57 protein-coding genes (1 of these 57 running past the window's edge) are annotated in these 55,979 nt (G+C 64.9%); 39 read left to right on the plus strand and 18 right to left on the minus strand.

From position 1 onward, the window contains the following. The 3 genes from GRX03_RS11385 to GRX03_RS11395 all read right to left on the minus strand — a co-directional run. Nucleotides 1-672: the 5' portion of an ABC transporter permease gene (locus GRX03_RS11385; protein ID WP_159764331.1), read on the minus strand. It extends 279 nt beyond the left edge of the window; the window shows 672 of its 951 coding nt (coding positions 1-672); the start codon lies at nt 670-672; its stop codon lies off the left edge, out of view. A gap of 27 nt (nt 673-699) precedes the next feature. Then, a complete protein-coding gene (locus GRX03_RS11390; protein WP_159764332.1) occupies nt 700-2,373 on the minus strand; it encodes an ABC transporter substrate-binding protein in 1,674 nt (557 codons plus the stop codon). A 199-nt stretch (nt 2,374-2,572) separates the two neighbouring features. After that, a complete protein-coding gene (locus GRX03_RS11395; protein WP_159764333.1) occupies nt 2,573-2,803 on the minus strand; it encodes an Lrp/AsnC ligand binding domain-containing protein in 231 nt (76 codons plus the stop codon). Between the two features lie 95 nt (nt 2,804-2,898). On the opposite strand from GRX03_RS11395, the gene GRX03_RS11400 reads away from it, so the two are divergent. Next, nucleotides 2,899-3,582 (plus strand): potassium channel family protein, encoded by a 684-nt coding sequence (locus GRX03_RS11400; protein ID WP_159764334.1) that lies wholly within the window; start codon nt 2,899-2,901, stop codon nt 3,580-3,582. A gap of 2 nt (nt 3,583-3,584) precedes the next feature. Next, nucleotides 3,585-3,815: an Lrp/AsnC family transcriptional regulator gene (locus GRX03_RS11405; protein ID WP_159764335.1), complete on the plus strand. Its 231-nt coding sequence runs from the start codon at nt 3,585-3,587 to the stop codon at nt 3,813-3,815. On the opposite strand, the gene GRX03_RS11410 is transcribed toward GRX03_RS11405, so the two are convergent. Continuing rightward, the gene (locus tag GRX03_RS11410; RefSeq protein WP_159764336.1) at nt 3,812-4,330 is read right to left on the minus strand and encodes a DUF5813 family protein; all 519 of its coding nucleotides are present in this window, start codon (nt 4,328-4,330) and stop codon (nt 3,812-3,814) included. The genes GRX03_RS11405 and GRX03_RS11410 overlap by 4 nt on opposite strands. Before the next feature lie 86 nt (nt 4,331-4,416). On the opposite strand from GRX03_RS11410, the gene GRX03_RS11415 reads away from it, so the two are divergent. The 8 genes from GRX03_RS11415 (at nt 4,417) to GRX03_RS11450 (ending at nt 9,832) form a co-directional block, all read left to right on the plus strand. Continuing rightward, nucleotides 4,417-4,587 carry a hypothetical protein gene (locus GRX03_RS11415; protein ID WP_159764337.1) on the plus strand — a complete coding sequence of 57 codons (171 nt, stop codon included), beginning with the start codon at nt 4,417-4,419 and terminating at the stop codon, nt 4,585-4,587. 50 nt (nt 4,588-4,637) lie between these two features. Beyond that, a complete protein-coding gene (glmU, locus tag GRX03_RS11420; protein ID WP_159764338.1) occupies nt 4,638-5,816 on the plus strand; it encodes a bifunctional sugar-1-phosphate nucleotidylyltransferase/acetyltransferase in 1,179 nt (392 codons plus the stop codon). A gap of 1 nt (nt 5,817) precedes the next feature. Further along, complete coding sequence (locus GRX03_RS11425) at nt 5,818-6,351, plus strand: GNAT family N-acetyltransferase (protein WP_159764339.1); 534 nt, start codon at nt 5,818-5,820, stop codon at nt 6,349-6,351. Nucleotides 6,352-6,561: 210 nt separating this feature from the next. Beyond that, the gene (locus GRX03_RS11430) at nt 6,562-7,107 is read left to right on the plus strand and encodes a DUF7287 family protein (RefSeq protein ID WP_159764340.1); all 546 of its coding nucleotides are present in this window, start codon (nt 6,562-6,564) and stop codon (nt 7,105-7,107) included. Further along, entirely contained in the window at nt 7,104-7,691 is a 588-nt protein-coding gene (locus GRX03_RS11435; protein WP_368278356.1) for a DUF7288 family protein, read from the plus strand. The genes GRX03_RS11430 and GRX03_RS11435 overlap by 4 nt, the downstream gene beginning before the upstream one ends. Continuing rightward, complete coding sequence (locus tag GRX03_RS11440; protein ID WP_159764341.1) at nt 7,679-8,620, plus strand: DUF7261 family protein; 942 nt, start codon at nt 7,679-7,681, stop codon at nt 8,618-8,620. Before GRX03_RS11435 ends, GRX03_RS11440 begins: the two co-directional genes overlap by 13 nt. Beyond that, complete coding sequence (locus tag GRX03_RS11445; RefSeq protein ID WP_159764342.1) at nt 8,617-9,105, plus strand: DUF7266 family protein; 489 nt, start codon at nt 8,617-8,619, stop codon at nt 9,103-9,105. The genes GRX03_RS11440 and GRX03_RS11445 overlap by 4 nt, the downstream gene beginning before the upstream one ends. Then, a complete protein-coding gene (locus tag GRX03_RS11450; protein WP_159764343.1) occupies nt 9,098-9,832 on the plus strand; it encodes a DUF7289 family protein in 735 nt (244 codons plus the stop codon). Before GRX03_RS11445 ends, GRX03_RS11450 begins: the two co-directional genes overlap by 8 nt. A 17-nt stretch (nt 9,833-9,849) precedes the next feature. Here the strand turns inward: GRX03_RS11450 and GRX03_RS11455 are convergent, their stop codons facing one another. Further along, on the minus strand, nt 9,850-11,700 hold the full coding sequence (locus GRX03_RS11455) for a DUF7289 family protein (RefSeq protein ID WP_159764344.1): 1,851 nt from the start codon (nt 11,698-11,700) through the stop codon (nt 9,850-9,852). A gap of 123 nt (nt 11,701-11,823) precedes the next feature. On the opposite strand from GRX03_RS11455, the gene GRX03_RS11460 reads away from it, so the two are divergent. From GRX03_RS11460 to GRX03_RS11490, 7 genes are all read left to right on the plus strand, one after another. Continuing rightward, on the plus strand, nt 11,824-14,133 hold the full coding sequence (locus GRX03_RS11460; protein ID WP_159764345.1) for a type IV pilin: 2,310 nt from the start codon (nt 11,824-11,826) through the stop codon (nt 14,131-14,133). A gap of 179 nt (nt 14,134-14,312) precedes the next feature. Beyond that, nucleotides 14,313-14,774 carry a 30S ribosomal protein S15 gene (locus GRX03_RS11465; protein WP_159764346.1) on the plus strand — a complete coding sequence of 154 codons (462 nt, stop codon included), beginning with the start codon at nt 14,313-14,315 and terminating at the stop codon, nt 14,772-14,774. A 1-nt stretch (nt 14,775) separates the two neighbouring features. Continuing rightward, nucleotides 14,776-15,894: a hypothetical protein gene (locus GRX03_RS11470; protein ID WP_159764347.1), complete on the plus strand. Its 1,119-nt coding sequence runs from the start codon at nt 14,776-14,778 to the stop codon at nt 15,892-15,894. After that, nucleotides 15,891-16,148, plus strand: a complete 258-nt coding sequence (locus GRX03_RS11475) for a KEOPS complex subunit Pcc1 (protein WP_159764348.1) — start codon at nt 15,891-15,893, stop codon at nt 16,146-16,148. The genes GRX03_RS11470 and GRX03_RS11475 overlap by 4 nt, the downstream gene beginning before the upstream one ends. Further along, on the plus strand, nt 16,145-16,765 hold the full coding sequence (locus tag GRX03_RS11480) for a 30S ribosomal protein S3ae (RefSeq protein WP_159764349.1): 621 nt from the start codon (nt 16,145-16,147) through the stop codon (nt 16,763-16,765). Before GRX03_RS11475 ends, GRX03_RS11480 begins: the two co-directional genes overlap by 4 nt. A gap of 150 nt (nt 16,766-16,915) precedes the next feature. After that, nucleotides 16,916-17,305, plus strand: coding sequence for a cupin domain-containing protein (locus tag GRX03_RS11485; protein WP_159764350.1), 390 nt, complete (start codon nt 16,916-16,918; stop codon nt 17,303-17,305). Nucleotides 17,306-17,486: 181 nt separating this feature from the next. Continuing rightward, the gene (locus GRX03_RS11490; protein WP_159764351.1) at nt 17,487-20,453 is read left to right on the plus strand and encodes a DUF4350 domain-containing protein; all 2,967 of its coding nucleotides are present in this window, start codon (nt 17,487-17,489) and stop codon (nt 20,451-20,453) included. A gap of 75 nt (nt 20,454-20,528) precedes the next feature. Here GRX03_RS11490 and GRX03_RS11495 read toward each other — a convergent pair whose 3' ends face one another. After that, on the minus strand, nt 20,529-20,987 hold the full coding sequence (locus tag GRX03_RS11495; protein WP_159764352.1) for a cupredoxin domain-containing protein: 459 nt from the start codon (nt 20,985-20,987) through the stop codon (nt 20,529-20,531). Between the two features lie 91 nt (nt 20,988-21,078). Here GRX03_RS11495 and GRX03_RS11500 point away from each other — a divergent pair, with 91 nt between their 5' ends. From GRX03_RS11500 to GRX03_RS11515, 4 genes are all read left to right on the plus strand, one after another. Continuing rightward, entirely contained in the window at nt 21,079-21,672 is a 594-nt protein-coding gene (locus GRX03_RS11500) for a DUF7310 family coiled-coil domain-containing protein (RefSeq protein WP_159764353.1), read from the plus strand. Between the two features lie 5 nt (nt 21,673-21,677). Then, nucleotides 21,678-23,585 (plus strand): type II/IV secretion system ATPase subunit, encoded by a 1,908-nt coding sequence (locus tag GRX03_RS11505; protein WP_159764354.1) that lies wholly within the window; start codon nt 21,678-21,680, stop codon nt 23,583-23,585. Then, nucleotides 23,582-25,294, plus strand: coding sequence for a type II secretion system F family protein (locus tag GRX03_RS11510; protein ID WP_201289227.1), 1,713 nt, complete (start codon nt 23,582-23,584; stop codon nt 25,292-25,294). The genes GRX03_RS11505 and GRX03_RS11510 overlap by 4 nt, the downstream gene beginning before the upstream one ends. Before the next feature lie 68 nt (nt 25,295-25,362). Continuing rightward, on the plus strand, nt 25,363-26,505 hold the full coding sequence (locus GRX03_RS11515) for a CBS domain-containing protein (protein ID WP_159764355.1): 1,143 nt from the start codon (nt 25,363-25,365) through the stop codon (nt 26,503-26,505). Nucleotides 26,506-26,512: 7 nt separating this feature from the next. Here the strand turns inward: GRX03_RS11515 and GRX03_RS11520 are convergent, their stop codons facing one another. After that, nucleotides 26,513-27,235, minus strand: a complete 723-nt coding sequence (locus GRX03_RS11520) for a fumarylacetoacetate hydrolase family protein (RefSeq protein WP_159764356.1) — start codon at nt 27,233-27,235, stop codon at nt 26,513-26,515. 271 nt (nt 27,236-27,506) lie between these two features. On the opposite strand from GRX03_RS11520, the gene GRX03_RS11525 reads away from it, so the two are divergent. Then, nucleotides 27,507-28,832 (plus strand): ATP-binding protein, encoded by a 1,326-nt coding sequence (locus GRX03_RS11525; protein ID WP_159764357.1) that lies wholly within the window; start codon nt 27,507-27,509, stop codon nt 28,830-28,832. Between the two features lie 71 nt (nt 28,833-28,903). Beyond that, a complete protein-coding gene (locus tag GRX03_RS11530) occupies nt 28,904-29,785 on the plus strand; it encodes an MBL fold metallo-hydrolase (RefSeq protein ID WP_159764358.1) in 882 nt (293 codons plus the stop codon). Here GRX03_RS11530 and GRX03_RS11535 read toward each other — a convergent pair. The 5 genes from GRX03_RS11535 to GRX03_RS11555 all read right to left on the minus strand — a co-directional run bounded on the left by GRX03_RS11535 (nt 29,780) and on the right by GRX03_RS11555 (nt 34,762). Then, nucleotides 29,780-31,531 (minus strand): ATP-binding protein, encoded by a 1,752-nt coding sequence (locus tag GRX03_RS11535; protein WP_159764359.1) that lies wholly within the window; start codon nt 31,529-31,531, stop codon nt 29,780-29,782. The genes GRX03_RS11530 and GRX03_RS11535 overlap by 6 nt on opposite strands. A gap of 93 nt (nt 31,532-31,624) precedes the next feature. Then, nucleotides 31,625-32,068 carry a TIGR00725 family protein gene (locus GRX03_RS11540; protein ID WP_159764360.1) on the minus strand — a complete coding sequence of 148 codons (444 nt, stop codon included), beginning with the start codon at nt 32,066-32,068 and terminating at the stop codon, nt 31,625-31,627. Nucleotides 32,069-32,127: 59 nt separating this feature from the next. Then, on the minus strand, nt 32,128-32,916 hold the full coding sequence (locus GRX03_RS11545; RefSeq protein WP_159764361.1) for a mechanosensitive ion channel domain-containing protein: 789 nt from the start codon (nt 32,914-32,916) through the stop codon (nt 32,128-32,130). A gap of 1 nt (nt 32,917) precedes the next feature. Continuing rightward, nucleotides 32,918-33,727, minus strand: a complete 810-nt coding sequence (dacZ, locus tag GRX03_RS11550; protein ID WP_159764362.1) for a diadenylate cyclase DacZ — start codon at nt 33,725-33,727, stop codon at nt 32,918-32,920. A gap of 63 nt (nt 33,728-33,790) precedes the next feature. Further along, nucleotides 33,791-34,762, minus strand: coding sequence for a methyltransferase domain-containing protein (locus GRX03_RS11555; RefSeq protein ID WP_368278360.1), 972 nt, complete (start codon nt 34,760-34,762; stop codon nt 33,791-33,793). Between the two features lie 169 nt (nt 34,763-34,931). On the opposite strand from GRX03_RS11555, the gene GRX03_RS11560 reads away from it, so the two are divergent. Both GRX03_RS11560 and GRX03_RS11565 read left to right on the plus strand, forming a co-directional pair. Beyond that, entirely contained in the window at nt 34,932-35,492 is a 561-nt protein-coding gene (locus GRX03_RS11560) for a TATA-box-binding protein (protein ID WP_159764363.1), read from the plus strand. A gap of 113 nt (nt 35,493-35,605) precedes the next feature. Continuing rightward, complete coding sequence (locus tag GRX03_RS11565; RefSeq protein ID WP_159764364.1) at nt 35,606-35,941, plus strand: hypothetical protein; 336 nt, start codon at nt 35,606-35,608, stop codon at nt 35,939-35,941. A gap of 7 nt (nt 35,942-35,948) precedes the next feature. Here the strand turns inward: GRX03_RS11565 and GRX03_RS11570 are convergent, their stop codons facing one another. Together GRX03_RS11570 and hisG are read right to left on the minus strand one after the other, a co-directional pair. Beyond that, a complete protein-coding gene (locus tag GRX03_RS11570; protein ID WP_159764365.1) occupies nt 35,949-37,076 on the minus strand; it encodes a DNA-methyltransferase in 1,128 nt (375 codons plus the stop codon). A 1-nt stretch (nt 37,077) separates the two neighbouring features. Next, the gene (gene hisG / locus GRX03_RS11575) at nt 37,078-37,923 is read right to left on the minus strand and encodes an ATP phosphoribosyltransferase (protein ID WP_159764366.1); all 846 of its coding nucleotides are present in this window, start codon (nt 37,921-37,923) and stop codon (nt 37,078-37,080) included. 87 nt (nt 37,924-38,010) lie between these two features. Here hisG and GRX03_RS11580 point away from each other — a divergent pair, with 87 nt between their 5' ends. The 7 genes from GRX03_RS11580 to GRX03_RS11610 all read left to right on the plus strand — a co-directional run bounded on the left by GRX03_RS11580 (nt 38,011) and on the right by GRX03_RS11610 (nt 44,614). Next, on the plus strand, nt 38,011-39,039 hold the full coding sequence (locus GRX03_RS11580; protein WP_159764367.1) for a type II CAAX endopeptidase family protein: 1,029 nt from the start codon (nt 38,011-38,013) through the stop codon (nt 39,037-39,039). Between the two features lie 49 nt (nt 39,040-39,088). Further along, nucleotides 39,089-39,430 carry a 2Fe-2S iron-sulfur cluster-binding protein gene (locus tag GRX03_RS11585; RefSeq protein WP_368278363.1) on the plus strand — a complete coding sequence of 114 codons (342 nt, stop codon included), beginning with the start codon at nt 39,089-39,091 and terminating at the stop codon, nt 39,428-39,430. Between the two features lie 35 nt (nt 39,431-39,465). Continuing rightward, on the plus strand, nt 39,466-40,764 hold the full coding sequence (locus GRX03_RS11590; protein ID WP_159764368.1) for an amidohydrolase: 1,299 nt from the start codon (nt 39,466-39,468) through the stop codon (nt 40,762-40,764). 154 nt (nt 40,765-40,918) lie between these two features. Next, complete coding sequence (locus GRX03_RS11595; protein ID WP_159764369.1) at nt 40,919-41,971, plus strand: hypothetical protein; 1,053 nt, start codon at nt 40,919-40,921, stop codon at nt 41,969-41,971. A gap of 109 nt (nt 41,972-42,080) precedes the next feature. Beyond that, nucleotides 42,081-43,208 (plus strand): dihydropteroate synthase, encoded by a 1,128-nt coding sequence (gene folP, locus GRX03_RS11600; RefSeq protein ID WP_159764370.1) that lies wholly within the window; start codon nt 42,081-42,083, stop codon nt 43,206-43,208. 142 nt (nt 43,209-43,350) lie between these two features. Further along, entirely contained in the window at nt 43,351-44,052 is a 702-nt protein-coding gene (locus GRX03_RS11605; RefSeq protein ID WP_368278367.1) for a 6-hydroxymethylpterin diphosphokinase MptE-like protein, read from the plus strand. A 55-nt stretch (nt 44,053-44,107) separates the two neighbouring features. Then, nucleotides 44,108-44,614, plus strand: a complete 507-nt coding sequence (locus GRX03_RS11610) for a copper resistance protein CopD (RefSeq protein WP_159764372.1) — start codon at nt 44,108-44,110, stop codon at nt 44,612-44,614. Between the two features lie 40 nt (nt 44,615-44,654). Here GRX03_RS11610 and GRX03_RS11615 read toward each other — a convergent pair whose 3' ends face one another. Beyond that, complete coding sequence (locus GRX03_RS11615; protein WP_159764373.1) at nt 44,655-45,545, minus strand: coiled-coil protein; 891 nt, start codon at nt 45,543-45,545, stop codon at nt 44,655-44,657. 197 nt (nt 45,546-45,742) lie between these two features. Beyond that, nucleotides 45,743-47,605, minus strand: coding sequence for a hydrolase (locus GRX03_RS11620; RefSeq protein ID WP_159764374.1), 1,863 nt, complete (start codon nt 47,603-47,605; stop codon nt 45,743-45,745). A 98-nt stretch (nt 47,606-47,703) separates the two neighbouring features. On the opposite strand from GRX03_RS11620, the gene GRX03_RS11625 reads away from it, so the two are divergent. From GRX03_RS11625 to GRX03_RS11650, 6 genes are all read left to right on the plus strand, one after another. Next, entirely contained in the window at nt 47,704-48,456 is a 753-nt protein-coding gene (locus GRX03_RS11625; protein ID WP_159764375.1) for a prephenate dehydrogenase/arogenate dehydrogenase family protein, read from the plus strand. Beyond that, complete coding sequence (locus tag GRX03_RS11630) at nt 48,456-49,895, plus strand: small ribosomal subunit Rsm22 family protein (protein ID WP_159764376.1); 1,440 nt, start codon at nt 48,456-48,458, stop codon at nt 49,893-49,895. Before GRX03_RS11625 ends, GRX03_RS11630 begins: the two co-directional genes overlap by 1 nt. Nucleotides 49,896-49,934: 39 nt before the next feature. Beyond that, nucleotides 49,935-50,717, plus strand: a complete 783-nt coding sequence (surE, locus tag GRX03_RS11635; RefSeq protein ID WP_159764377.1) for a 5'/3'-nucleotidase SurE — start codon at nt 49,935-49,937, stop codon at nt 50,715-50,717. A gap of 62 nt (nt 50,718-50,779) precedes the next feature. Beyond that, complete coding sequence (locus tag GRX03_RS11640; protein WP_159764378.1) at nt 50,780-51,250, plus strand: peroxiredoxin family protein; 471 nt, start codon at nt 50,780-50,782, stop codon at nt 51,248-51,250. 49 nt (nt 51,251-51,299) lie between these two features. Next, a complete protein-coding gene (gene asd, locus GRX03_RS11645) occupies nt 51,300-52,337 on the plus strand; it encodes an aspartate-semialdehyde dehydrogenase (protein ID WP_159764379.1) in 1,038 nt (345 codons plus the stop codon). A gap of 45 nt (nt 52,338-52,382) precedes the next feature. Further along, nucleotides 52,383-52,904, plus strand: coding sequence for a phosphopantetheine adenylyltransferase (locus GRX03_RS11650; RefSeq protein WP_368278369.1), 522 nt, complete (start codon nt 52,383-52,385; stop codon nt 52,902-52,904). Nucleotides 52,905-52,922: 18 nt separating this feature from the next. Here GRX03_RS11650 and GRX03_RS11655 read toward each other — a convergent pair whose 3' ends face one another. After that, on the minus strand, nt 52,923-54,278 hold the full coding sequence (locus tag GRX03_RS11655) for an NAD(P)/FAD-dependent oxidoreductase (RefSeq protein ID WP_159764380.1): 1,356 nt from the start codon (nt 54,276-54,278) through the stop codon (nt 52,923-52,925). 143 nt (nt 54,279-54,421) lie between these two features. On the opposite strand from GRX03_RS11655, the gene GRX03_RS11660 reads away from it, so the two are divergent. Then, the gene (locus tag GRX03_RS11660) at nt 54,422-54,994 is read left to right on the plus strand and encodes a hypothetical protein (protein WP_159764381.1); all 573 of its coding nucleotides are present in this window, start codon (nt 54,422-54,424) and stop codon (nt 54,992-54,994) included. Nucleotides 54,995-55,003: 9 nt separating this feature from the next. Here the strand turns inward: GRX03_RS11660 and GRX03_RS11665 are convergent, their stop codons facing one another. Then, nucleotides 55,004-55,396: a response regulator transcription factor gene (locus GRX03_RS11665; protein ID WP_159764382.1), complete on the minus strand. Its 393-nt coding sequence runs from the start codon at nt 55,394-55,396 to the stop codon at nt 55,004-55,006. Between the last annotated feature and the right edge of the window lie 583 nt (nt 55,397-55,979).

The raw sequence follows: 55,979 nt of genomic DNA on the forward strand, positions 1-55,979 counted from the left end.
GAGCCCCTTGGCTCTGGCCATCGTGACGTAATCTTTGTCCAGTTCCTCGATCATGGACGAACGCATCAGGCGCATCAGCAACGCTGTCGCTCCGGTCCCGATCGTGATCGCGGGCAACAGCGTATATACCGCCATCTCCGGCGTGAGGGCACCCCCGGACGACGGCGCGAGGAACGGGAAGATATTCAGTTGGCTCGCGAAGATCAGGAGGAGCAAGATTCCGAGGAAGAAGTTTGGAATCGCGATCCCCACGACCGAGAACACCCGGCTCGCTTGGTCGATGACCGAGCCGCGGTAGTACGCGGCGATGATCCCCGTCGGAATCGCCGTGATCAGCGTGACCATAAACGCCATCGACCCCATCAGCAGCGTGTACGGAAGCCGTTCCATGATCAGTTCCGTCACTGGCCGCTGATTCGAGATCGAATCGCCGAAGTCGAACTGCACGACACCGGCCAGCCAGTCCAGATACTGCATGAACAACGGCTTGTCGAGGCCGTACTGCTCGCGCAACTGTTGCTCGACCTCTGGGCTCACGTCCTGGAACGCGATGATGTAATCCACCGGATCACCCGGCGTCAGCGCGACCAGGCCGAACGTGAGCATCGTCGCACCAATGAGTATCGGTATCGTTACGAGCACCCGTTTGAGAACGTAACGCTGGAGGCTCATCCGTTGGGTTTAGTGCTTGTTATACCGTTATTCGGGGGGCTCCACTACTTTGCCGACGTTCGGACGGTAGATCGACCAGTACCGGAAACTCGCGTTCGGATACGGCTGCCAGTCGTCGGGGTTGGCGAACGAGTCCGGCTGGATGACCTGAATTGCGTCGCCCGTCCACATGAACGCCTCGGGGACCTCGTTAGCCAAAACAGTTTCGAGTTCTCGGTAGATCTGGATCCGTTCTTCGGTCTCTGTCGCCTGCTTGCCCTCGGTGATCAGCCGGTCGACTTCCTCGTTCTCGTAGAGGTTCCAGTTGAACCCGGCCGGGACGTGCTGGTCCGAGGCGAGCAGCTGTTCGACGTGGCCGTTGGGGTCCGAGCCGCCAGTCCACCCGATACCGACGATGTCGGTACTCTCTGCGGCCTCACCCTGGACCAGGAACGGGACGAGCTGATCGAACGCCTGCACCTCGAGTTCGGCGTTGAACAGCTCCGTCTCGTCGAAGGTCTGCTGGATGACCTCCATCCACCGTTCTCGGGTCGTGTTCACGTTGGTGATGAACGACAGATCGAACGGCGGCTCGATGCCCTCCTCGTTGAACGCCTCCTCGATCAGCGAGAGCGCTTCCTCGCGGTTCTCGCCGACGTAGTTGTCGAGCAGTTCCTGGTTGCGCTCCTCGTCGAAGTACGTTCCCAGTCCGGGACTGATCGGGCCGCCGAGCGGCGTTGCGAAGTCGCTGAACACCGCTTGGATGACGTCGCTCCGCGGGATGAGCTTGGTCATGCCGCGGCGGAGTTTGGGGTTGTTGTACGGCGACTGGTTGACGGGGTAGGAGACGAAGTCGAAGCCGACGGCGTCCCCGATCTTCGGCTCGGGATCGATGCTGTCCCACTGTCCGAGGTTGAACGGCGCGGGGTTGTCGATCATGTCGAGTTCGCCGTTCTGCATCGCCTCCTCCTGGGAGGACTGTTCGGGGATGATACGGAACGTAACCCGCTCCCACGGCGGAGTGCTCGGGTAGTCGTCGCCGTCGTACCAGTAGTCGTCGAACGGGACGATTTCCAGGCGGTCCTCGGACTGGAAGGCGTCGAGCTCGAACGGCCCGGTCCCGAGTGACTGATCTTGGAAGGAAAAACTGTCCTCGCTCGGAGTCGTGCTGAGTCCGTCGACCGAACTGGGCAGAATCGGGACCCCGCCGAAGTTCGTCAGGAACAGCCCCTCTCCGCGGGGGTTCGTCAGATTGACTCGGATCTGGTAGTCGCCGAGTATCTCGACGTTGTCGACGTTGTCGACTGCCGCGGTGTTCACCGTTCCCCGGATTCGCTCGACGGAGAACCGGACGTCTTCGGCCGTCATCTCGTCGCCGTTGTGGAACTGGACCCCCTCTCGAAGTTGCATCTCGAAGGTCGTGTCGTCGACCTGCGTCCAGGACGTTGCGAGCGACGGCTGCCACTCTGTCAGGCTGAAGTTGTTGTCGACGAGATACTCGTAACAGAAGGCCCCAACTGTCGACGCCGAAGTCGCATCGGCGATGATCGTCGGGTCGAACGTCGATATATTCGCCCCGGCGGAGACGGTCAGCTCTGACGGGCTACTCTCGCTGTCAAAGATGCCACAGCCGGCGAGTCCTACTGAGACGCCGCCGCCCATGGCCGCGAGTACCTTCCTGCGGGTGCTCTCTACGTGTGATTGGTCACCATCGGATGACATACTTCTCTGTTTTTCACAGGGTGCGTATATATTTATCGCCGTCTGATCCCCTTATTTAGTAACTATTTTGATGTCTGTGGCCGCATTATTATACATCTGAATAATTGTAATAATTCGGTCCCGATGATCATTAGCTCTGAGTTTCACGTCCGGTGAGCCCCGGGTACACCGACCCCGTGAGCGGGGGGATAGCAGACAGTCACTCCAGGCAGATGTACGTCCGCGTGTCGACGACACCGTCGAGGCTCGTCAGATCGGTCGCGACGGCGTGGATCACCTCGTAGACCTCCTCTCCCCGCACCTCCGCGATCACGTCGTACTGGCCGGCGATGACGTGGGATTCGAGTACTGCCTCCATCCCGACCACCTGCTCGCGGACCGCCGCGGACTCCCCGGCGGCCGTCTTGATCATGATGAATGCCTGGACCATTGGTATGTGGTATGATATGGCATGCAAAAAGTGTTCCCCTCGTGGTAGCTCTGGACCGGGTTAGCTTTATCCTCCTCCTTGTTGTACGGTAGCACATGCGATTCATAATCCTGGGCGCAGGCCGGGTTGGGTTGCGGACTGCGCGGGCGATCCGCGGTTCCGCCCACGAGGTTGTCGTCGTCGACCCCGACGAGGAGGCCGTCGAGCGAGCGCGGTCGGAGGGGTTTTCGGTGATTCAGGGTGACGCCGCCAGCGAGGACGTTCTGCTGGAAGCGGGCGTGGCGGAGGCCGACGCCGTCGGCGCCCTGACCGGCGACCTCAACGCGAACTACGCCGCCTGTGCGATTGCTAACCAGTACGGCTGTCGGACGGTGATGCGAATCGACGAGGACTACCGCGAGGATATCTACCGGCGCTACGTCGAGGAGGTCGATCAGATCGTCTACCCCGAACGGCTCGGCGCGATCCTGGCGAAAAACGCGCTGACCGGCGGCAATATCCGGGCGATCGCGGATATCGAACAGTCGCTCCAGATCGTCGAGTTCACGATCACGAGCGACTCCCCGATGGAGGATTACACGCTGAGCGAACTCGAACTCCCGGGCACGGCGCGGCTGATCGCCTACGGATCGAAGGGCAACCCACTCAGGCTTCCCACGCCGGACGACGCCCTCGAAAACGGTGATCGGGTCGTCGTCCTCGGCGACGTGGAGACCCTCGACGAGATTCGACAACTGATCGTCGGCGACGGCGCACAGGCGCAACCGGGTGGTGTCTAACTATGGTACGAGCATACGTCATGATCAAAGCGAACACGAGCGAGGCGGACCGACTCAAGGATGCAATCACGGCAATCGAGGGGGTCGAACGGACTCATATCGTCGCCGGGGACGTCGACCTCATCGCCGTCGTCGCGGTCGATTCCCCCGCCGACGTGAAGGACATCGCCGCGACGGAGATCCAGTCGATCGACGGCGTCAGTAGCACACAGACCTATATCGCGATGGACTAAAGCGGCGTGCCGCCGCGTCTCGCGCTGCTGTCGTCGGCCTGGCTCGCTTCCGAGAGCAGATCCGCCACGGGTGGCTCGTACTCGTAGCCGGGAACGATACCTTCGACGTAGGTCCCCTCGACGTACTCGACGAAGGTCTTCGCAATCTCGGCGGCGCGGTCGGCGTTGCCGAACTCGAAGGTGAAGGTGATCTGGAGTTCGTCGTCGATCTCCTCGACGCTCAGGTCGTGCAGGTCGACGGCCGCCCGGGTCGACTGCGGGGCGTCCCCTAACCGCCGTTCGAGGGTGTCCCGCCACCCGTCCTCGACGGCCGGGCCGACGGCCTCCGCCGCCGCCGCGGACAGCGTCGGAACGAACACTGTCACCGTGTAGGTGTTCTTCCAGTCGGGGCCGTCACTGGCCCGGACGTAACCGTCGAACACAGTCGTGTCGACAGCGTACCCTTCCTCGGTCGCCGTGATCTTCTCGTGTGCCTCGAACGCCTCGCGGGCCGAGTCCGGAATCTCCTCTGTCATGGGGGCGGATAGGCGGCGGATCAGCAAAAATCCGGCGTGTCCGGCCGACCACCGAGAGTTATATCCCATCGAGTCCAACTGACAACATGGCGCGACAAACGACGGTCTGTGACCGCTGTGGTTACCGCGTTCGCTGGGATCCCGAAACCAGAGAAGGACCGCGCGAGTTCTTCGAGGACGGCGACTGTCCGAGTTGCGGCAAATCCTTCGAGGACCGTGCCCCGGTGTCGGCCCGACGTGGCTCGAAGCGGCGCTGAACCGCGTCGGTGACGATACCCATTTTAGTCCCGGCCGAGACGATACGCCCATGCAAGCAGTACTGCTGGCCGCGGGACAGGGAACCCGGATGCGCCCGCTGACTGACGCGCTCCCGAAACCGATGGTGCCGGTCGCCGACCGACCGCTCGTGGCACACGCCGCCGACGCCGCCGTCGACGCCGGCGTCTCGGAGTTGATCGTCGTCGTCGGCTACGAACGCGACGCGATCACGTCGTATTTCGGTGAGTCGTATCGTGGCGTTCCGGTGACGTTCGTCACCCAGTCCGAACAGCGCGGCACCGCCGACGCGGTCCGCGCGGCCGCTCCCGAACTCGACGGCGAGTTCGTCGTACTCAACGGTGACAACCTCTACGACGAGGGAATCGAAGGGCTGTTCGGCGACGGGCCGGCCATCGCCGCTATCGAAGTCGAGGATCCGACCAGTTACGGTGTGCTGTCCACCGCGGGCGAGACTGTCACCGACATCGTCGAGAAACCGGCCGATCCCCCCTCGAAACTGGCAAACGCCGGCGCGTATCAGTTCCCCGCCGCCGCCATCGAGTATCTGGACGTGCCGAAATCCGAACGCGGGGAGTACGAACTGACCGACGTTCTCGCCCGCGTGATCGACGAGTTCGACGTTCGCGCCGTCGAACTCGACCGCTGGCTGGATGTCGGCCGCCCGTGGGAGTTGCTCGAAGCCAACGAGTGGCGACTCGGTGAACTCGACCGCCGGATCGACGGCTCCGTCGCGGACTCTGCGACGATTCGCGGTCCCGTCGTGGTCGAGGAAGGCGCGACGGTCGAACCGGGCACGGTCGTCGAAGGCCCGGCGCTGATCCGCTCGGGCGCGACTGTCGGTCCGAACGCCTACGTTCGCGGGAGAACGTTGCTCGCGGAGAACACGAAGGTCGGCCAGTCCGTCGAGATCAAAAACAGCGTCATCATGGCCGACAGCAGCGTCCCACATCTCTCCTACGTCGGTGACAGCGTCCTCGGCCGAGACGTGAACTTCGGGGCCGGCACGAACGTCGCCAACCTGCGCCACGACGATGCCGACGTGCGGGTAACGGTCAAGGGCGACCGCGTCTCCACGGGCCGCCGGAAGTTCGGCGTCGTCGCCGGCGACCGCGTCAAGACGGGGATCAACACGAGTCTCAACCCCGGGGTCGTCCTCTCGACGGGAGCGCGCACGAAGCCCGGCGAATCGGTCTTCGAGGACCGGTAGCATGGCCGACGGGATTCAGTTTCGACGGTACGACCCCCGGGACAGCGAGGCCGTGTTACGGCTCCACGCGTGGGCGATGCGCGAGGCCGGAACGGATCCGACCGACGTTCCCGGGACCGAAGACCTCGAAACGATCGAGTCGTCGTACATCGAGAGCGGCGGGGAGTTTCTGGTCGGTATCTCGGAGTCCGCCGACAGCGAGGTTCCCCGGACCTTCGACGGCGCCGTCGTGGCGATGGGCGGGTTTCTCCCGAACGAACAGGGCCACGACGACGAGCGGACCGTCCCCGGGAGCGTCGAACTCCACCGGATGCGCGTCGCCCCGCCCAGTCAGGGACAGGGGTACGGTCGAGCGCTCCTCGCGGAACTCGAACGCCGCGTCGACACCGACAGCTACGACCGCCTGCTGGCGACGACGGCGAGACGCCAGCAGCGCGCCGTCGATCTGTACTCGACGGCGGGCTACCGCGAAGTCGACCGCTCGGTGATGGGCGAGTACGAACTGGTTCACTTCGAGAAATCGCTGGAAGGATAACCCCGACAGAACGCAGCGAGAGGGGATCTACGGCCCGAACACCACTCTCCCGTTTCCGGGTCAGTTGGCCATAACCGATATACGATGTGAGTGATTTGGTTGTAGCGAGTACGACTGGGGCGTCTCTCCGAGGAGACGCAACTCGCACTGGGACCGGGGACGAACCGTGATACATCAGCACTTCACCGACACACGCCGGGGACTCGTCAGATGAGGGCTCACAGAGGTCAGACATCTATCGATTTCGCTATCGGGATGGCTGTCTTTCTGGGAGTCGTGCTGTTCGTCTTCACGTTCGTCCCGGGTATTCTCTCGCCGTTCGACCTCAGCGGCGAGGAGGAACCGGCGGTCTCGAACCAGATTGCCGACTCGCTCACGCAGGATCTGCTCGGATCGCCCAGCCAGCCCCACGTCCTCGACACCTACTGTACGGTCTCGTTTTTCGAGGGGGATGCGAGCGCGACGAGTGAGTGTCGATACAACAGCACAGATCCCGCCGAGCAGTTCGATCTCACCGACACGCAGGACGTTCGGATCGTCGTGAGCAAATCCTTCGACGAGGACGGCCGCACGTCGATGTGCTGGACGCCGGAGGACGAGGGCGGCCCGGACCTGTACAGCGGCGACTGCGCGGCGAGCGATATCGAACTGGCGACGGGCAGCGATCCACCGGGTAACGGCACGTCCACGGTGACCGCCCGCCGGGTTGTCTCGCTGCACGGCCAGTCGGTCACGATGGAGGTGCTCGTCTGGTGAGCCCGAGCACCGGCGACGAGCGGGCGCAGGCGATGACGCTCGAAGCCGTCACGTCGGCGCTGCTGTTGCTCGTCGCGGTCGGCTTTGCGCTCCAGATGACGGCAGTGACGCCGCTGTCGGCGAGTACGTCGAGCCAGCACCTCGAAAACCAGCTCCAGAAGAGCAGCGAGGGCGTCCTGGCGAGCACCGCCGAGAACGGCTCGCTGCAGGCGGCGGTGCTGGCGTGGAACGAGAGCGAACAGCGGTTCGTCGGCGCGGACCCGGTCGGCTACTACCGCGGAACCCCGCCGGACAACGCCTTCGGCGACGCACTCAGACGCGCGTACACTGATCGAAACGTGGCGTACAACGTCGTCTTGCACTTCCACACTCCCGAGGGAGGGCTCGACAGCCAGGTGCTGATCGACCAGGGGGACCCGAGCGACCACGCCGTCAGCGCGTCGTGGACGGTGCCGCTCCGGGACTCCGATACGCTGGCTGACGGGACGCCGCTCTCCGCGGCGGAGTTTTACGCCTCCGATATCGACGACGACGGCCCGATGTACAACATGGTCCGCGTGGAGGTGGTCGCGTGGCGGATCTGATCCCGGGCGAGGACGGACGCCGCGGACAGATCGTCCTCCTCTCGGCGTTCATCCTCGCGGTCGCGTTCGTCGCGCTCGCCCTGGTCGTCAACTCGGCAATCTTCACCGAGAACCTGGCGACCCGCGACGACGTGCCCGGGTCGCAGGACGCCCTGGAGTATCGGTACGAGGTGACCCGGACCGTCGGGGCCGCCGTTGCCGGAATCAACGACGACCCCGACAGGTCCCCGTCAGAGATCACCGCGGCCGTCCGAGAGATCAACCGCCGCTCCGGAACCGACCAGTCCGTTCTCGGCCAGAGCGTCGTCATCGAGTACGAGAGCCACGACCTCGGAACCAGACTCGCCCAGGACAGCGCCGGCCAGTTCACCGACGCCAACGGCGATACAGACTGGACGCTGGCCGGGACCGTCCACGCCAGAAACGTCGTCTTCAACGTCACGAGCCAGTCTGCGCTTCGAAGCTCGAACCCCTTCACCTTCGTCGCCGGCGACGGCAGCGACGAGTGGCGGATGAACATCTCGGAAGACGGCGGTAACGTGACCGTCGAGGTCGAGACCCCCGCGGGCGAACGCGAGTCCTGTACCCGTGACCTCCCGGAGCAGTTCACGGTCGACGTGACGGCCGGGACAATCGACGGCGAGCCGTGTTACGCCCTGATCCAGCAGACGAGCGGCGAGCGGATGCACTTCGCGACTGGACTCGGCGACGCCTACGACATCGAGATCAGAAACGGCGACGCAATCGAAGGGACATACTCGATGATCGTCAACAGCACGAGCGTCTCCGGAGGCCAGTACGACAGCTACCCCGACGATCCGTACACGGCGGAGGCAATCTACAGCGTCCGCGTCAACTACGAGTTTTTCACCTCGCAGGTCGGCTACCAGACGGAGATCGTCGTCGCCCCCGGGGAGGTGCCGCCATGACGGGACGACTCGGTGCCGACGGTCCGATCCGACGCTCCCGGGGCGTTTCGATCACGCTGAACTACGTCCTCGTACTCGGTATCTCGTCGGTTCTGGTCACCGGACTCATCGTCGCCGGCGGAACCTTTGTCGAGGACCAGCGCGACGACGTCGCGGAAGGGGAGGCGAACGTCATCGGCACGCACATCGCCGGCAACATCGAACAGGTCGACCGCTACGTCGAGGCCGGGAACGGGACCGAGACAGCGTACGTCAACCAGACCTTCCAGCCGGACGTGAGCGGCGCGCCGTATCGAGTGACGCTCGTCGAACCGGACGCGAGCACGGAACTGGCGCGGCTCCGAATCGACGTACAGGGGTCCAGCGCCAGCGTCGAGATCAACGTCTCCGTCCGGACTCCGGTCATCGAGTCACAGGCCGACGGCGGGGCTATCGCCGTGATCTACGACGACGACGAGGGGGGGATTCGAATCACCAATGCCTAGGGAACGAGCAGTCAGCGAGATCATCGGTTACGTCGTCGTCTTCTCGCTCGTGTTGCTGTCGATATCTGTGGTCAGTTTCACCGGTCTCGGCATCCTCGAAGAGTCCCGGGACAACGAACAGGCCGCAAACGCCGAGCGAGCGTTCGACGTGGTCGCGGACAACATGGCATCGGTCTACGAACAGAACAGTCCGAGTCGAGCAACCGAGATCGATCTCGGCGAATCCGAACTGTTCTACGCCGATCCGATCCGGATTCGAGTCACAGTCGATGACGGCGTCGTCCCGCGCACGCACGAGTACACGGCCCGCCCGGTCGAACTCCAGATCTCTGACCAGACCAGCCTCGTCTACGAAGGCGGGGCGGTCTTCCGTCAGCAGGCCAACGGCGGACTCATGATCCGGGATCCCCCGTTCTTACTCAGCGAACAGCGAGTCCACTTCCCGATTATTCACACCGTCTCGGATGGCTCGGAATCCTCGAGCGGTACGACGGTCCTCCTCCGAGGGAAATCGACCCGGAGGGAGGTCCTCGCCGACACCCAGCGGGAGTACGAGGAGGTGACAATCGAGATCACCTCACCCCGCTACGAGATCTGGGAGCGGTACTTCGTCGAGGAGCGCGGTCTCGACTGTACTACGGCGGACCAGACGGTCTCCTGTACAATCGACGATCCGGAGACGGTGTTCGTCACCCACCAGCGAATCGAACTCTCGATCATCCGGTGAACGGTCGCGAGTCCAGCTTACCCGCTTTTGACCGTAATTTCGTTGACAGTGACGTGGAGGAAGGTCACCGTCACCGCGCCGGCGTCGGGTTCGATCACCTGCTCGTTTCTGAGCGCTTCGTCGTAGTGGATGCTTCCGGCGTTGAGAGTCGTCGTCCCTGTCAGCATCCCGCCGAAGACCTCTGCCCCGTCGATGTTGACGGAACTGTCGCTCGTCTCACTCGGCGGCGCGTAGATCACACCGACGAACTTCGCGAGAGTTCCGATGCCTCCACTGTTACCGATGGTGGCCTTGAAGTCCTCCTTTCCGTACATGCGGAACTTTCGCGCGTCAGTTCCTGTCTCGTTGATTTCGGAGCTATCCTTCAGTGCAAAATGATACGTCCCGTCAGGAACATTTCCGCCGACGAATACGCGGACCCGTCCGTCGCCGGTGACGTGTATCGTCGAGTCATCTTCTACGATTACATTCTCTTCTACGGCAATGTCGATTCTACCGTCTGACGTGTCGAGTGTCAGGTTATCTCCATTGTCGACCGTCAACGACGAATCGAAGTAGTAGTCGCCGGACTGCAGTGTCTGGTCTGTTCCGGGATCGACCTCGTCGGCATCTTCTTCGATTGCTTCGATCTGGCTCTCGACGTAGAAACCGATCGGTGCGGCCGAGCGCACGCCGTCTATCTGGGTCGCTTCCCAATCTCGGCTGGGGATGCTCGCGATGGCATCCTCACAGTCGATACAGTCGTCGGTGTACTCGATATTTCCGTACACTGTCGGTTGTCCTCCCCCCTTGCCGCCGCCACAGTTGATCTCGTCGCCGTCCGTACTTCCTTTCGTCGTCACGGTCCCGCCGGAGATGATGTTCCCGCAGATGTCCGCCCCACCGGTCCCCTGTGAGATATCGACATCGCCGCCGTAGATGATGTCGCCGTCGATTCCCGGTTCGTTGTTCGAGAGATAATCGCAGTAATCCTCGCCGTCAGCCAGTTCGGTCGAGTCGTAACTGTCCGTATAGAAGTCACTGGACGAAGAGCCACCGCACCGCGACCCTGCTCGTCCTGCGAGTGTGAAGTCACCGGCTGCAGCCAGACTCGCCGTCGCGGATGTCACCTCTGTCTCTTCGATTGGGGTGACCAACACGAGCGTCGCCTCCTGGTTGCTGTGGTTGTACTTGACTTCCCCGTCGGTCCGTTCCTCGAAGTACTGTCCCCACCCCTGGTAGAACTCGCTTTTGACCGTCACGCGGACGAGGTGGTTGTTGAGGGGGTTCTGTTCGTCCTCGTCGACCGTCCCGATGACCGGAAAGGTTCGGTTGACGCCGGTTTTCGTCACGACCACGTTCGAGCCGAGCGATCCGCTTCCCCTGACGGAGATGGTTGGCAGCGTCAGCGTTCCGTTCCGGAAGTGAAACTCCGGCGGTGACACCATCGCACCGCCGGCGTCGTTCGCACGCCAGACGCCGCCGCCCTGATACGCCGCCCGCGAATTTCCGTGTCTGTAGACGACCGATCCGAGCGTCTGGTTCATCACGGTGTATCTGGAACTGGCGGCGGTCTGATTCTCGACGGTCACCTTCAGCCAGCCGGTGTTCTCCTCGACCGAGAACTGTTCGCCCGCCCCCGTCGGGAACGAAATCCGCTGTGAATCCGACTCGCCGAGGGCGACCAGGCCCGCCTTCGAGGCGAACTGCGTCAGCGACTGCTCCGCGCGGTCGTCCGACAGCGACTGTTCGGTGTCGTCCAGCGCGACTGAACCGAGACCGACGACCAGGAGTGCACCGACAATCAAAATCGAAAACAGGATGATAAATCCGAGCGTCTCGCTCTGGCCGCGAGACCGCGCTCGCCCGTCGCGCGTCGAGGGTGTCATTCGTTCGTCGTACGACACAGGACCTGATAAATCAATTGGCTCTCCCAACGGAACTCCCTTGCCCGGAGCACTTATTCGACTGGACCTGTTTGGTTCCGGTAGCATCGGCTCCTGCTATCAAAAATGAGATTTAAGGCGCGCCAACAGGGTGGGAACACGCGGCGGGAGCGGCCGCTGGAGACACAGCGCGCGGTGAGTCCAGTTATCGGGGCCGTCTTGATGATCGCGATCACGGTCTCGCTGGCAGTCGTCGTCGCGCCGCTCGTCTTTGCGACTGCCGGGGAAGAACCGAACAGTACGCCGACAGTTGGACTCGCCTTCCACTACGAGGAAGTGGACCACCAGAGGGAGGATAGCTTCGGGGTCACGCCCGCGGACAGCGGGACAGAAGCGGCCGGGCTGTTGACGATTGCCGTCGACAGTGGGGAGGGGATTCCGGCGTCGGAACTCGAAATCGACGCGGCGGTAAGCGGCGGAGAGTTGACCAGCAGCGACCAGTACAGCGCTGACGACGAACTCGAGTCGGGCGAGTCGATCAGGCTCTGGGTCGAACGCGGCGAGACAGTCCGCGTGATCTGGCGCAGTGGAGAGGACAGCGCGGTGCTCGACTCGTTCACGATTCGCCCGGGAGAAGAGCCGTTACCGCCGGGAGTGCCACAGCCAGAGAACGGCTGTGGATATATCGAGGATCAACTCGCGTCCGGTTCGGACGTAACCGTCCAGAATACGGTGGTCCGATGTGATCTAACCGAGGAAAACGTCGGGCTGATCGAAGATCTGACAATCGATGACGGTGCCGTCCTGGGGGAAATCGATGTCAACGGAACGGTTTCGATGACCGACGGCGAGACGTACCTCGGTGACGTTGTGGCCGGTGACGCACTCCAGATGGACTCCGGATCGGAGATCAACGGTGACGCCACCGCGGGCGGCGATATCACTATCCAGGGTGGATCGACAATCGACGGCACAGCTACCGGCGGTGAAAACAGTAGTCTGAGCGTGACGGACTCGACGATCCAACAGGGCGCAACCACTGGCGAGGATATCTCACTCAGCGACGCCGTCATCGGTGGCGCCGTCGAGACCAGTGACGGCTCTGTCACTCTGGGCACTGGCTCGGCTATCGGCGGCAGTCTCACGGCGGAGAACGCGAGCAACGTCGACGTAGATAGCGGTTCGACCGTGAGCGGAACCGTAACGACCGGAGACGGAACCGATATCGACCTCGACAGCACCTCGGAGGTCGGTGGCGACATCGTCGCTGACGACAGCAGTGATGTACAGGTTCTCGGCGGCTCCCAAGTCGGGGGCGATATCACAGTCGACACGCAGGGTTCTGCCTCCGTGACTGGCGGGACGGTCGATGGGTCGATAACGACCGGGGACAACAGCGATGTCTCGGTGACCTCGATTTCCTACGTGGGAGGAACAATCGACTCAGGGGGGGATGTCACCACGACAGATAGCACCATCGGCGTGGATGTCTTCCTCGAAGGTAGTTTCTCGTGCACGAACACGACAATCGGCGGCGAAAACTGTACCGTATACAAACAGCCCGAACACCACGTCTCCATCGACAATACCAACTCTGCGATCACCGACGGCGAGACACTCCACGTCAACGTCAGTGTTACCAACGAACGGTTCGAGGGAACCGAAGATATCAACCTCTCCGTCGGCGGCGCCTTGAGGGACAGCCAGTCGCTCCACCTCAACAAAGACGAGACGAAACAGATCACGCTCAGTTGGACATCCGCATCGACCGGTGAGTACGACGCGACTGTCCGAACCGAGAGCGGGTTCGAGGATTCGACGCCGGTGTCGGTCACCGACGGCAGCGGTCCGTTCTTCGACGTGACCGTCGACTCCTACGACGACGAGGTGTTCGAGAACCAGACTGTCGATGTCGCGGCCACGATAGAAAACGTCGGGGACACTGCCGACACACAGGACATCGAACTGTACGATTACAACGGCAATCTGGTCGACAGCTACAGCGACAACAACGGCGACAACAATCTGTCTCTCTCGTCGGGGGCCAACGAGTCTGTCAGCCTCTCCTGGAACACGACCGGGACCGTCCCCGACACCGGCGACATATCCATCCAGAGTGACAACGGGACTGTTCTCAAAGAAGTGACTGTCCTCGAAGCGACCTACGAGATCAACGACGTGACGCTCGGGTCGAGCGGCGGTGATCTCGTAGTCGACATCGAGGCGAACTCGAACGATCCCGATGCAGAGATGCGAATCCGTGTGAACCGCTCGAAGAACAACAACGACGACGACAATCTCGCGACCAGAACTGGACTTACCGTCGAGAACACGGCCGAGACGTTCGACGTGAACCTCAACAAGGTCGACTACGTGACCGTCGAAATTGTCGACGGCGAGGGGAACGTGCGTGCCGGAACGACAGTCGAGTACTGAGTCCAGAAAGCAATAGTTAAACGGTCGGCTCCACTTCCCACGGACGGGAACGCACGACCGCAAATCTGACTCGCCATCCGCTTGGATGGCTCGGGATTGTGGGAGTGTCGGCCGGTATCGGCCACAGCGTCCAGACGGACGCCTCGCTTACAGCGGTTCGTGCAGTTCCAAAGATACACATGGCACGAATGCACTCACGCCGCCGTGGCTCGTCCGGATCGGACAAGCCGGCGGCAGACGACCCACCGGAGTGGAGCGACGTCGAGCCCGAAGCGATCGAAGACCGCGTCGTGGAGTTGGCCGAGGAAGGCCACAGCCCCAGCGAAATCGGGCTGAAACTGCGCGACGAGGGCGTTCAGGGGACACCCGTCCCCGACGTGAAGTTGGCGACGGGCAAGAAAGTGACCGAGATCCTCGAAGAGAACGACGCAGACCCGGAGATTCCCGAGGATCTCCGGAACCTGATGGCCAAGGCGGTTCGCCTGCGCGATCACGTCCAGGAGAACCCCACCGACCATCAGAACAAGCGCGCGCTGCAGAATACCGAGTCGAAGATCCGTCGTCTCATCGACTACTACCGGGGCGACGAACTCGACGAGGAGTTCAGTTACAGCGTCGACGAAGCCCGAGACCTGATCTGAGATGTCCGCCGCCGGTCACCCAGCCGAGACGACACCGAGCGATCTTCGGGCCGCAGTCGAGGAGGCGGAGTTTGTCCGTCTCGTCGCGGCGACCGACGCGGACAGCGTCGCCGCCGCTGGGCTGTTGGCCGACGCGCTCGACCACCGGCAGATCCCCTACCAGATGTCGGTCACGCCGCTGGAGCAGCCAGCACAGCGCTCGACCGACACGGATCTGCTCGTCGCCGTCGGACGCCCGGTGACCGGCGGGGATCTCACGATCGGACTCGACGACGCGGCCACTCGAACCGCCCACACCGTCGCTCGCGAACTCGGCGCCGGCGACCTGCCCCTGGCACTGGCCGGGGCGGTCGCCGCCGAGGGGCACCCGGGCGACGAACTCGCCACGGTTGCCCGCCAGCGCGGCATCGAGCGCCGGCCCGGGGTCGCGGTGCCGACCGCTGATCCCGCGGACGGGCTCGCACACTCGACGCTCGTCCACGCCCCGTTTTCGGGCCGTGACGACATCGGGGCAGAACTCGGCGTCGAGATTCCGCCCGAACCGACCGAGGAAGACCGCCGACGGCTGGCCTCCGCGGTCGCGCTGTCGGTCGCCGGCGATCCGGCAGGCGTCGACCGTGGCAGCGAAGCGGTCGAACGGCTCCTCCGGCCGCTGGCCGGCGGTCCGTTCGGCACGATCGGGGGCTACGCCGATCTGCTCTCTGCCGTCGCTCGCGAGCAGTCGGGGCTGGCAGTCGCGCTCGCACTCGGGAGAGTCGACGCCGAGCGCGCGCTCGATTGCTGGCGGCGACACGGTGCCAGCGCACACGAGGCGATCCGAACGGCGACGACCAGCCGCTACGACGGGCTGTTCGTCGTCCAGTGCTCGGACCCGGCGCCCGTCTGTACGGTCGCCGAACTCGTCGCAGCGTACCGCTCGCCGGAGCCGGTCGTCCTCGCAGTCGACTCCGACCGTGCGGCCGTCACGACGCGTGCGGGCGATCCGGTCGACTTCTCCGAGCCGCTGGACGTGGCGGCGACGACCGTCGACGGGACGAGCGGGGCGGCCGGTCGGCGGGGACGAGCGGCGTTCTCCGGCGATGCAACCGAGTTCGTCGCGGCGTTTACGGAGGCAGTATGACCGGTCGCTTCGCGCGGATCGAGACCGACCACGGCGACGCCGAGACGGCCGTGGCCGTCGCACAGGCGCTCGCGCCCGACAACACGGCAGAGATGGAGACGAGCGTCGACGGATCGACGGTCGTCACGACTATCGACCGCGAGTCGACGGGCGGGCTGCAGTCGACACTCGACGATTACGTCGTCAATCTCCAGGTGGCGGAACAGCTCACAACCACGGACGGGGACACGTCCACGACAACCACAAACACATGAGCGAACGATCAGTCTCAAAGCAGAAGCAGGAAAAGCGGTGGTACACCGTGCAGGCTCCCGAGCAGTTCGACCGGGAGGAGCTCGGTAAGACACCAGCAGACGAACCGGACAAGGCGCTCGGTCGTACGATCGAGACCACGCTCGGCGATCTGAAAAACGACGCCAGCGGAAACAACACCAAACTCACGTTCAAGATCACCGAGGTCGCGAGCGACACGGCTTACACGGAGTTCATCAAACACGAGCTGACGCGGGATTACCTGCGCAGCCTGGTCCGCCGTGGCTCCTCGAAGATCGAGGCGTACATCACGGTGCTGACCGCGGACGACTACCGCGTCCAGATCCAGCCGGTCGCACTGACGACCAAGAGTGCCGACGAGAGCCAGGAGAAGGCGATCCGCCGGACGATGATCGATCTCGTCCGCGAGAACGCCCGCGAACGCACCTTCGAGGACCTGACCGACAGCGTCGTCGAAGGCCGGCTCTCCTCGGCGATCTACAACGAGGCGAAGACGATCTACCCGCTTCGCCGCGTCGAGATCCAGAAGATGACCCTCGAAGCCCGGCCCGAAGAGGTCGCCGCCGAAGAGGAAGCCAGCGTCGACGTCGACGAGTAACGTCGTCGGACCGGTTTCGACGTTGTTCTCGGCGCGATCTGCGCCTCGGCACTCAGCCGACCAGCCGCGTCGCCGTCCAACTGATGCCGTTTTGATGAGTATTCGCCCTCGACAGCGGTATTTTTGGTTCTCGGTTAGCTACCAGCGAGCATGGGATATCACCTGCTCGATCCGGACGAACTCGACCAGTGGGACGACAGACCGACAGACGTGCGCTCGCTCAGCGCCGCCGCGGGCTACGAGTACCAGAACTCGAAAATCGGGTTCCGCGTGTACGAACTCGCACCCGGAGAGCAGTCCGGCCTGGCGTATCACTACCACGACGAACAGGTCGAGGCATTCTACGTCCTCGAAGGGACGCTGCACGTCGAAACGCCGGAGGAGGAGTTCGTCGTCGAGGCGGACCAGGCGTTCTTCGTCGACCCCGGGAGTCCACAGCGCGCGTACAATCCCGAGCGCGCAGACGACTCGGTGCGGGTGCTCGCGGTCGGTGCGCCGTCGGTCGACGACGCACACCCGTACGAGCCTGACGAGGGATAACCGACCCCCTCACCGCACGGCCACAGCGGTTACTGGTCCGGGGCGTATCCGGACTCACCGGGAAACCTATCCAGCCGGTACGGTCACGACTGTCGGCCAGTACGTGTTTAACATACACATACTGAGAACTCTGTTGACGAGTTAGCATGTTTTATTTGTGTCACCTTCGAGAGATAGCTTGATGCGTCGACGACAGTTCATAAGTGCGCTGGCGGGAGTAACAGCGGCCGGTACCGCCGGGGCCGAGGCACTCCCGACGGGACCACTACCCCAACAGGTATCGACGACCGAGCAGGGACAGATCGGACAGATGTTGTTTCCGTCGACGAGCGGGCTGTTGGCGGCCGACGGGGGCCCGCTGACCGACGACTCGCTGGTCGCCGTCTACGCGGAATCGACCGCCTCGGTTCGGGACCGCGACGGCGACGGCAACGCGGTTTCCTACCCTGAGGACGCCGACATCCCGCTGGTCGGCATCGACGACCGAGATAGCGGCGCCGTCGTCGGTATCGGGGGGATGCTGGTCAACGACGGCGACCTCGTCCCTGAGATCGAGGGCGAAGACACGCTCGGTGATCTGGGTAACGAGGAGTTTCTGCTGAATCTCTACGACGAGTACGCCTCGGGGGAGACGATCCTGTGGGACGAGAGCCACGGCCAGTTCTACTCCCTCGATCGGTTTCGGAACTTCGCGGCCTACGCTGAGGACAACGGCTACACGCTGTCGGCGGCGACCGATCTGACCGATCTGTCGGGAGCGGCCGCGGTCGTGATCACCTCACCCGCCGACTCCTTCAGTGACGCGGAACGCACCGCCCTCTCGGAGTTCGTCGCCGGCGGCGGACTGGTCGTCCTCCACGACCAGTCGGATTTCAGTAACTTCGATCAGACCGCGAACCTGAACGCGGTTGCCGAGGCCCTCGGTGCGGGCTTTCGGTTCAACGACGGCGAGGTGGGCGATACGGAGAACAACGTCGGCACCGCGTACCTCCCGCTCACGTCGAACTTCAACGACGCGTTCCCGCTGTTCGGCGACCGACCGGGGATCACTATCGACCTCCGGCGCGGCCGGGAGTACGACGTTCGCGTCGAGAGCGTGGCCGACGGCGACACGTTCGACGGCGAGGATATCGGCCTCGAAACGGAGTACACCGCGACGGTCCGCGTGCTCGGTATCGACACCCCCGAGAGCGCGAGCGTGGCTGCCACCGCGGAGCGCCCCGAGGAGTGGGAAGGGCTGGCCTACGATATCGGAGCCCCGGATGCCGTCGACGAACTCGTCTTCGATTCGACGGCGAGCCTGCTCGATGCGAACGGCGAGCCACTGACCGACGACTCGCTGGTCGCCGTCGCCGCCGAACCGACCGCGAGCAACGAGGACAGCGACGGAACCGGCGACGCGGTTTCCTACCCCGACGACGCTGCGATCCCGCTCGTTGCGATTGACGGGGCCGTCGCCGGCCTCGGAGCACCGTTCGTCGACGAGGGATTCGACACGAGCGCCGACAACGAGGAGTTCCTGCTGAACCTCTACGACAGCCTCGTGGGCGGCGGCACCGTCCTGTGGGACGAGGGCCACGGCCAGTTCTACGATCTGGCCTCGTTCCCCGAGTTCGAGTCCTACGCCGAGAAAAACGGCTATACGCTCGAATCGACGACCGATCTAACCGACCTGTCGGGAGCGGCCGCGGTCGTGATCACATCACCTGCCGATTCCTTCAGTGACGCGGAACGCACCGCCCTCTCGGAGTTTGTCGCCGACGGCGGGGCGGTGATTCTCCACGACCAGTCGGATTTCAACAACTTCGACGCGACGGCCAACCTGAACGCGGTGGCCAACGCGCTCGACCTCGGTTTCCGGTTCAACGACGACCAGGTCGTCGACGACGAGAACAACGCCGGTGCGCGTTTCGTCCCCGTTACGAGCAACTTCACTGGCCCGGACTCGCTGTTCGAGGCCCGCGACGGCATCGACGACGACCCGAACGCCCGCACGACGGAGTATCTCACCGACTGGGCGAGTCGGGCGACGACGTTCGCTCGCGGCCGTCTCGAAGGCGAGAGTATCACGCTGTCGTTCGACGAGAACGAACCGCTCCGGGATCCCACGCGGTTGCTCGCGTACGCCGAGTACGATGCCGACGGCGACGGCAGCCGAGAGACGCTGTACAACCGGGAGATGGTCGAAAAGGGATACGCTCGGGTCTACGGCTCGACGTTCGAGGACCACGACGAGTTCTGGGCGCTCGAACAGGACGCCCGCAGCGACGCTCGCAGGGTCTGGACCGAAAGCGACATCAGCGAGGCCTCGCCGTACCGCGACGGCGAGATTGCCGAGCTGTTCGTCCCGGACGCGGCGGTTCTCGACCGCGACAACGGGCGACCACGGCCGCAGACCGTCGCCGCCTACTCCGAGCCTGAGGCGGCCCTGGGCGACCAGACCTCGAGGAAGAAACACCCGCTGTTCGGCGTCGATTCGGCGGCCGGTGTCGCCGTCGGCGGCTCGCTCCTGATCGACGAGTCCTACGAGCAACTCGAGGGGTTCGGGGCCGACACGTCTGGGTTCGACAACTTTGCGTTCCTGAGCGACGTCATCGAGACGCTGGCTGGCGACGGACGCGAGGACATCGTCTTCATCGACGGCGGTCACGGCCAGTTCGGCGTCGATTACGCCCTCTCGAACGAGGACGCCGCTTACTACCAGCGACATCTCGAAGGGCGGGGGATCACATTCGAGCAGATCAACGACGTGACCCTCGACCGCCTCTCCGGGGCGCGAGCCCTCATCGTCACCACGCCCGTCAGTTCCTTCACCCCGGAGGAGGCCGCAGCAGTTCGCTCTTTCCGTGACGACGGCGGGGCCGTGGTCTGTCTCGGCTCCGCGGCGGCGCCGGCGGAGGCGACGGCGAATCTCAACGACCTGATCGGCCGACTCGACACGAGGCTACGGGTGGGCGGCGAACGCGTGACCGACGCCACGAACAACGTGGCAGACGACCCAGAGATTCCCACGACGACCGACGTGGTCGTTTCGCCGGAGCCACCGCGGAACCCGGGACGAGGCCGCTCGAACGGTCGCGGACCGAACGGTCAGCGGGGTCGCTCGAACGGCCGCCGAGGGAACTCCAAGAAACACAACGGTACGTGAACTGCCTCGCCGGGGTGTCCGATCCGAGAGACGACTCGGGTGACGATTCGCCGGGCCAGAACAGTCCGAGACGGCTCAGTACGACGCCGTCGAGTTGTCGTCGCTGGTCTCCGCTTCCTCGACGATGATCGCACCGACCATATCTTGACGGAGATGGGGGATGCAGACGTAGTCGTACCGTCCGGGAGTCGTAAACTCGTTTTCGAACGTATCGCCGGGTTCGAGTATCCCGCCGGCACGGTCGTCCCACGCGGCCTTGGCGGCCTCGTAGCTGTCGAACCCGCCGGAGGCGAAGTACTCGGAGTCGTCGGCCGCTTCGGGGAGTCCGGACGCGGTGACGGTGTGGCTGTGGCTGCTCGTGTTCTCGAAGACGACGGTCGTTCCGACCGGCACCCGCAACTCCTCGGGCCGGAAATCGACCTGTGTCATCGTCACCCGGTTGTCATCGGTGGCGGCCGCTTGCCCGTCGAAACACCCCGCGAGCGTCGCGGACGCGCCGGCACCGACGAGACCCAGAAAAGCACGGCGGTTCATGTGCGGACCTCAGGACTGCATCCCTTTAGACCGCTCGGTTCCGGGTATCACCGTCCGAGGGTTCAAATACCAGTACCGGACCAGCGGGCCTATGGACGACGCACTGACAGAGCGCGTCGAGGCACTCGAACGGACAGTCGCCGAGGGCGAGTTCGACCAGGAACTGGCCGGTGACTACGCTGACATTCAGGACACCCTCTCGACGATCACGGAGCGCCTCGACGACTTAGAGGAGCAGGTCGACGAGATCGACGCGGCGGCGCAGGCGCTCAGGGGATACGTCGGAAACGTCCGGTCAGTCAACGAGGACGTCGAACGGCGGGCTGACGCCGCCCTCGCCAAGGCGGAAGCGCTCGAATCGAGTTTCGAGACGCTCGAAGCCGGTGGGGTACCCGAAGCTCAAGCGGGTGACGAGATCGAGGCCCGAGCAGGTGAGCCGACCAAAGCAGGCGGGGACGAGCAACCCACAGAGCGCACCCACGCGGCCGAACGTGGTCGTTGCCACGAGTGCGGGCGACGCCACGGCGCTCGCTCGCACCAGCAATCGTCCGGAGACGTGACCCGCCCCGAAGCGACAGACGGCGGTCGTTCACCGTCCCGGTCCGAGCAGCAAACTGACCCCTCGCTCCTCCCCGAGGAGTCGGACGGAACCGGGAGACTCCAGCGAATCCGGGAACTGCTGTGATCGCCATGTCGCTGCACGGTCGTCTTCCGGACGCACTCGCGTCGCTGCTCAGTGACGACACAGATCAACAGCCGTGCGGCTGTGAGCCGTCCTTCGAGGGGGAAACCCTGATTGTCGACGCCTCGGCCTGCGACCGGGACGGGCGGCTGGCCGACAGCCCCGACTGCCGGCAGACCGTTATCGGCCGACTCGTCGACCGCGACGCAGAGGCCGTCAAAGTCGAACGCCGCGGGGTCGTTCGAGCGTACGAGGACAAGTCGGCCGCCCTGCTCGCCGCGGCCGGACGGTTCGCCGAGGCGACGGAGTTTCACGACGAACGGCTCGCTGCCCGGGCGCTCCGTGACCCACTCGCGGCCGCCCACGAAGCGACCGGACGGGCCGACGCGGTCCGGGATATCGCCGCGGAAACGGGGCTTGCCGAACTCGCTGCCAACGCCGCTGATTACGAGACGGTACTCGCTCCGGCGGTTGGTCCGACGGTGAGTCACTGGCGCGTGTGCACCACTCCGCCGCCCGATACACAGTTACGGGATGTCTGCGAACTCGATACCGGCGCGACAGTGCGACGATACGAGCAGCCGACCGGTGTCGACCGGTACTTCCTCTGGCCCGCCGAGCGCGACCTCTCGGCTGAGGGATACGATCTGCTGGCGACGGCCTACGACCGCCTCGCCAGCGGAGCCTTCGAGGGCGAACAGCGCGCCCCGGGCCGGGCGGTCCGTGCCGTCGCTGAGGACGAGGCGTACGCCGAGACAGTTTCCGTCGAGCGGATCAGCGGCATTCTCCGAAAACACACCCGCGGGTTCGGTCTCCTCGAAGACCTCTTTGCCGACCCGGAGGTTTCGGACGCCTTCGTCACCGCCCCGGCCCCGTCGAACCAGGTGCGCGTCACCGTCGACGGCGAGACCTGTCGAACGAACGTCCGCCTCACGGCCGAAGGCGTCGAGGCGCTCTCCTCGCGGTTCCGTCGGGAGAGCGGTCGCGCGTTCTCGCGGGCCGATCCAACGCTCGACGCGACGGCGACCGTCGCAGACCGGCAGATGCGCGTCGCCGGCGTCACGGAACCGCCGAGCGACGGCACGGCCTTCGCCTTCCGGGCGCAGGACGACGCGGTCTGGACGCTGCCCGCGCTCGTCGGAAACGGGACGCTCTCTGCCACGGCAGCAGCGCTGCTCTCGGTCGCGGTCGAACGCGGTGCCGCGGTGCTGGTCGCCGGGCCGCGCGGGGCGGGGAAGACGACGCTACTCGGCGCCCTGCTCTGGGAACTCCCACCAGACGTGCGAACCGTCGCTATCGAGGACACACCGGAGCTACCGGTCGAACCGTTACAGGAGGCCGGACGGGATATCCAGCCCCTGCTGGCCAGCGCCGACGGTGACGAACTCTCGCCGGCCGGGGCGTTACGAACAGCCTTGCGACTCGGGGACGGAGCCATCGCAGTCGGAGAGGTTCGTGGCGAGGAAGCGGGGGTTCTCTACGAGGCGATGCGCGTCGGTGCGAACAGCGAGGCGGTTCTGGGGACGATTCACGGCGACGGCGGCCAGGCCGTCTACGAGCGCGTCGTCGAGGATCTGGGCGTCTCGCCGTCCTCCTTCGGTGTGACCGACCTGATCGTCACCTGTGAGATCACCGCCGACAGCACTCGCCGCGTCAGCGCGGTCGAGGAGGTCACGACTGGCACGGCGCCGGCTTTCGAGACGCTGTTCGAGCGGAGCGGCGCGGGCCTCGATCCGACCGGACGGATCGAGCGGGGCAACAGCACGGCGGTCGACGACCTCCGCGCGGCCGGGGAACCCTATGCCGACCTCCGCGAACGACTCAAACGCCGGGAGCGACTCCTGCAATCGCTGGCCGACGCCGGTGGGACCGACGTGGGCGCAGTCGTCGACTCCCACGGGGAGCGAGAGCGATGAGCGGCACTCACATTATCAGGCTCCTCGAAGCGACGGCGGCGCTGTATCCGTGGCGTGCCGAGCCGAGTACGGAACTCCGACTGGCGCTCGATTTTCTCGGCCGCCCCGTCGACCCTGCCGCGGTAGTCGAGGCCGGGTACGTCGCCGGTCTCGTTGTCGGTTTCTCCCTCTCGCTCTCTGCCGTCGTCGTCCCGCCACAGTTTCGAGCCGTGGCCGTCCTCGCGGCCGTGACGGTCGGTCTGCTGACGACGCACACGGTCCAGTCCGCGCCGCGCCTGCTGGCGACCGCCCGCCGGACGGCCGCACTCGGGGCCGCACCGGATCTCGTCGCCCGGACCGTCCTCAGCATGCGGCTCTCGCCGACTCCCGAGCGAGCCGCGGATTTCGCCGCCCGGACCGGCAGCGGAGTCCTCGCCGCGAGTCTCGCGGATCACGTCCGCCAGAGCCGACACACCGGCCTCGCCGGGTTCGTCAGTTTCGGTGACGCGTGGGCCGACCTCTTCCCCTCCCTGCGTCGGTCGGTCGCACTCGTCTCCGCGGCCGGTAACGCGACCGACCGCGACCGCGAGCGCCTGCTCGACCGGGCACTGACGGTCGTGATGGAAGGGACGCGGGACCAGATGGAATCGTTCGGCGCGTGGGTCCGGACTCCCGTGACGGCGCTGTACGCATTCGGCGTGTTGCTCCCGACCGCCCTCGTTGCGCTGCTGCCGGCAGGCAGTGCGGTCGGCGTCGCGGTGACGCCGCTGACCGTCGTTACACTCTACGATATCGCGCTCCCCGGAGTGCTGCTCGGTGCCTCGGCGTGGCTGCTCGCCAACCGACCCGTCGCCTTCCCCCCGCCAGCGATCACGACCGACCACGACGGTGTCCCCGACAGACGCCGCCTGGCCGTCGCCGTCTCCCTCGGCGTCGCGGTCTGTGCTGGCGTCGCCGCGGGGTGGGTCACACCGCTGTGGGGCCGAGTCGTCGCTGCGTCCGGATTCGGGGTCGGTGTCGGTCTGTGGCTGTACTACCGCCCGGTCGTCAGCCAGTACGAACACATTCGACGTATCGAGCGGTCGCTGCCCGACGCGCTGACACTGGTCGGTCGTCGGGTCGCCAACGGACGAGCGGTCGAGACCGCGATCGAACACACTGGCGAGGAACTGGACGACGAGATCGGCGCGGTCTTTCGCGCCGGATCTCTCCGACACCGTCAACTGCAGATCGGCGTCGAAGAGGCGTTCCTGGGCCGCAACGGCGTCCTCGAAGCCGTGCCGAGCCCCCGGGTCCGCGGCAGCGTCGCGCTGCTCGCGCTGGCGGCCGAGGCCGGTCGCCCCGCCGGGACGGCACTGCTGGCGCTGGGCGATCACGTCGAGGATCTCCAGGCAATCGAGCGCGAGGCCAAGCGAGGACTCACCCACGTCTGCCAGACACTCAAGACGACCGGGATGCTTTTCGGGCCGCTCGTTGCGGGTGCGACGGTCGCCCTCGCGGAGGGGATCGGCGGCGAGGAGTTTCTGGCCGAGCAGACGCAGTCGCTGGTCTGGCTCGGCGGTCCCGTCGGGGTGTACGCGTTGCTGCTCGCAGTCGTGCTGACCGGGCTGGCGACCGGACTGACTCGGGGGCTGGATCGCGAACTGCTGGGGTATCAGATCGGCCGCGGGCTGGTCTGCGCGACCGGCGCATATCTGATTGCGTATCTCCTCGTCGGACGGTTGTTGTGATTTTGCTGTCGTGGGAGCGAGACTAACTTTGATTATGCCACGCGTCGAACTTCGATGTGGAGATTACGATGGATATTGCTGACATAGCCACTCCCGATTACGCCGAGATTGACGCGGACGAACGCCTCGGGAAGGTCCGCTCGATGTTCGAGGAAGACAGACCGAAAGGGATCGTGGTCACGGAAGACGGTGACTATACGGGGATTATCAACCAGAAACAGCTGATTCAGTCACACATTCAGGACGGGGCGAAGGTCCGGGGGCTGGTCAGATCCGCGCCCAAGGTCCGGCGGACCGACGACGTGCGTGAGGTGGCACGAGTGCTGGTCGAAAGCGGCGCGAAGATCGCGCCGGTGTTCGAGGGAGAGACGCTCTGGGGAATCGTCAGCGAGGAGGCGATCCTCGAAGCGGTGCTCGACAACCTCGATACGCTCGACGTCGCGGACATCTACACGGCCGAGGTCGTGACAGTCGACGACGACACCCAGATTGGTCGCTGCATCAACCTGCTCCGGGAGAACAGTATCTCCCGACTTCCCGTCCTCGACGAAGACGGCCGACTCACCGGGATGGTCACGACCCACGACATCGCCGACTTCGCGGTCCGAGATATGGAGCGCCAGCAGAAAGGCGACCGATCGGGCGATATCGACCGCGTCCTCGACATCCCGGTCTACGATATCATGTCCAGCCCCGTCGCGACGACGACGACCGGTGCCACGGTCAAATCCGCCGTCGAGCAGATGCTCGACAACGACTACGCCGGGCTGGTCGTCACGCCCGACGATGACGACGAGACGGTCGCGGGAATCGTGACGAAAACCGACGTGCTCCGGGCACTGACGTACACGGAGGAGGATCACATGGACGTTCAGATCACGAACATCAAACTGCTGGACACCCTCTCCCGCGAGGAGATCCGCGAGGAGATCCAGCAGACCGCGGACAAGTACCAGGACATGCAGGTCCAGCACGCTCACGTCCGCTTCCACAAACACAAGGAGAAACTCCGCGGTACCCCGCTGATCCAGTGTCAGGTCCGCCTGCGGACCAACAAGGGACAGGTCGCCGGCTCCGGCGAAGGCTACGGTGCCGACACGGCCTTCAACGTCGCTTTGGATAAACTCGAACGGCGCGTCCTCGAACTGAAAGGCGTCCGCGCCGACGAGGAGTACCGCGGACAGTTGCTGCGCAAACTCGGCGAGCTGTAGTCGGGAGCTACTCGGGGTCGACGACCGTATTTTTCAGCCGACCGATCCCCTCGTACCAGATTTCGATATCGTCTCCGGGTTCGAGCAGCCCCGGGTTCGCCGGGCTCCCGAACGAGATCACGTCGCCCGGCCGGAAGGTGTACCGCTCGGAGAGGAAGGCGACCGTCTCGTAAGGATCGAAGATCATCCACTCCGTCGTCGCGTCCTGGCGCTTCTCGCCGGAGATGTGCGTCTCGATTTTGCTGTCCCGGGGGTCGAGGTCGGTCTCGATGACCGGCCCCAGCGGCGCGGAGCCGTCGAATGCCTTCCGGGCGGTTCGTCGCTCCTGATCCAGGGCGTCGAGGTCGTTCAGAATCGTCCAGCCCCGGAGAACCTCCCGCACCTCGTCCTCGCCGTCGAGGTCCGTACACTCCTCGTCGATGACGGCGGCGAGTTCGCCGGCGTATGTCAGTTCCTCGGTCCACTCCGGGTATTCGATCGGCTGTTCGGGCGGATGCAGCGAGACGGCCGGCTTGATGAACCAGTCCGGCGTGTCCGGGATGTCGTAGTCCATCTGGTCGATTTTCTCCGCGAAGTTTCGACCGACGCAGTAGAACGTCCCCGGTTCGCAGGGCGCTCGCAGCGTCGCGTCCTCGCCAATCTCGTACTGTTCACCTTCCACCGTCACCGTTCCGTCGTCGTATTCGCCGGTGAGGATGCCGTCGTCAGTCTCGATGCGCGCCAGTTTCATGCCCGGTCGTTTCTCGCGGCGGCTTACAACAGTTTCGAGGTGGGACGCCACAGAGAGTGGTCGTTCGACTGAGTCCACGACAGATCGAAGCGGGATCGGACCCGGACTCGCAACTATTTGATGGATTGTAGATCCTCACGGCTGTGAGCCGCGGATTGGGTGGTGCGACCGTTCGACTCAAGCGGTGTCTCGGGTCGTCGTCGGTCCTGTGACTCGTCTCTGAGCGGCGCTTCGAGGCACTTATTTGGCTTGCGGCGCTACCTTTGTGAGAATGAAGGACCCGGAACTCGCTGTCGTCGAGTTCGTTCTGACGACGACCGTCTACAACGAGACAGATACTCTCGATGCCGACGATCTGCCCGCGGCCTACCGCGGCCCGTTCTGGAGTGACGGCCGGATCGAGCGCCCGCTCTCGCCGACGGTCGGCGGCGCACAGAGCGCGACCGGCGTCGATCAGCCGTGGGACGCTATCTCCGGACTGATGTTCACCGATTACGACGACTTCTCCGGCACGCTCTCGTTTACCGACCGGGAGATGGCCGAACAGTGGTATCTCGACCGGGCCGACGACGACCGGATCGAGGCCAACCCCGTCCTCGCCAAGCACTTCTCCGACGGCCGCAACGTCTCCTACGAACGGGCCAGCGAGCGGAACCGCCCGGCCCGGGCGGACCGGGAGTTCATCGACTCGCTGCTCGAGGAGTACTTCGACGACGAGGAAGAGGAGGAGATGCTGGATCTGGTCGACATCCGCGCTCCCGAAGAGATCGAACAGACCCTGGACGAAATCGTGTTGACGAGCGAACAGGAAGGCGAGATCCAGAAAATCGTCAAGGCCATCGAACACCGCGAGTATCTGGCCAGCATCGGACTCCGTGAGATCGGAAAACTGCTGTTCGTCGGCCCGCCGGGAACCGGCAAGACCAGCGTCGCGCGGGCGCTCGCGAGCAAACTCGGGCTCCCCTTCGTCGAGGTCAAACTCTCGATGATCACCAGCCAGTATCTCGGCGAGACCGCGAAAAACGTCGAGAAGACCTTCGAGGTCGCCAAGCGCCTCTCGCCGTGTATCCTCTTCATCGACGAGTTCGACTTCGTCGCCAAGACCCGATCCAGCGACGAACACGCCGCGATCAAACGCGCCGTCAACACGCTGTTAAAGAGCATCGACGAGGTCAGTCTCATCCAGGACGAGGTGCTTCTGATCGGCGCGACGAACCACCCCGACCAGCTCGACGCGGCGGCGTGGCGGCGGTTCGACGAGATTGTCAACTTCCCGAAACCGGACCACAGCATGCGCGCCGGGATCCTCGAAATCGTCACCGAGCAGATGGAGATCGTCGACTTCTCGGCGGACGAACTGGCCGAACTCACGGAGGGGCTCACCGGCAGCGACCTCCGACTGGTGCTCCGGGAAGCGGTCCTCGAAGCGCTCACCGAGGAGCGGACGACGCTCACCCAACAGGATCTCATCGACGCCGTCGAGGAGTTCGAGGAGCGAGACACGCTGAAAAATCTCGACATGATCGAGGGCGACCACGACACGCTCGTCGCCGGCGGCGGCGGGTTCGACGGCGACCACGACCACAGCCACGACTGATCCCTCCCCGCGCCGACCCGCCCGCCGTATCCACCGACTTTTTGTCCGTCGTTGCCGTATCACTGCTGACGATGCAGGTCACGTTGCTCGGGACCGGCGACACGACTGGGACGCCGACGGTCGGCTGTGACTGCGATACCTGCCAGGCCGCACGCGACCCCGAGGAGGGGGTCCTCCAGCGTGCCCGCGAGCAGGGCGCGACCATCACCGCTGGCGGCGGTGTCGAGCGGACTCGCTTCTCCGTCCACGTCCACAACGAGCGCACCGACGAATCGCTGCTGATCGACTTCAGCCCGGACTTCCGCCAGCAGTTCCTCCGCGAGGACGTTCCGCTCCCCGACGAGGCGATCATCACACACATCCACTTCGATCACCTCGACGGCCTCGGCAACTGCTTTCGACTCGTCGACGATCTGACCGTCCACGCGGCCGACGAAACCGACCCGGAGACCGACAAGAGCGTCGCCGAGACCGTCGAGAGTGACTACTACTATCTCGACCAGATCGGCGTCACCCCGCAGACACCGTTCGAACCGTTCGAGACCTGCGGCTTCGAGGTGACGCTGGTCCCGGTCGATCACCCGCCGCTGCTCTGTTACGGACTGGCGGTGGAGGACCCCGAGACCGGCGCGAAGCTCTCGCTGTCGGGCGATACGAGCTACGGACTCTCCGAGCAGTCCCGCGAGGTGCTCTCGGACCCGGATCTGCTGTTAGCCGACGGCATCGTCCCCGCACACCTCTGTGAGTACCACCCGATGGGCGGCACGCACCACGACGACGAGGGCGTCCCCCGGACGTTCGGGACCAAACATATGACTCGCGAAGGGGCGTTGGCGCTCGCGGAGGATCTGAACGCCGAGCAGACGCGGATCGTCCACATCGCACACTACTACCCGGCGGAGGAGGCCTTCGAGCAACCGCTCGCTCTCGACGGCGAACGGTACGACCTATAGCGTCGCCCGGTCCGCTGACTCCGCGACCGGTAGTCTGATTGTGACGGTGGTGCCGTCCTCGCCGGTCTCGAACCGACAGTCCCCGTTCGAGTGTTCGGTCGCGATCTGAATCAGCCACAGTCCCGCCCCGCTCCCGTGATCCAGCGAGGTCTCCTCGCCGCGGTCCAACACGTCCAGTTCGTACTCCGGGATTCCAGGACCGTTATCGCTGATCCTGAGTTCCACGACTCCGTCGATTCGCTCGCCGGTGATCTCCACGTGCGGGCTGGTGTCGTTGTGGACGATTGCGTTCTCGATCACCTCCCGCAGTGCCGCGTCGAACTCGGGGTTGATCGACACCGTCGCGTCGGGCACGTCGACGTCGACGGTCGCACCGGGGTGGCCGTCACGGGCGGTTTCGACCGCTCGGGCGACGAGTTCCCCGAGCGACACCGGTACCGGTTCCGTGCTGTCGATGACGTTTTTGATCGCTCGGGCGGTTTCGCTGGTGTTCAGGAGCACGTTCGTCCGGTCGACGATCCGCTCCGCCTCGGCGGCGGTCCCCTCGTCGCCCTTGTCGGAGATCGACGAGGCGAACCCGCGGATGACGGTGATCTCGTTGCGGAGGTTGTGTCGGAGGACACGTGAGAGCACCTCCTTGAGGATATCGAGGTCCTGTGCGCGCTCGCGCTCGGCGGTCACCTCGCGGAACACGACGAGGTGGCCGGCGGCGTCGGGCCCGGCCGAGAGAGCGGTGCTCGTCACGGTGTAGTAGCTGACACCGCCCTCGGTGACCAGCGCGAACTCCGTCTCGGAGAGAGAGTCGCCGCGGTGAAGCGCCTCGATCACCGGGTGTGACGGATCGAAGTGCCGGCGTCCGTCGAGCACGAGTCCGCCGACCGGAGCGGCCGCGCCCGCGGAGACGCTCTCGGAGGATGTCAGTTCCTCGTCGGTCGAGAAGACCGCCTCCGCACGCTGTCCGATCTCTCGGTCGTCGATACCGAAGGTGTCTCTGGCGGCCCTGTTCGCGTCGGCGACGTGCGTTCGAGCGTCGACGGCGACGACGGGATCGGAGACGTAATCGAACAGCGTCTCCCGGGCGATGGGACTGGTCTGCAAAAACTCGTACCGGAAGAGCGCGATTCCGAGTACCACACAGCCGCCGCTCATGCCCAGCAACGTGAACTCGACGAACGGGTCCGAGTAGAGCCGTTCGAGCAGACCGAACCCGGCCCCGAGCGCCAGTCCGAGCGAGAGCGCCCCCGCCTGTTTTCGGTAGACGCCCTGCGAGCCGAGATACTGGCGGACGAACAGCACGAGTCCCGACACCGCGACGACGACCCGATAGAGGAAGTCGGCGTTTGCTAGCGTGCCGAACGCCTGGCTATCGACCGCGCCGGCGAAGATGCGCCCCACTGGGAGCGCAACCGCAGCGAACGCCAGGACGGCGAGCAGCCACCGTCGGATCAACCAGGTGTGGTTCGTGTACTCGGCGGCGACGTACAGCGTTCCGAGTACCGCGACGTTCACGCTCGCGAGCAACGCGATGTGCAGCACGATTCCGACCGACGCCGAGAGTCCCAGCGGTCCGTCGAGAAACCGGCCGGCCTGGACGATACTCGCTGCGGCCGCCGCGAGACCGGTCACGACCAGCGCCGCCGCTCCGGGCGTCCCCCGGTTGCGCCAGGAGACCGCGGCGACGGCCGCCGGCACCGCCCCGATCAGGGTGTAGACGACCGCGGCGACGAACGGGAGGTGGCTACTCATTGCTCACGTCTGTCTTGCACCCATTCGCGGGCGGAACAGTAAATACCGTCGGATCGCCGGGGGCCGCTCGCTCCGATTCGGCTCGCAGTCCGCTCACCTGAGGGCGGCTTCGACGTACTCGACCGCCGCGTCCGGGGCGTCGACGGCCTCGACGCCGTCGATATCGTGTGTGTCGAGACCGGCGACCGGACGGCCGTAATCCAGCGCCAGACCGAGTTCGGAGAGCGTCCCGGTGCTCCCGTCGATAGCGATCACGGCGTCGCCGTTGAGCACGACCAGGGCGTTTCGGGCGTTTCCCATCCCGGTCGCAATCGGAGTCTCGACGTACCTGTTTGCGGCCGCCCGGTCGGCCCCCGGTAAGATGCCGATCGTGTGTCCGCCGGTCTCTCGGGCGCCGCGGCAGACCGCCTCCATGACGCCGCCCCGACCGCCGCAGACGACCTCGTGGCCGCGCTCTCCGAGCAACCGGCCCACCTCTCGGGCCCGTCTGTACGTCGCCTCGGACACTGACGCACCGCCGATGACACTGACGCGCATACAGTTCCATCGTAGCCGAGGGCGGTAAACCATCCGAGTCGAGCCGACTGCCGCGGCTCTCACCCCCGGATCCGGATGATCCCGGAACGGAAGACCTGCTGGTTCGGGATGATGTACTCCTCGCCGTCGGCCTCGATCCGTGTCACGAACATATCGATCTCCTGAACGATTCCCCGCTTGTCGTCGATGCGGACCTCGTCTCCGATGGTGTACGGCTCGACGAGCAGGAGATAGACGCCCGCCGCGCCGGCGGTGAGAAACTGCTTGAACGCGATGCCGGACAGAAAGACGAGACCGAAGGCGTACGCGGCTAACAGGACGAGCAGGGCGGTCGTTGCGACACCGAGTTGTGCGAGCGCGATCAGCGCCGCGATGTAGTAGATGCTGTACTTGGCGGTGGCACCGATCAGACTCACCTCGGGGAGTTTCACCGACCGGAGCCGCTCCTGGATGATGATCTCCGATTTGTCACCCGCGATCAACCCGACGATGACCGCGAGCACCGCGATGAACAGCCCGGGGAGATTCCGAGTGACCTGCGCCCAAAACAGCTCGAAGTTCAGCAGCCGCGCGACGTTGAACGCGGTAATCGCCGTCAGGACGTAGACGAATATCGCCAGCAGTGTGGCGATGATTCCGCTCGTCGAGGTGCCGAACCGGGCCACCGTCCGCTCGAAGGTCGTCCCCTCGACAGCCTCGTTGATCCCCGTCCGACGAAACAGCGTGTGTGTCCACCGCCAGGTCAGATAGGAGAGCAAGACGCCGGTGAGAAGCAGTACCACCGCCGCGGTGAGAGCGGCTTCCTCCGAGAAGAGACTACGGATCAGTGTTGGCCAGTCGATCTGCATCTCAGTACTCCTCCGGATCGAGTTCGAAGACCAGTTCGCCGGCCTTGAACGCCCGGACCATCCCGTCGCTCTCCGAGAGGACGATCGCGGTCGCGTTCGTGTCCTTGGTGATCGCGCCGGCGGCCATGTGTCGCGCTCCCAGCCCTTTCGGGATGTCGACGCCCTCCGCACCGGGTTCGAGATAACGGTACGCGGAGACGATCTTTCCGCCGTCGGAGATCACGAACGCGCCGTCCAGCCGGGAAAACTCCTTGAGCATGACGTTGACGATCGGATCGCCGACGTGGACGTGAGACTTCTCGAAGGGGTTGTACGACAGCGGCCGGGACTTGTTCATCACTTTCCCGGCGTCACCGACCACGAACAGCGCGCCGACCGGTTTGCCCTTCTGACCCTTCTTCCCGAGTTCGATGGCAACCTCGAACACGTCTCGGACGACGTCGGCGTCGGCCCGGGAGTTGACGAACAGATCGTACAGCCCGGTCTGGGTGAACTGATCGGCCTCGACCCGGATGATCGAGTCGATAGCCGAACTGAACGAACTCGTGAGACAGACGACCTCGTCGGTCTCCTCGATGAGTTCCTGATCCAGTGCGCCCTCGATCCCGAATCTGATTCGGCCGTCGATCTCCTCGAACTGCAGCGGGAGCGAGACGAACTGCTCGGCGTCGACCGCGTTGCTCGTCCCGACGACGACCGTGTTGATCTCGTCGGCATCGAAGCGTTTGAACGTCTCCGAATCTTCCGTAAAAAGCAGTACGGCGTCGATTTCCTCGACGACATCATTCAGCAGGTCGCCCAGCCCGGTCATTGGTGTATCGACTCACCATGTGGGAAAAAACCTTGCGGCAGATCGGTCACGGACGCCTCCGGTTCAGTCCCGGAGCACGACGATGTATCTGGTCAGCGACCGGTGGACCCGGCGGTCGAACACCGCTTCGGTCGTCCAGCCGGCGTTGTGTGCGGGCTGTGCCCACGGCTTGTCCCCGACGACGACACAGCGGGAGGCGACTCGACGGGCCTCACAGAGGGCGTCGTAGACCAGTTCGCCGAGATCACCCTCGATTTTCGACTGGCGGCCGTACGGCGCGTCGAACACAGCGGTGTCGACGGCGTCCTCTCGGAGTGGCAGTCGTCCGGCGTCGCCGCGGATCACCTCGAACCCCTCGTCGACGGCGGCTGCGAGGTTCTCACGGCTCCCCCGGACCATCTTCTCCTGTACGTCGACGCCGATCACGTCTGCCCCCGCGAGCCCGGCCTCGATGAGGATGCCGGCGGTGCCACACATCGGATCAAGCACCGTCGCGCCCGGCCGCGCTCCGGCGATGTTCGCGAGCGCTCGGGCGAGCATCGGGTCCATGCTCCCGGGCTGGAAGAACGGTCGGTCGGTCGGTTTCCGGTCGCCGAACCCGCGTTCGGTCTCGGCGACGAGCCACCCCAGCGCGCAGGTTCCGTTCTCGCCGCCGGAGAACAGCGCCCGGAGTTCGTGATCCGGGTCGTCGAGGTCGATCTCGAACCCGCGCTCGACGAGTTCGGAGCCCAGCGCTCGCTCGACCGCCTGCGTGTCGATGCCCGTCGTCGAGCGCACGTCGACCGCCCGAACCGCGACCGACCCCTCCCGGTCGAGCGTCGCCGTCGAGAGAATCGCCTGCGCGTCTGCCACCGTCGGGACGCCTCGACCGATCAACTCGCTGGCACGATGGGTGAACGCCAACTGCTCGAAGCGGTCCGAGATACCCCGAGCGGTCACCAGCCCCGGTGCGAGTCTGGAGATATCGCTCGCCGCGTGCTCGGCCTCGTAGGCCGCGAACTCGTCGTCCTGGCCGGCGAGTTCGAGAACGTACACGCCTGCACTGACGGCCGAATCGACATCAGCGTATCGGTTGCCGGTGCAGTCGACACGGACACGGGAATATAAACAGAACCTCTCAAAACACGTATGGTTTCTCGGCCGGTTCCCAGTTTGCGGCGTCACGAACCTTTATAAATCTTAAATACGAGGTTTAAGGTGAGACATGGTAGATCCCAAGGAGACCATCAATATCGAAAACGTCGTTGCGTCGACTGGTATCGGCCAGGAGCTTGACCTTCAGAGCGTGGCCATGGACCTGGAGGGCGCGGACTACGATCCCGAGCAGTTCCCGGGGCTCGTGTACCGGACACAGGAGCCGAAATCGGCGGCGCTGATCTTCCGGTCGGGGAAAATCGTCTGTACCGGCGCGAAAAGCACCGACGACGTCCACCAGAGCCTGCGTATCGTCTTCGACAAACTCCGCGAACTGAACATCCAGGTCGAGGACGACCCGGAGATCATCGTCCAGAACATCGTCACGTCGGCGGATCTCGGCCGGAATCTCAACCTGAACGCCATCGCCATCGGCCTCGGCCTCGAAAAGATCGAGTACGAACCCGAGCAGTTCCCGGGACTCGTCTACCGCCTCGAAGACCCCGACGTTGTGGCGCTGCTTTTCGGTTCGGGCAAACTCGTCATCACGGGCGGGAAGGAACCCGACGACGCCAAGGAAGCCGTCGACAAGATCGTCACCCGACTGGAAGAACTGAGCCTGCTCGACTGACGGACCCTCCCTGTGCGGTTCTCTCTACGTTTCTCTGTATCTGAATTTTCAACGGACGACGACCGAACGACCGTCCCCAAAAGTTCTATAATGGCGCAGTTGCCGGTACACGTATGGACGAGATCTGGAACGAGGACGGCGGACTCTCGGAGGAGTTCGCCACCTCGTTCGGGAAGTGGGTCGCCCGGAACAGCGGAGATCTCGACGAGGTGACCGAGTCGAAGATCGTCTGTGAGTTCGACGACATCGGCGTCACTCTGGGAATGTACGAGGAGACCGGCCGCAAGGAGTTCCGCCTGCAGACCCTCCGCGAGGAGATCGAACTCCGGATGGTCACCAAGTACAAACTCGGCAACGAGCGACTCGTCTTGCAGACCGGCCGCGGGAGCCGCCGATTCGTCTTCGACGTGCCCGACGAGGAGTGGACGGTCAAGAAACGCTCCGTCTGATCGGCTCTCACTCGCGTTCGAGTCGATCTACGACGGTCGTCTCCTCGGCGGGTCGGTGTCTGAGGCTGTACTCGGTCGGTGATTCCCCGGCTCGTGTGACACTCTCGACGGCGTACAGCCGCAGTGTCTCCTCCTGGCTGGTCATGACCGGGAAGCCGTAATACTCCGACTCGTAATCGGGTTGGCTTCCGGAGTCGGACCGTTCGCTGACGAACTCCAGATGCCGCTGGAGGCGTTCACCGATCACGTCTCTGGCGATGTCGGGCACGTCCTCGACGCGCTCGGAGAAGCGATCCAGAAAGGCGGGGTCGCGCTCGTAGCCGATCGAGTTCCGCCCCGCGACCATCGCCGCGAGCGTCGTCGTTCCGGTTCCCCAGAATGGGTCTAACACGGTGTCTCCGTAGACGGAGAACATCGAACAGAGCCGGTACGGAATCTCGAAGGGGAAGGCGGCGGCCCGGTCGCGGAGTCCGTCGTCGTCCAGATCCTGCAACCGCCCGCGGACATCCGTCCAGACATCGGTGAACCAGCGGTTGCGCTCCTCCCAGAAGTAAGCGGCCTCGTAGCGCCGATCCGCGCCCGGCTCGAACGACCGTCGACTGCCGTTGCGGAAGACGAGGATGTGTTCGTGTTCGAGGGTGACGTACGCGCTCGGTGGGAGCATTCCGCTGCCCATGAACTTCGCGGCGCTGTTGGTCGGCTTGTGCCAGAGGATATCGGGCATCGGGTCGAACCCGCGGCGCTCGAAGGCGCTGGTGATTCGGCTGTGGTTCGGGTAGACACGGAACTGTCCGCCGACGGTTCGGGTCGCGTCACCGACGTTGAGACAGACGATCCCGCCGGGGGCGACCACCCGCTGGAGTTCGTCCCAGACGGCGTCGAGGACGCCGTGCATCGCCTCGAAGGCCGCTTCGCCCTTTTCGGCGTCGAGATACGACTCGACCTCGGGGGCGAGTTCTCCGAAGAGGTCGTCCCACATCTCGACCATCGGATACGGCGGCGAGGTGACGACCAGATCGACCGCGTTCTCGTCGAGTTCGCTCAGGTCCCGGGCGTCCGCCGCGTGAATTCGGTGGGTCGTCTCCCGGTCGGCGCCTCTCTCGTCCGTTCGTGCTCGGCTGTCGTCCTCGCCCATCTTACTCGACTAACCGTTCGATCTCGGTCACGAGGATGTCGCTGGCACCGACGGCCTTGAGTTCGCTGATCGCCTCGAAGACGGCATCCTCCGCGACGACGGCGTGGACGGCGACCTGCTCTGTCCCGGCGATGTCCATCACCGTCGGCCCGCCCATCCCCGGCAGGACCTCCCTGATCTCCTCGAGTCGCTGCTCCGGCGCGTTGAGCATGAGATACCGCTGATCCTCCGCGGCGAGCACCGAGTCCAGCGCCGTCCGGACCTGTTCGACTTTCGGGTCGTCGAGCACGTCCTCGCGAGCGAACAGCCGAACCGAGGAGCTGAGAATCTCCTCGATCGGTTCGAGACGGTTCATCCGTAGCGTCGTTCCCGTCGAAGTGATGTCTACGATCCCGTCGGCCATGTCGACGTGCGGCGTGAGTTCGGTCGCTCCCGAGACCTCGGTGATGCTCACGTCGACATCGGTCCCCTCGAAGTACCCTTCGGTGATTCGGGGAAACTCGGTCGCGATGGTCCCGCCGTCGAGATCCGACACGTCTTCGATGTCGCCGTCCTCGGGGACGGCGAGGACGATCCGACAGCCACCGTAGTCGAGATCGAGCAGTTCGTGCAACTCCACCGGGGACTCCCGGGCCTGATCGTAGCCCGTGATCCCGAGTTCGGCCGCCCCGTCGGCGACGTACTCCGGAATGTCGGCGCTTCGCGCGAACAGCACACTCACGTCGGGATCGACGGTGTCGGCGTACAGTTTCCGGTCCGCTCCGTTGACGAGGTGGAGGCCGGCCCGTTCGAGTAGCTCCAGGGTCGGCTCGTGAAGACGGCCCTTGTTGGGCACAGCGATACGCATACCGTACCCGTCGGGGGCCCGGGACAACTGTGTTTCGACCCGCGGGAGACAAAGGCTCTTTTTACCGGAGTCCTAATCTGTGGGTACATGAACGAGCCCTCCGGGTCGGACGATTTTTATCACTCGTGTGGAACGCAGATCTACCAGTCGGACAACTACTGTCCGGAGTGCGGCGCGGCGCTCGACGATCACGGCACCCAGTCGGCGGGGCGACCGCCGGAAAACCAGCACCCAGCGCCGCGTGACGGTACGGGCTCGGGTTCCGACTGGGAGAAGCCGTCACGGGAACCCCGGCGAACGGGCCCGGGGGCCCCCGGATCGATGCGCGGCAAGGAGCCGGGCTGGCGACCGATTGCGACCGGCATCGGTCTCGCCGTTCTCAGTATCATCCTGTTGCTGGCGTTCACCCTGCTCTCCGTCCCGCTCGTCGGTCTCCTGCAGTTGTCCACCGGGGCGGCGCTGATCGTCGGCGCGGCCTTCGGACAGTACTTCGGCTTTTTCGGACTCGCAGTCGGCTACCTCCGGCGCACCCGACGGTTCGGGTGGGCGGACATCCGCGAGTACCTGGGTCTCCGCGTCCCCTCGCTCAAGGAGTTGGGGGTGGTGATTCTGGGCTATTTCGGGATCATCGTTCTCGCCATCGTCGTCTCGACCATCATCGCGCTACTCGGGACGGAACCCGCGTCGAACGAGAGCGCGAATCAGTTGACCCAGAGCGCCGGCACCGATCCCGTCCTGATCGCGGGCGTCTTCGCGCTGATGTTTCTCGTCATCGGCCCGTGTGAGGAGATTCTGTACCGCGGCGTCATCCAGAACCGCATCCGGGAACGGTTCGACGTCGTGCCCGGCATCGTCGCCGCGTCGATCATCTTCGCGTCCGTCCACGTGGTCGCGCTCGGATCGACCGATCCGGTCGCCGTCGCGACGACAATCTCGATTCTGTCCGTCACCGCGCTCGTTCTCGGTGCGGTCTACGAGTACACCGGCAACCTCGTCGTGCCGTGGCTGTTGCACTCGCTGCACAACTCGATTCTCATCTCTCTGGCCTTTTTTGGACCACAGCAGGCCGGGTCCGTCCTGTTCGCACCCGTTCGGTTCGTGATCGGCCTGCTGTGAGCGATTCCGCGCCTACTTCTTTTGAGAGGCGAGGCCGTACCGACTGCTCGTGACCAACGAACAGCAGACCGTCGCCGTCACTGTCATCGACGGGGCCGACGAACACACTATCGACGTCGAGCGCGGCCGGAGGCTCCGGGACGCCCTGCTCGACCGGGGATTCGAGGTGTACGGCACCCTCTCCCGACACGCCAACTGCGGCGGTCGCGGACTCTGTGCGACCTGTACCGTCGACATCGAGCCGGAGATTGCTCCGGATCACTGGCACGACGCCGCGGCGGTCCAGTTCGGCTACCCTCGGCTGTCCTGCCAGATCACCGTCGAGGAACCCCTGACCGTCCGGTTGCTCGACAAACACGTCTGGGGGCAGGTCCTGCCGCGGCATCTGTGACAGGGATTAAGAGCGTGGCGCGACCCACTCCGGGTATGGACACGCTTGCAGTCACCGGCGGCGAGGTGCTCCGCCCGGACCACAGCATCGATCCCGCTGACGTTCTCATCGACACGGTAACGGGGACAATCGACGCTGTCGTCGAACCCGGTGAAGTGGACGCCGACCGCGAACTCGACGCCAGCGGCGGCCTCGTCGTCCCCGGGCTGGTCAACGCACACACCCACGTGGCGATGACGCTGTTTCGCGGCAGTGCCGACGACAAACAGCTCGACGACTGGCTCCAGGAGGACATCTGGCCCGTCGAGGCCGAACTCCAGGCCGGCGACGTGCGGGCGGGCGCGGCGCTCGGTATCGCGGAGATGATCCGCTCGGGGACGACCGCCTTCGCGGACATGTACTTCTTCATGCCGGAGGTCGCGGCGGTCGTCGAGGAGGCGGGCGTCCGCGCCCGTCTCGGCCACGGCGCGATCACCGTCGGCAAGGACGACGAGGCGGCTCACGAGGATTTCCGGGCGGGGCTGGAGTTCGCCCGCGAGTACGACGGCACAGCCGACGGGCGCGTCCGCACGATGTTCACCCCACACAGCCTCACGACCGTCGACGAGTCGTTCTACCGGGAGTACGTTCCGAAAGCCCGCGAGGACGACATCCCGATCCACTTCCACGCCAACGAGACCGAAAACGAGGTCGACCCGCTAGTCGAGGAGTACGACCAGCGCCCGCTGGAGTACGCCGACGACCTCGGACTCCTCGCCGAGAACTCCTTTCTCGCCCACGGCGTCCACGTCGACGACCGCGAGATCGAACTGCTCGCCGAACGGGAGACGGCGGTCATCCACAACCCCGCCTCGAACATGAAACTGGCGAGCGGGATGGCCCCCGTCCAGAAGCTACTCGACGCGGGCGTCCCGGTCGGACTCGGCACCGACGGCGCAGCCTCGAACAACGACCTCGACATGTTCGACGAGATGCGCGACGCGGCGATGATCGGCAAACTCGCCGCCGGGGATGCCCGGGCGGTCGACGCGCCGGCGGCCGTCGAGATGGCGACGGCCGGCAGCGCCGCGGCGGTCGGATTCGACAGCGGCCGCATCGAAGCCGGCGCGAACGCCGACCTGGCCGTGATCGATCTGGATAAGCCGCATCTCACGCCCCGACACGACCTGCTGAGCCACCTCGTCTACGCCGTCAAGGGCAGCGACGTTCGCCACACCGTCTGTGACGGCACCGTGCTGATGGCCGACCGGGAACTCCAGACCCTCGATCTGGAGGAGGTCATCGACGACGCCCGCGAACGCGCCGAGGCGCTGTTCGACCGCGCACAGGCGTAATTGTACGACCGATAATACAGAGAAATAAACGCCATAAACTGTTTTTGAAGTATGTCGCTGGCTATCGGCGGCTTTCAACGAGAGCGAACAGCCCCGTGAACGACCTAAACGGGAGGGGGGGTTTAGGTGTATCTCAGAGTAAGGAGAGGATACGATGCGCAGACAGACAGCACTGATCGTGGCCGCACTGGCATTCGGTGGGCTCGTGCTCGCCGCGGGGGCCGGCACGGCCGCCGCGGACGGGCACGCGGATCTCTCCGTGACACAGGACGACGACGGAGAGGTTACGGTGACGGTCACGCAGAACGGTTCGGCAGTCGAGAACAGCACGGTAGAAGTGACAGCGGTGGGTAACGACACCTACAACGGGAGCGGGATCTACACGACCGACGACGACGGCGAGGTCGAACTCCCCGCGCCCGAAGAGAACGCGACCGTTGAGGTGACTGCGGGGGTCGACGGTGAGACGGTCACCGTCGAGACAGAACTCGACGCGACTACTGAGGACGCAGACGAGGAAAACGAGGAGACCGAAGACGAAGAGACTGACGAGGGCGAGACCGAAGGGGAGGACTCCGAACAGTCGTTCGGACAACTGGTCTCCTCGTTCGTTCAGTCGCTGCTCAACGAGGACGTGAGCAGTGAGAACGAGACGGAGACCAACGAGACGAGCCAGAACGAAACGGCCCAGAACGAGACCGCCGAACCGATCGGCCAGCTCGTCTCCACGTTCGTCTTGAACAACAACCCGGCGGCAGACGAGACTCCGGGCGAGGCCGGCCCGCCTGATGACGCCGGCCCGGAAAACGACAGCGAGCGGGGTCCGCCCGAAGACGCGGGCCCGGACAATGACACCGAACGCGGTCCGCCCGAGGATATCGGTCCGGACAACGACACTGACCGGGGTCCGCCCGAAGACGCCGGTCCCGACAACGACACCGAACGAGGTCCGCCCGAGAATGCGGGTCCGAACGGTGAGGACGAGGAGGACGAGACCGAAGCCGAAGAAGACGAAACCGGGGACGCTGACGACGAAGGCGATCAGGAGGCCGAAGACGAGGAGGCCGACGAAGCAGCGGAGCGGGAAGCGGCTGAGGACACGGATTCGGACGACGCCGACGATGAAAACAACACGGATTCGGACGACGAGAACGCCGGGAGCGGTAACGGCGGACAGCGAGGACCGCCGGACGGTGCTGGTCGCTGAGGCGACGACCACCTCGTCGTAGCTCTTTTTCTGTTCTTTCGGGTCGGATAGCTCCGGCTCCGCCGCCGGGGACCGACCGGCTTAACAGGCTCAAAGCCAACAGGCGTGTATGCGAACTGTCGACGCGGCCGGACTGGAGATCGGAGACGACCAGCCGCCACGGATCATGGGCGTGTTGAACGTCAGCCAGGAGTCCCCGTACAAGCCGTCGGTCTTCGACGACCCGGGTGAAGCCGCTGCGTACGTCGACGAACAGCTCATCGATCAGGGCGCTGATATCGTCGATGTCGGCCTCGAATCCGCGAACAAGAAGTTCGAGGTGCTCTCCGCGGAGGAGGAACTCGAACGGCTCGACACCGCAATCGAGACGATGGAGAGCGTCAGCGGCGACGCCGTCTTCTCGATCGAGACCCGCTACCACGAGGTCGCCGAGGAGGCGCTCAAGCAGGGGTACGAGATGGTTAACGACATCTGCGGCTTCGCCGACCCGGAGATGCCGCGGGTCTGTGAGGAGTACGACGTGGCCGTCGGCAAGATGGCCAGCCCCCCGGATCTCGAACGCCCGGGTGCGATCGAGGACGTCGACGACATCTACGACGCTCTCTTCCAGAACGGGCTGACCGAGAAGACGATCATCGACCCCGCCTTCGGGGGGTGGAGCGAGGACAAGACCATCGAAGACGACCGCGAGACGTTCCGCCGACTCCGGGAGTTCCGCGCTATCGGCCAGCCGATGCTCGTCTCGATCAACCGGAAGAACTTCCTCCGGAGCATCGCGGGCCGGGATACCGAGGGCGCCCTCCCGGTCTCTCTCGCTGCCACCTCGATGGCCGTCGAGCGCGGCGCGCACATCATCAGGACCCACGACGTCGCAGAGACCCGAGACGCGGCGCTGGTCGGGGACACGTTCACGCCGGACCGAACCACCGCGACCATCGACGGCGTCGAGGTCGAGGAACTCGACGTGCGGACGGTCGGCGACGCCGCCAGATACGTCGAGGAAGACGAACGCGAACTCGCCGAGTCCGGCGTCACGGCCGCCTGCGAACTGCGCGGGTTGGACGAGCGCTCGCTCACAGAGCTGCGCGACTGCGGGCAGGACCTCGACGTCGCCGTCGGCGGATCGGAGCCGGTGTTCGTCGCGGGCTCTGTCAGTGCCGTGCGGGCGCTGGCCGAGGCCGTCGACGACGACCGGCTGACCCGGTCGCTGACGGCGGTTGCGGAGGGGTCCCGGTGAGAAAACTTATACCTAAAGAGCCAAAATCAGGCAATGACGGCCGAAAGGGCATACTCGGGCAGGGGCAGTTCGGTGTGCCATTTCGGCTCAACCCGGTTTATCTGGGCCGTGATTGCTTCCGGAGAGAGCGGGGTGTGTAGCCGTGGAGTTCGACGAGTGGGAACCAGTCTACGAGCGCATTCTCTCGGCGTTCGGCTACGGCCGCGGCGGAGACGAACGGGTCAGGGACCGACTCCAGAGACTGGTTGCGGGCAGCGAGACGTTCGAGACAGAGCGGGTCGACTGGACCGGACAGACCGTCGCGATAGCCGGCGGTGCGGACTCGCTGATCGAACCGACGGCGCTGCAAACTGCACGGGACGCGGATATCGTCGTCGCTGCCTCCGTCGCGGCGGATCGCCTCCGTGACAGGGAGATTGCGGTCGACTGCATGGTGACTGATCTCGACAAGAACCCCGCCACTGTCCGTGATCTCACCGCCGACGGGGTTCCGGCCGCCGTCCACGCTCACGGTGACAATCTCGACCTCGTCGAGGAGTGGGTTCCGCGACTCGACACGGCCTTCGTGATCCCGACAACACAGGCCGAGCCGACCGGAGCCGTCCACAACTTCGGTGGCTTCACCGACGGGGATCGGGCCGCCTTTCTGGCGGACGAGTTCGGCGCCGCGAGGTTGGTCTTTCCCGGCTGGGAGTTCGACGATCCGACGGTCGACGAGGAGAAACGTGCCAAGCTCGGGTGGGCCGAGCGGCTGTTGCACTGGCTCGAACGCCGACGCGACGAGCGATTCGACATCCTCGACGGACGGAGAGCGGACATCGACCGCGACGCCCTGCCCCTGTGAGTGGCCGCGCTATCGCGGGACGGCCTTTTGTCGTATCCAGCCGAAGAGGGTGGTGATGGCCCTCCTGACGCTTGCGTACGTGTTGCACGTCCTCTCGGCGGCCCTGTGGACCGGTGCGACACTGTACGTCGTCTACGCAGTGCTTCCGGGCGCCCGTGCCGGTCGGCTCGGTCCGGCGGCGTTCACCGAACAACTCCACCGGCTGTTGCTCATCACTCGCTGGACCGGTGTCGTCCTCCCACTCACCGGGGGATACATGATCTGGGTCCGGTATCCGCTCCCGCTGTTGCTCGACACTCCCCGGGGCTGGGCCGTGCTGGCGATGCTGTCGCTGTGGGGCATCATGAACACGCTCATCGAAATCGGCGTGCTCCGGATGCGCCGTGTCGGGGGCCCCGTCGGGATCGGTACGTATCTCCAGGAGGGGTTCCCGGTCGAGCGCCTTCCTCCCGGTATCGAGACGGCAACACTGCTCGGGCGCGTGCGACCGTATCTCCTCGCCAGCGCCGCCTGTGCGGTGCTGTTGCTGGGCGATGCGGCACTGTTGGCTGTCGGTCTCTGATCGGCGGTGAGAATACGCGTCTCCGGTCAGCCGGCAGTAATTAGAGCAGACCCGTCTTCTGCAGTTTCATCAGATCCTCGGTGTCCAGCGTTTCGCCCTCCTTGAACTGCTGGTAGATCTCTTCGGCTTCCTCGCGTGCGGCTTCCTGTTTCTCCTCGCGCTGCTCGCGCTCCTCTTCCTCTTCTTTCTTGTCGAGTTCGCGCAGGCGCTTCTGGACGCGGACGAAGTCCTCGTGGTGCTGGTCCGCGGCCTCCTGAGCCTCGACGAACTTCTCGTGCATCTCGTCGGCCTCGTCGCGGATCTCGTCGGCCTCGCGGTAGGCCTCGATCATCTCGTTGTGGTGTTTCTGGGCCTCGTCAGCGAGTTCCGTCACCTTCTGGTGGTGTTTCGAGGCCTCGGCACGGACCTCCTCCGCCTTCTCTTCGAGTTCGTCGATCTCTTCGTTCTGGTCGAGTTTCTCCTTTTTCTCCTGGAGCTTCTCGCGCTTCTCCTCGATTTTTTCGATGAGTTCGCGCTCGTCCTCGGTGTCGAGCACCTCGGTCTGCTGTTTGAACTCCAGATCTTCGATCTCGGATTCGAGCTCCTCGATATCCTTCCCCTCGTCGAGTTTGGCGTCGTCCTTGAGCTGCTCGACCTTGTCGAACAGCTCGTTGGCCTCCGCGTTGAGTTCGTTACGTTTCTCCTTGTGCTCTTGGACCTGCTCGTTGAGTTCGTCGCGAGTCTCCCGGTGTTCCTGGGCCTCGTCGACTTTCTCGCGGGTCTTGGCGTTGAGTTCGTCGCGCTTAGAGGCCCGTTCGGAGGCCATCTGGTTCAACTCGTTACGCCGGTCGCGGAGTTTCCCGGCGAGTTTGATAAGTTCGCCTTTGGATTTGTTTTCGAGCTCTTCGTCTGTGACTTCGATGTTTTTGGACTCGTCTATCGAATCTGCCATGGTTGTACCTCGATGCCATATGCGCTGCGGCGGTATGTAGCACTCACCCGTCGGATCTGCTGTCGTCGAAAACAGGCGTTCCCTATCATGTTGGGCGAAATGCTGTACGACCGAAACGCCGCACGCGTTCTGGTGATTATCTATACTACGGGACCGGATTTAAAGATTCCGGTCGAACAACCCTGTGGCGCGTGTTCTCAAGGGGCGGCGTTTCGCCAGCGGGCGAGGTCGTAGACGTTCCTCACGCGCCGGTCGTCGAGGGCGAGTTCGAGACGAACCTGCTCCGCTTCTGCGGGGATATCGATGGGTCCGCCGGTCCACCGGCCGCTCTCTCCGACGGTGAGATCGAGCGTTCCGTCGGCGCTGCCGGCCTCCCAGCGGAGCGTCGCGGAGAGCCCCTTCGGAGTATCGTTGACGACGGTGAGTTCGCTCTCGTGGTCTCCGGGCGTATCCAGAAACGCCTGAACGGGTTCGAACGACTGTCGGACGACCTCTGACGCCCGTTTCCCTTCGCCATCGTAGGCGTACACGCCCATGCCCGCGCTGTCCGTATCCCGGAGAGCGAACGCGATTGCCCCGGTCCGCTCGCGGCGGAGATACTCGATCACTCGGCGCAACACTTCCGACTGGTACCGCTGCGACTCGTCTGTTCCGCCGTCGACGTGTCGCTGGTGTTTGCTCGCGTCGAATCCGCTGACTCCGCCGCCGTCCCACGCGTCGGTGACCGACCCGGCTCCGAACTCCGCGACAACCGAGGCCGGGAACCGGTCGAGCAGGGAACCGATCTCCTCGGACTCGCCGTAGCTCCAGCCCGGGTAGTACGAGCCCACGTCACCGCCGACGCCCGGGCCGCCGACGACCGGAACCGACGGTCTGTGTTCGGGTAGAGCCGCGGCGACCTGCTCCGCCGGGCCGGCGTCGTACCCGGAGCGCCACGCCCGATACCGGAACCGGAGCCTGTCGACCGTTCCGGTCCCGAGTCCGTCGTCGAAAGCGTCGACGGGATCGTCGTGAACGGCCGTACAGGCCAGACACGGATACCGGCTGTACTGCCGAGCGAGCGCCGTCGCGAGCTGTTTCGCCCGGTCGGTGTCGAACTCGCCGGGGCCCGTCAGCGGGAGGTCCTGCCAGACCAACACCCCCTCGTTCATGCACCGCTCGTACAGTTCGTCCGGGAGGACGTGGCCGTGTGCCCGGACGAGGTTCGCGTTGCACTCCAGCGCGCGGTCGACGTCCGCCTCCTCGGCGGTCACGAGGTTGATCCCGCGGATCGGAACTGGCTGGTCGTTGACCCGCAGGCGGCCGTCGTCGAACTCGATGTCGCAGATGCCGGTCGTACGGGTCCGCTCCGCGTCTCCCAGTTTCGCCCGTAGCGTGTACAGGTGTTGCTCGCCCAGACCCCGAGGCCACCACAGTTCGGGGTCGTGTACGTCGACAGTGTGTTCGACGACCGTCCGTCCGGGCTCGTCCGTCTCGATGCTCCCTCGCTGCATCATTCCCCGGGAGTTGGTGTCGCCGGCCGGCCTGACCGAGTAGGTGATGTGATCGTCGAGCGGGCCGTCGGTGACGACCGTCGTCCGGAGATCGAGCCGCGCTCCGTCGCTGTCGGCCACGGGTGTGATGTCGATCCGGTCGATGTACGGGAGCGAGCAGGTTTCGAGGGTCGCGCCCCACCAGATTCCCGGGGTGGACTGCTCGTCCGGGACCGTATCCGTGTCGTGGATCCCGCCGAACCGGTCGGTGGGTCGGTGACATGTGACCGTGAGTTCGGTCTCCTCCTCCGGGACGAACGGGATCCGCAGCGGTCGAAAATAGGTGTCGTGTTCGACGGCGCCGTCGCCGTCGAGACGGTCTGCACTCAACTCCACCTCGGCGTGTGCGTACAGCCCCCGCAGTTCCAGCACTGCAATCTCGTCGTCCGGCCCGCGCGGATCCGCGAACGAACTCGCGTACTCGACCGTCTCGGCCCCCGCCAGCCCCTCCGGCCGGCCGGGAACGGTGGCCGACTGCTCGGTCGACGCCTCGGATCGGGGGTCGCGTACCCGCCACTCGTCGAACATATTACTCGGGGTGTCCCCCGCCGGCATAGCCTTTTCGCGTTCGCACGCGACGGCTTGCACCGAACCGCTTTTGCCCTCGCCTGCGCAATGACCGGCCGATGGACGCTCTCCTCGTCGGTGCGGGCGCGATGGGTCAGTGGCTCGGCTCGGTGCTCTCCGGGGCCGGCCTCCTGACCGAGCTTTCGGTGCTCGATACCGACCCTCAGCGGGCGCGTGAGACGGCCGAGACAGTCGGCGGTCGTGCGGTCTCGCCCGAGACGGTCCCGACCGCTGATCTGGTCTGTATCGCCGTTCCGATCCCCGCGGCCGCCGACGCCATCGCGACGTACGCCGGGTACGCCGACGCCGCGATACTCGACGTGACGGGGACGATGGCCCGACCGGTCGACGCGATGACTGAGCACGCCCCCGACTGTGAGCGGCTGAGCCTGCACCCGCTGTTCGCTCCCGAGAACGAACCGGGCAACGTTCCGGCCGTCGTCGACGCCGGCGGCCCGATCACCGACGACGTGCTCGCGGCGCTGCGCGACCGCGGCAACGATGTCTTCGAGACGACCGTCGAGGAACACGACGCGGCGATGGAGACGGTTCAGGCCCGCACGCACGCCGCCGTTCTCGCTTTCGGACTGGCCGCGGAGGAGGTCCCCGAACGGTTCCAGACGCCGATCTCGACGGAACTGACGAGGCTCGCCGAGCAGGTGACCGGCGGCGAGAGCCGGGTGTACGCCGATATCCAGGCCGCCTTCGAGGGCGCGGACGACGTCGCAGAGGCGGCGCGGCGACTCGCCGACGCCGACGCAGAGCAGTTCGAGCGACTGTACGACGAGGCCAGGTTGGAGACCCCAGAGTAATGGACGACACACAACGCAGTCAGGTACTCGACAACGCGAAGTACCTCCGCGAGGTCAGACCCATCGACCCCGAGGAGATCCACGAATACGTCCGGGGCCAACCCCACCCGGCCGCCGTCAGGCAGGTGCTGCGGGAGTCCGCCCTCGAACTCGGGCTGGTCGAACGCGAGGACGGCCGGTTCGAGCCCGCGTCGACCGATCCCGTCGATCTCTCCTTCGACGGCGTCGACTCGCTCCCCTCCGAGATCGCGCTGTCGGTCGAGGAACTACTGCTCGACGCGTTCGGCCCGGGCTGGCCCGACGGCACCTCGGGAGACCGCCTCCGCGCCACGATCCGCGATTTCAAACGGCAGTATCTCAGCGGCGGCGAGGTGACATACGACGAGGTGACGGCGCTCGGGTACGCGATCTATCACCTCCCGACGTACTTCGCCGCGACACAGTACGTGCTCGCGGACCTGGCCGCCGACGGGCTGCTCTCGGGAGAGCTTCGCGTGCTCGATGTCGGGGCCGGCGTCGGCGGCCCGGCGCTCGGGCTCTCGGAGCTGTTACCGGACGATACCCTGATCGAGTACCACGCTGTCGAACCGAGCGACGCGGCCGACGTGCTCGAGGACCTCCTCGACACGACCGGCCGGAACTTCCACCCGGCGATCCACCGTGAACGGGTCGAGACCGCCCCGTACGACGGCGAGTTCGACCTGATCCTCTGTGCGAACGTCCTCTCGGAACTGGACGATCCCGAGTCGGTGGTGGAGGATCTGCTCGATCACCTCGCGGCCGACGGCACGCTCTGCGCGATTGCTCCCGCGGACCGCAACACTGCGATACGGCTCCGGGAGATCGAGCGCACCGCCGAACGGGAGGCCGGGGCGACGATCTACGCCCCGACAGTTCGGCTGTGGCCTCACGAACGGCCCGAGAGCACTTCGTGGTCGTTCGACCGCAGACCCGACCTCGACGTGCCCGCCTTCCAGCGCCGACTCGACGAGGGCGAGCGCACGCCGGAGTTCGACGACCCCGACAGCGACCGCGAGCCGGGCGACGGCGAGTTCGTCAACGTCGATGTGCAGTACGCTTGCTCCCTGCTGCGCACCGATGGCCGCCGCCGGCTCGATATCGACCTCTCGGGGGGTCGGTTCGCCAAGATGGCCGAGACGGAGCGCCACGTCACCGACCGGATCGACTGCGCCGGGGTCAAACTGAGCACCGACCTCGCCGACGGCGGCAACCCCCTGTTTCTGATCGGCGACGGCAGCCAGAAGATCGATCACTTCGCGGTCCTCACCGAGGAGTCGCTGCTCAACGAGGATCTCCGGCGGGCCGACTACGGAGAGTTCCTCCAGATCGAGAACGTGCTGGTCCTCTGGAACGACGACGAGGGGGCGTACAACCTCGTCGTCGACGGGGAGACGGTCGTCGAACGGCTGCCGGCCTGACCCGCAGGCTTGAAGCGCTGTCCGCACTTGCGTATCGCCATGGACGACCTCGACATCTTGGTGACGAACGACGACGGGATCGACTCGCTGGGGTTTCACGCGCTGTACGATGGCCTCTCCGAGATCGGGTCGGTCACCGCCGTCGCGCCGGCAGACGACCAGAGCGCGGTCGGACGGACGGTCTCACAGACCGTCACCGTCCGCGAGCACGACCTCGGCTACGTCATCGAGGGGACGCCGGTCGACTGCGTCGTCGCCGGTCTCTCCTCGCTGTGCCCGGAGACGGATCTGGTCGTCGCGGGCTGTAACCAGGGGGCGAACATGGGGGCGGCGGTGCTGGGGCGGTCGGGGACCGTCAGCGCGGCCGTCGAGGCCGCCTTTCACGGCGTCCCCGGCATCGCGACCTCGCTGTACGTGCCCAGCCCGGAGTGGGAGAAAGCCTCGGAGATTCCAAGCGAGTCCTACGCGGCCGCGGTCGACGCGACGAGATATCTCGCGGACCGGGCCTTCGAGGCCGGGCTCTTCGAGGTGGCCGATTACCTGAATATCAACGCCCCGACGACGGACATCTGCACCGGCGAGATGGAGATCACCCGCCCCTCTCACGTCTACGAACTCTCCTCTCGACAGGACGGCGACCAGATCGACCTCGTCAACCCGATCTGGGAGAAACTCGCCGACGGCGATATCCCCGACCCCGAGGGGACGGACAGGCGGGCCATCGTCGAGAACAGGATCAGCGTCTCCCCCCTGACAGCCCCACATACCACGGAGCGGACCGAGGTGCTGGCGGATCTGGCTGCGGAGTACTCGCTCCAGTAGCGGCGAACGCGGGAGCGTAGATACCCGGCGGTATTTTTACCCTCCGGGGCAATCGGACTGGTATGACACCGACGGCAGGCGATCAGGCACCGGAGTTCGAGGCGCTGCTCTGCACAGGTGAGTCGTTCAGATCGACGACGCTGGACGCGGCGCTGGACGGCGGGGGTGTGCTCGTCTTCTTCGGCTTTGCCTTCTCGGCCATCGACGAGAACTGGTGGAAACGATACGACCGCGCCGGCTGGGACGAGTTCGATGTCCCGGTTCTGGGGGTGAGTCGGGACGGCCCGTACGCGCAGAACGCGTTCATCCGCTATCTAGAGAGTCCGTTCCGGATGTTCTCCGATACGGACGGCGAGGCCAGCGAGGCGTTCGGTCTGCTGACCGAGCGCGAGGGGATGGCCGACACGTCGACGCCGATGCGGTCGGTGTTCGTCATCGACGACGACGGCGAGATCACCTACGACTGGGTGGCCGACGACTGGATCTCGCCGGTTCCGCGCGAGGAGATCGAGGAGGCGGTCGCCGACCTGTAGCGGGGCCATTTCCAAACTGTTTAGACGGCTCGTTGACCTATGACCCGGTATGACAGTACGCGCAGGCATCCTCGGCGCGACAGGGGCGGTCGGACAGCGGCTCATCCAACTTCTCGAACCACATCCGGAGTTCGAGATTGCGGCGCTCACGGCGAGTGAGGACAGCGCCGGCAAACGGTACGACGAGGCGGCCAAGTGGCGGATCGACGTGCCGATCCCCGACTCGGTCGCGGAGATGACCGTCGGCGCGACCACGCCGGAGGACGTTCCGGACGACGTCGATCTCATCTTCTCGTCGCTTCCGTCGAGCGTCGGCGAGGAAGTCGAACCGGCCTTCTGTGAGGCGGGGTATATCGTCTCCTCGAACTCCTCGAACGCGCGAGCCGACGACGACGTGCCACTGACGATTCCCGAGGTCAACGCCGACCACATCGACCTGATCGAGGTCCAGCGGGACGAACGGGGCTGGGACGGCGCGCTCGTCAAGAACCCGAACTGCTCGACGATCACGATGGTGCCGCCGCTGGCGGCGCTCGACGAGGCGTTCGGACTCGACCGGATCACCGTCTCGACGCTGCAGGCCGTCTCCGGCGCGGGCTATTCCGGGGTCACGTCGATGGAGATCATCGACAACGCCATCCCGCACATCGGCGGCGAGGAGCGGAAGATGGAGACCGAATCGCGGAAACTGCTCGGCGAGTTCGACGGTGCGGAGGTCTCCTGGCACGGTGCCCGCGTCGACGCCTCCTGCAACCGGATTCCCACCCTCGACGGCCACCTCGAAAACGTCTGGACGGACACCGAGGCGGACGCCACCGTCGAGGAAGCCAAGGAGGCGATGCGGTCGTACCCGACGCTCGACCTGCACAGCTCTCCCGAGCAACTCATCCACGTCTTCGAGCAGCCGGACCGCCCGCAGCCGCGACTGGACCGCGACGCGGACAACGGGATGGCAATCGCGGCCGGCGGCATCCAGGAGACCGACGGCGGACTCCAGTTCAACTGCCTGGCACACAACACCCTGCGCGGTGCGGCCGGCGCGTCGGTGCTGAACGGCGAACTGCTACTCGAGCGCGGCTACCTGTAATCCGAGACCAGTACGTATAGGTGACCGTATCACGAAGGCGTCTCTGTGACAGGGAGCGACCGGACAGCGATCCTCGGCGGGACGTTCACACCGATTCACAACGGCCATCGAGCACTGTTACACAAGGCGTTCCAGACAGCGTCGCACGACGGCCCGGGTGACGGTCACGTCATCGTCGGACTGACCTCCTCGAAACTCGCCACGGAGACGCGGGAGAACACCGAACACGCCGAGCAACTGGGATCGTACGACCAGCGCCGGGAAACGCTGGCTGCGGAACTCGACATTCTCGCGGAGACGTACACGGCGAGCTACGAAATTGTCAAGCTACAGGACACCTACGGCCCTGCCGCGACGCGGCCGGACGCCGACGCACTGATCGTCTCTCCGGAAGCGAAGGCACAGCGGCGAGCGAACGAACTCAACGAGGAGCGGATCGAACGCGGTCTCGACCGACTGGAAATCCACACCGCCCCGTTCGTCGTCGCCGAAGACGGCACGAGAATCAGCAGCACGCGCATCCGAAACGGCGAGATCGATCCCGACGGACGGATCATCGACGACTGACGGCCACTGTTCCCGCACTCAGATCGCGTACTCCGATTCCCGGAACTGCACGTAGTTTCCGCTCTTGAATCGGCTTTTGGTCCGCTTGTAGCCGTACAGCAGTTTGAAGCCGGTCAGCCCGGCACGTAGCGTGCTCCGCCAGTTGTAGTTGCCGCGGTTGACCATCGTCTCGGCCGCGCCGAAGGCCCGGTCCCAGTCGCTCGGCTGGTACTCCCTGACGAGTTCGGCCATCGTCACGTTGCGGAGGAACTCGGAATCTAGCGCCGACTGCCACTCGCGGTTGTAGCCGGTGAGATCGCCCTCTCCGGCGAGTCGGCCCGCGATCTTTCCGGTCCGGACCGCAACGTGGTCGCCGCCCTCGTGAAATGCCGACGTGCCGCCCATCGCGCCGCCGACGACCGCGATACCGGCCTTCGTCGGTGATTCGATCGGCCGGGTCGAAGAGATGGCGTACGTCTCCGTCCCGTTCCGTTTGCCGCGGTCCTCGACGAGCGGGAAATCGTCGATGTCGTATCCCGGGTACTCCCGCTCGATCAGCCGTTCGATGTACGTCCGACCCTGCGGGATACGCGTGTCCTCCTCACGAAGTAGCTCCCAGATCCGGGGGTCGAAGTCGTCGATATCCAGTCCGATGGGCATCGTCAGCCCGATCCGGGCGACGTTGCCGTCGTTCGGGAACACCCACGGATATGCGGTGTGTCCGGGCATCAGCCCCCACCAGAACTTCAGCCGCGAGGGTTCGTGGATCTCCTCGGGCACCTCGCGGTGCTCCTGATAGGCGATGTGGTTGACCTCCGTCGGATTGAGCACGGTCTCGATAGCACGGTCCGTGGTGAACTGGTCGAGCGTCTCCGTCGTGACCGTCCGCTGGGGACCGTCCGCGAGGATGAGATACTCGGCGGTGATCTCCTCGCCGTTGGACAGCGTCAGGGTGTGCTCGTGGCCGCCGTTGACGGAACTCTCGACGCTCGTGACGCTGTCGCCAACCTGGTAGTTCGCGCCCGCGGACTCGGCCCGTTCGCGGAGCCAGTCGTCGAACTTCGCCCGGTGAAAGGCGAGGCCGAACTCCGGATACGAGGCCTCGATCCCGGTCTCGTCGATCCGGAAGGTCTCCGAGGGGCCGATGAAATCCGCCCCGTCCAGCGTCCGGAGAACAACGTCGTCGGGAATCTCGTCGGGTTCGAATCCCATCAGATCGATCCAGTAATCGAGCAGACCCGCCGCGTCGGTCGAGTCGGGGCCCGGCCCTGCTCGGTCCGCGCGTGGCACCCCTTTCTCGATAACGAGCGCGTTCGCACCCGCCGACGCGGCCGCTTCCGCCGCAGATGTCCCGGCGGGTCCGCCACCAACAATTGCTACGTCGACACGCTCCATACCAGTAGCCCATACACTCGGTGCTTAAATCCACTGTTATCCGTCCCGGTACGCCGCCCGCCGGCACCGTCATGAACGCGAACAGACAGTGTCCGATTCGGTTCAAAAAATACTATGTCCTGTCATATCATACCAATGCTAGAATGTGTCCCGAGTCAGAGCCGCCGGACGGCGATTCAGGGCTCTCGCGGAGAGCGTTGTTCAAATCGGTCGGTGCGGGACTGTCGTCGCTGTCGCTGTTCGGCATGACTGGGCGGGCCTCTCGTCCCGAGGCGGGATCGACGGGCGGGACAGCGGAGACGAGGACGACCGTCGAGGAGCCGGTTGACACGACTGTCGGGTTCGACAGCGGGACGATCACGACCAGCGAAACCACGACGATATCATGCGAGTGGGACCTCGGCGCTCAGACCGCCCCGGGCCGGTTTCACACTCTGGCGTTGCTCGTTCAGTCTGCAAACATCGACTCGCCGGAGACGGCAGTCGTGCCGTTCGCCCCGGATAGTGCCTGGGAGTACGATATCACCGACGAGAGCGTTCCGATCCGCGGGGCGACGTATCGGTGGTCGGTCAGAGACAGGTGGACGACTCCCGGGAGATACCGGGTCGAAGCGATCGTCAGTCCGTATCTTCCCGGCGATATCACGGCGGTGGCCGGCCCGTACGGTGGCGACGCCTTCGGCTGGTCAGAGGCGACGCTGTCGGTCGAATGGTGACCTGAGCCGTCAGGAGGACTGATGGATCGATCGCTTCGCTGTGTCGAGGCGCGGTCGGGTCGTCACGTCCTCGATTGTGGATTCGAGCGTCGATTCGTCCACGGGCTTTCGTAGATACTCGTCGAGCGGTGACTCCGAGAGACAGACATCTGCTGGCTCCGAGCTAATCATGACGATCGGGCAGTCGTAGCCCGCTGTCCGCATCTCCGCCGCAACGTCGAGGCCGGAGGGACCGGGCATGTTTCGGTCCATGAGAACCAGGTCGACGCTGTGATCGATCCTGTCGAGCGCGACCGTCCCGTTCGGGGCTGTCTCCACTGCGTGGTCGTCCTCCAGCCAGAACGCGTAGAGATCCCGGCAGCCGTCAGTATCGTCCACGATCAACACGTCGAGTGACTCCATCATCCGTCGTATCCCACACATCGTGAAGATCCTTACTTAATTGTGCATACCGTCCAGAATCGTTTACACTGTTTACCGCGTTTTCTCGCGGCTTAAGAACCAACCAGTCCACTACAGATACACTCAATGGTTGTAAGTGGCTTCAAATGGAAAAAATCGGTTCTCGACACCTGTTTTCGAGTAATCATTCGAAGGAAGAATTATCTATTAGCTGACCTGCGAGCGATCAGTGTCCTCGTTCGGCCGGAGTTCCCGCCCGTACGAAGGGTCTAAACGGCTGGGGGGTCACGTCACTGATGCGTGCCCCAGTCCCCGCGTGAGCAGACCCACTCGGGTGCGATGACGGCGCGGTGAACCCGGGCATGCGATATCCCGTCCCGTCTGGGACACGGTGGTGGCTGACGCCACCACGTGGTTGTCCGTCCGGACAACCCGCCCGGCACGAGGGTTAGCCGGCCGACCGAGGCACGACGCCGGGAATGACGCCGGTCGTTAGTGTTCCGGGCGACAGTTCACGACCAGCGACCGTGTTCGGAGATATTCGGGAGTAGACTCACGGGCGGTCCGGCTCTCCAACCGACTG

Origin of the sequence: Halovenus carboxidivorans (assembly GCF_009831575.1) — an archaeon.
Lineage (GTDB): Archaea > Halobacteriota > Halobacteria > Halobacteriales > Haloarculaceae > Halovenus > Halovenus carboxidivorans.

What these genes read in the sequence shown, in the direction of transcription:
- GRX03_RS11525 (WP_159764357.1), top strand. Translation starts at nt 27,507, where the DNA reads ATGAAGGACCCGGAACTCGCTGTCGTCGAGTTCGTTCTGACGACGACC.
- GRX03_RS11665 (WP_159764382.1), bottom strand. Translation starts at nt 55,396, where the DNA reads ATGGAGTCACTCGACGTGTTGATCGTGGACGATACTGACGGCTGCCGG.
- GRX03_RS11610 (WP_159764372.1), top strand. Translation starts at nt 44,108, where the DNA reads ATGGCCCTCCTGACGCTTGCGTACGTGTTGCACGTCCTCTCGGCGGCC.
- GRX03_RS11510 (WP_201289227.1), top strand. Translation starts at nt 23,582, where the DNA reads ATGAGCGGCACTCACATTATCAGGCTCCTCGAAGCGACGGCGGCGCTG.
- GRX03_RS11595 (WP_159764369.1), top strand. Translation starts at nt 40,919, where the DNA reads ATGCGCAGACAGACAGCACTGATCGTGGCCGCACTGGCATTCGGTGGG.
- GRX03_RS11625 (WP_159764375.1), top strand. Translation starts at nt 47,704, where the DNA reads ATGGACGCTCTCCTCGTCGGTGCGGGCGCGATGGGTCAGTGGCTCGGC.
- GRX03_RS11535 (WP_159764359.1), bottom strand. Translation starts at nt 31,531, where the DNA reads ATGAGTAGCCACCTCCCGTTCGTCGCCGCGGTCGTCTACACCCTGATC.
- GRX03_RS11560 (WP_159764363.1), top strand. Translation starts at nt 34,932, where the DNA reads ATGGTAGATCCCAAGGAGACCATCAATATCGAAAACGTCGTTGCGTCG.
- GRX03_RS11580 (WP_159764367.1), top strand. Translation starts at nt 38,011, where the DNA reads ATGAACGAGCCCTCCGGGTCGGACGATTTTTATCACTCGTGTGGAACG.
- GRX03_RS11490 (WP_159764351.1), top strand. Translation starts at nt 17,487, where the DNA reads ATGCGTCGACGACAGTTCATAAGTGCGCTGGCGGGAGTAACAGCGGCC.
- GRX03_RS11390 (WP_159764332.1), bottom strand. Translation starts at nt 2,373, where the DNA reads ATGTCATCCGATGGTGACCAATCACACGTAGAGAGCACCCGCAGGAAG.
- GRX03_RS11540 (WP_159764360.1), bottom strand. Translation starts at nt 32,068, where the DNA reads ATGCGCGTCAGTGTCATCGGCGGTGCGTCAGTGTCCGAGGCGACGTAC.
- GRX03_RS11545 (WP_159764361.1), bottom strand. Translation starts at nt 32,916, where the DNA reads ATGCAGATCGACTGGCCAACACTGATCCGTAGTCTCTTCTCGGAGGAA.
- GRX03_RS11500 (WP_159764353.1), top strand. Translation starts at nt 21,079, where the DNA reads ATGGACGACGCACTGACAGAGCGCGTCGAGGCACTCGAACGGACAGTC.
- GRX03_RS11455 (WP_159764344.1), bottom strand. Translation starts at nt 11,700, where the DNA reads ATGACACCCTCGACGCGCGACGGGCGAGCGCGGTCTCGCGGCCAGAGC.
- GRX03_RS11520 (WP_159764356.1), bottom strand. Translation starts at nt 27,235, where the DNA reads ATGAAACTGGCGCGCATCGAGACTGACGACGGCATCCTCACCGGCGAA.
- GRX03_RS11460 (WP_159764345.1), top strand. Translation starts at nt 11,824, where the DNA reads ATGAGATTTAAGGCGCGCCAACAGGGTGGGAACACGCGGCGGGAGCGG.
- GRX03_RS11660 (WP_159764381.1), top strand. Translation starts at nt 54,422, where the DNA reads ATGTGTCCCGAGTCAGAGCCGCCGGACGGCGATTCAGGGCTCTCGCGG.
- GRX03_RS11615 (WP_159764373.1), bottom strand. Translation starts at nt 45,545, where the DNA reads ATGGCAGATTCGATAGACGAGTCCAAAAACATCGAAGTCACAGACGAA.
- asd (WP_159764379.1), top strand. Translation starts at nt 51,300, where the DNA reads ATGACAGTACGCGCAGGCATCCTCGGCGCGACAGGGGCGGTCGGACAG.
- GRX03_RS11405 (WP_159764335.1), top strand. Translation starts at nt 3,585, where the DNA reads ATGGTACGAGCATACGTCATGATCAAAGCGAACACGAGCGAGGCGGAC.
- GRX03_RS11515 (WP_159764355.1), top strand. Translation starts at nt 25,363, where the DNA reads ATGGATATTGCTGACATAGCCACTCCCGATTACGCCGAGATTGACGCG.
- GRX03_RS11425 (WP_159764339.1), top strand. Translation starts at nt 5,818, where the DNA reads ATGGCCGACGGGATTCAGTTTCGACGGTACGACCCCCGGGACAGCGAG.
- GRX03_RS11465 (WP_159764346.1), top strand. Translation starts at nt 14,313, where the DNA reads ATGGCACGAATGCACTCACGCCGCCGTGGCTCGTCCGGATCGGACAAG.
- GRX03_RS11590 (WP_159764368.1), top strand. Translation starts at nt 39,466, where the DNA reads ATGGACACGCTTGCAGTCACCGGCGGCGAGGTGCTCCGCCCGGACCAC.
- GRX03_RS11505 (WP_159764354.1), top strand. Translation starts at nt 21,678, where the DNA reads ATGTCGCTGCACGGTCGTCTTCCGGACGCACTCGCGTCGCTGCTCAGT.
- GRX03_RS11530 (WP_159764358.1), top strand. Translation starts at nt 28,904, where the DNA reads ATGCAGGTCACGTTGCTCGGGACCGGCGACACGACTGGGACGCCGACG.
- folP (WP_159764370.1), top strand. Translation starts at nt 42,081, where the DNA reads ATGCGAACTGTCGACGCGGCCGGACTGGAGATCGGAGACGACCAGCCG.
- GRX03_RS11565 (WP_159764364.1), top strand. Translation starts at nt 35,606, where the DNA reads ATGGACGAGATCTGGAACGAGGACGGCGGACTCTCGGAGGAGTTCGCC.
- GRX03_RS11400 (WP_159764334.1), top strand. Translation starts at nt 2,899, where the DNA reads ATGCGATTCATAATCCTGGGCGCAGGCCGGGTTGGGTTGCGGACTGCG.
- surE (WP_159764377.1), top strand. Translation starts at nt 49,935, where the DNA reads ATGGACGACCTCGACATCTTGGTGACGAACGACGACGGGATCGACTCG.
- GRX03_RS11655 (WP_159764380.1), bottom strand. Translation starts at nt 54,278, where the DNA reads ATGGAGCGTGTCGACGTAGCAATTGTTGGTGGCGGACCCGCCGGGACA.
- dacZ (WP_159764362.1), bottom strand. Translation starts at nt 33,727, where the DNA reads ATGACCGGGCTGGGCGACCTGCTGAATGATGTCGTCGAGGAAATCGAC.
- GRX03_RS11445 (WP_159764342.1), top strand. Translation starts at nt 8,617, where the DNA reads ATGACGGGACGACTCGGTGCCGACGGTCCGATCCGACGCTCCCGGGGC.
- GRX03_RS11620 (WP_159764374.1), bottom strand. Translation starts at nt 47,605, where the DNA reads ATGTTCGACGAGTGGCGGGTACGCGACCCCCGATCCGAGGCGTCGACC.
- GRX03_RS11450 (WP_159764343.1), top strand. Translation starts at nt 9,098, where the DNA reads ATGCCTAGGGAACGAGCAGTCAGCGAGATCATCGGTTACGTCGTCGTC.
- GRX03_RS11410 (WP_159764336.1), bottom strand. Translation starts at nt 4,330, where the DNA reads ATGACAGAGGAGATTCCGGACTCGGCCCGCGAGGCGTTCGAGGCACAC.
- glmU (WP_159764338.1), top strand. Translation starts at nt 4,638, where the DNA reads ATGCAAGCAGTACTGCTGGCCGCGGGACAGGGAACCCGGATGCGCCCG.
- GRX03_RS11570 (WP_159764365.1), bottom strand. Translation starts at nt 37,076, where the DNA reads ATGGGCGAGGACGACAGCCGAGCACGAACGGACGAGAGAGGCGCCGAC.
- GRX03_RS11470 (WP_159764347.1), top strand. Translation starts at nt 14,776, where the DNA reads ATGTCCGCCGCCGGTCACCCAGCCGAGACGACACCGAGCGATCTTCGG.
- hisG (WP_159764366.1), bottom strand. Translation starts at nt 37,923, where the DNA reads ATGCGTATCGCTGTGCCCAACAAGGGCCGTCTTCACGAGCCGACCCTG.
- GRX03_RS11395 (WP_159764333.1), bottom strand. Translation starts at nt 2,803, where the DNA reads ATGGTCCAGGCATTCATCATGATCAAGACGGCCGCCGGGGAGTCCGCG.
- GRX03_RS11485 (WP_159764350.1), top strand. Translation starts at nt 16,916, where the DNA reads ATGGGATATCACCTGCTCGATCCGGACGAACTCGACCAGTGGGACGAC.
- GRX03_RS11430 (WP_159764340.1), top strand. Translation starts at nt 6,562, where the DNA reads ATGAGGGCTCACAGAGGTCAGACATCTATCGATTTCGCTATCGGGATG.
- GRX03_RS11640 (WP_159764378.1), top strand. Translation starts at nt 50,780, where the DNA reads ATGACACCGACGGCAGGCGATCAGGCACCGGAGTTCGAGGCGCTGCTC.
- GRX03_RS11480 (WP_159764349.1), top strand. Translation starts at nt 16,145, where the DNA reads ATGAGCGAACGATCAGTCTCAAAGCAGAAGCAGGAAAAGCGGTGGTAC.
- GRX03_RS11495 (WP_159764352.1), bottom strand. Translation starts at nt 20,987, where the DNA reads ATGAACCGCCGTGCTTTTCTGGGTCTCGTCGGTGCCGGCGCGTCCGCG.
- GRX03_RS11415 (WP_159764337.1), top strand. Translation starts at nt 4,417, where the DNA reads ATGGCGCGACAAACGACGGTCTGTGACCGCTGTGGTTACCGCGTTCGC.
- GRX03_RS11630 (WP_159764376.1), top strand. Translation starts at nt 48,456, where the DNA reads ATGGACGACACACAACGCAGTCAGGTACTCGACAACGCGAAGTACCTC.
- GRX03_RS11475 (WP_159764348.1), top strand. Translation starts at nt 15,891, where the DNA reads ATGACCGGTCGCTTCGCGCGGATCGAGACCGACCACGGCGACGCCGAG.